Below are 57,260 nucleotides of genomic sequence, written 5' to 3' on the forward strand. Positions count from 1 at the left end.
GCCAGGACGCGGACCTGGGCCAGCGCGGCCTTCGCCTGCTCGTGGGCGGGCTCGGCGTCCAGGACGGCCTGGTAGGCGGCCTCGGCGGCCGCGTAGTCGCCCTGCTCCAGGGCGTCCTCGGCGGCGGTGAAGCGCGGGTCCTCGGGCTCCTCGACGGGCTCGTCGCCACCCGCCGCGGCCGCCCGGCGCTCGCCCTCGGCGATCGCCGGCATCCGGTCGCGCAGCGCGTCCAGCAGGGACTGCACCCACTCCGCGGCGCGGTCGTCGGGGACGGCGCCGTTGACCGCGTCGACCGGCTGGCCGCCGACGAGCACGACGAGCATCGGCACCTGCTGCACGCCGAAGGCCTGCGCGACCCGGGGCTGGGTGTCGATGTCGACGCGCGCCAGGCGCCAGGCGCCGCCACCGGCCGTCGCGAGCCGCTCGAGCTCGGCGGACAGCTGCTCCTCGCGCGGGTAGCGGCTGGCCCACAGCTCGACGACCACCGGCACCTGCAGCGACGGCTCCAGCACCTCGTTCTGGAAGCCCTGCTCGGTCGCGTCCACGACCCAGGGGCCGCCACCGTCACCGGGGGCGGGCGGGGCACCGGCGGCGCCGCCGGCCGGGGCCGGCCGGTTCGCCGCGTCGGCGCGGGCCTTCAGACCGGAGAGGTCGACCGCCCCGGCCATGGCCGAGGACATCGCCGCACGCTGGGCCGCCTGACGAGGATCTGGGCGAGACACGCCGTCCATCCTGGCACGTCCCCACCTGCGGCGTGACGCGCCCCGCCCGCTCGCGCGGGCGCGCGCGGCGGTCACCGTCCGGGGCGGCGGGCCCACGGTGGGTCGACGATCACCGGACCGGCGGAGCAACACCGGCCGCGGTCACTCGTTGAACACCGTGCAGGGCCTCGATGGTGACTCTGCGTGATCGTGGCGGGGAGGGCTCCCCCGGCCTCCCGCCCGCGGTCCCCACCCCGAGACGAACGACCGCCGGCACCCCCGGCGCACAACGGAGGGCTCCACCCGATGAGCAACATGCAGACGACCGACAAGCCGACCCTGGCCTACCTGTCGCTGGGCCTGGGCATCGTGGCGATCGCCGCGTTCCTCGTGCCGATCGCCGCCTGGATCCTCGGTGCCGCGGGTCTGGTCACCGGCTTCCTGGCCTACCGCAAGCCGGGTCTGGCCACGCCGGCCCAGATCGGCATGGCCGTGAGCTTCGTCGGCATCCTCGCGGGCGTGTACTACTTCTCGACGATCATGGCGGGCTGAGCGGCTCCTCCGCCGTACGCGGCACCGTCCGGCCACACCGGGCGGCCGGCCGCGACCGACGACACGACGCCGGGGGCGCGCAGCGCGCCGCAACCCCGGCGCCCGACGGCCGGTGACGGGACTCCCGCCACCGGCCGTCGTCGTCGCGGGCCGCGGCCCCGTGCGGGCGCCGGTCAGCGGGCCTCGCCGGTGATCAGGCCGGCCAGCTCGTCCGGACGCGTCAGCATCGGGAAGTGCCCGCCCGCGAGGTCGGCCACCCGTGCCCCGACCCGCGCCGCCTCCCGCCGCCCCGCGTCCGGGTCGACCACCCGGTCCCCGGTGCACACGACCGACACCGTCGGCACCCCCGGCCACGACGTCAGCGGGCAGGGTTCGGCCAGCAGGCTCCAGTCCTGCGGGCGCAGCTCCGCGGCCGCCGTCGCGACCGCCCCGGCGCCTCCGCTCCCGGCCGCACCGCTCCCGGCCGCGTCCAGCTCCTCGGCGACACCGCGGTAGAGACCGTCGGCGACGGTCGCCGCGTCCGGCCAGTACGTCGTGACGCCCTCACCGCGGCGGACCCCGGCGTCGTAGCCCGCGACCATCAGGTCGCGCTCGGCGCGCATGCGGTCCCGGTAGGGCCGGCCCGGCTCGGGCACCAGCGCCCCGACCAGGACGAGCGACCGCACGCGCTCCCCCAGCGCCGCCGCGGCCACGGGGGCGACGAGCCCGCCCAGCGAGTGACCGGCCAGCACGACCGGACCGGCGCCGTCCGCGGCCGCGACGACCGCCGCGACCAGCTCGTCGTGGCCGGTCCCGGCGACGTCGGAGGGCAGGTCCGGCGCGACCGCCGCGATCCCCCGCTCCGCCAGCGCCGCGACGACCGGGGCCCAGCTGCCGCCGCGGTGCCACGCGCCGTGGACCAGCACCACCCGGGCCGGGCCGGGCGCGGGGCTCACGAGGCACCCCCGCGCAGGTGCTCCTCGACGCGCTCGACCTTGGCCCGCAGCTGGCCGTGGTGCCCGGGCCGGATGTCGGCCTTGAGGACGAGGCTGACCCGCGGCGACACCGCGGAGACCGCCTCGACGGCGCGCTTGACCACGGCCATGCCCTCGTCCCAGGTCTCGGACTCGATGGTGGTGAACATCGAGGTCGTCTCGTGGGGCAGGCCGGACGCGCGGACGACCCGGACGGCCTCGGCGACGGCGGCGCTGACGCTGCCGTCGCCCGAGTCCGAACCGGACGGGGCGATGCTGAAGGCGAAGAGCATGCCGACACCGTGCCACGACCGGCGCGCGGACCGGGTGCGGCGCAGCCGCTTGCTAGCGTCGGTCCATGACATCCCGCGGGTCGCTGCCCTTCGACCCGATCCAGCGCGCCGCCGACCTGTGGGAGGAGCGGGTCGGCCCGGCACGCACGATGGCGACGGTCACCAGCGTGATGCGCGTGCAGCAGATCCTGCTGTCCCAGGTGGACGGCGCGCTGCGGCCGCACGGGCTGACCTTCGCCCGGTACGAGGCGCTGGTACTGCTGGACTTCGCCCGCCGCGGCAGCCTCCCGATGCGGGTGATGGGCGAGCGCCTGCAGCTGCACCCGACGAGCGTGACCAACATCGTCGACCGGCTGCAGGGCGACGGCCTGGTCCGCCGGCTGCCCCACCCCACCGACCGGCGCGCCACGCTCGTCGAGCTGACGGTCGAGGGCCGCGCGCGCCTGGAGAAGGCCACCGACGCCGTGACCGCCATCGACTTCGGGCTCAGCGGCCTCGACGCGGGCGAACAGGAGCAGCTGACCACGCTGCTGCGCGCCGTGCGCCGGGCCGCGGGCGACTTCGACTGACACCCTCACGCCCGCCCCCCGCGCCGGGGCGGCGGCCCGCCCGGCGGATGCCCGCCGGGGCCCGGCCAGCTGCGCATCACCGAGCCGCGGCGCGGGCGTGGACGCAGCATCCGGCGCACGGTGACGCGCCCGGCCAGCGCGCCGCTGAGGCCGGACAGTCCCACGCAGGCGAGGTAGTCGACGAGGTCCACGGGAACGCTCCGGATGGTCGGCACGGCGGGGGTTGACGCGGGTTGCGGCAACAGCGTTGACAGTACGACGGGGCACCGACAGGATCGGTCCGTGAGCGCACCGGACCCGCAGCCCGGCCGCGGTCCCGCGGAACCGGCCGGCGGGTCCGGCGGCGGGCTCCGCGCGGCACGGCGACGCCGCGGCTGGTCCCAGGCCGAGGCCGCGCGGGCGCTGGCGGGCCTCGCCGCCGGCCGCGGGGGCTCGGCCCGCGCGGCGAGCCTGAAGACCCAGCTGTCCCGCTGGGAGAACGGCCACGCCACCCCCGACCCGGCCCACCGGGCGCTGCTCGCGGAGCTCTACGGGGACTCCCCGGCCGCGCTGGGCCTCGAACCCGGACCGGCCGTCGACGGGGCGGACCGGCTGCGGGCCGCGCTGGCCCGCGCGGCCGCGGTCGGCGGGCCGGAGCTGGCGCTGCTGCGCGACCAGTGGGCCGCGACGGCCGGGCTGGACGACCGGATCGGCGCGCCCGAGGCCGTGGCGGCGGTGCGCGGGCAGCTGCGCGGGCTCGCCGCGCACGCGACCGGCGCCGCCGTGGTGGCCGCGCTGGCCGGCCTGCTCGCCGTCGCCGCGCTGCGGGCCGGGGACCACGCCCGGGACGACGGCGCCCCGGACCGGGCCTGGGAGGCCTACCTCGAGGCCGAGACCGCCGGCCTGCGGGCGGGCGACGCGACCGTGGTGGCCGGGGCCCGGGCACGCCGGGAGCTCCTGCGGGCCGCGCTGGCCGCGGCGGACCCGCCACCGGGCGGGCCGGACGTGCACGGCGCACCGGCCGGCCTGCGGACCACGGGCGACGACGGCCCCGCCGGGCCACGCACCGCCGGCGACGACACCCCGGCCGGAGCGGTCCGTCCGGGTTGACCGGGCCGGGGACGACCGGGACGACCGGGACGACCGGCGGCGGGTGCGCCGCCCCGCCACCTCAGCCCGACTGCTCCAGCAGCTCGTCGGCCGCGGCCCACGGGTCGAGCCCGCCCTCGAGCACCCGCGCGGTCAGCGTGTCGAGCGCGTCGCCCCCGCGGACCCGTTCCATCCGGGCGCGGACCTGCTCCATCCCGATGGCCTCGATCTCGCGCCGGGCCCGCTCGCGGCGCCGGCGCGCGCGCTCGCCGGACTTCTCCGCCCAGGCGAGGTGCTCCTGCAGCGCGTCGGCGACGGCGTCGATCCCCTCCGACCGCGACGCGACGGTCGACAGCACCGGCGGCTCCCACGGCTCGGGCCCGTCGGGGGTGCGCAGGTGCAGCATGTTCCGCAGCTCGCGCACCGTGCGCCGGGCGCCCTCGCGGTCGGCCTTGTTGACCACGAACACGTCGCCGATCTCCAGGATCCCGGCCTTGGCCGCCTGGATGCCGTCACCCATGCCCGGGGCGAGCAGCACGACGGTCGAGTCGGCGAGCCCGACGATCTCCACCTCGGACTGCCCGACGCCGACGGTCTCGACCAGCACGACGTCGCAGCCGGCCGCGTCGAGGACCCGCAGGGCCTGCGGGGTCGCCCAGGACAGGCCGCCCAGGTGCCCGCGGGTGGCCATGGAGCGGATGAACACGCCGTCGTCGCCGGCGTGCTCGCCCATCCGCACGCGGTCACCGAGCAGCGCCCCGCCGCTGAACGGCGACGACGGGTCCACCGCCAGCACCCCGACCCGCCGCCCGCGCCCCCGCAGCTCGGTGACCAGCGCCGAGGTCGACGTGGACTTGCCGACCCCGGGTGAGCCGGTCAGCCCGACCACGTGCGCCCGACCGGTGTGCGGGGACAGCGCCGCGGAGACCTCGCGCAGCTGCGGGCCGGAGTTCTCCACCATCGAGATCAGCCGCGCGACGGCCAGCTGCTCGCCCGCGCGGGCGCGCTCGACCAGGTCGCGGGGGTCCGGCGGTCCGGGCACGGTCGGAGCTCCTCTCCGGGGGCGGATGCGCGTCGGCCCCCGCCACGCGGCGGGGGCCGACACTCACTCGTCAGGGGTGGGTCAGGACTTCGGCACGCGCACGATCAGCGCGTCGCCCTGCCCGCCGCCGCCGCAGAGCGCGGCCGCGCCGACCCCGCCGCCGCGGGCCTTGAGGGCCAGCGCGAGGTGCAGCACGACCCGGGCACCGGACATGCCGATCGGGTGGCCGAGGGCGATGGCACCGCCGTCGACGTTGACCTTGTCCTCGTCGATGCCCAGCTTGCGGGCCGAGACGATGCCGACCGCGGCGAACGCCTCGTTGATCTCGACCAGGTCGAGGTCGGCGGGCTGGATGCCCTCCTTCTCGCACGCCTTCGCGATCGCGTTGGCCGGCTGCTCGTGCAGCGAGGCGTCCGGACCGGCGACGACGCCGTGCGCGCCGATCTCGGCGATCCACTCCAGGCCCAGCTCCTCGGCCTTGGCCCTGCTCATCACGACGACCGCGGCCGCACCGTCGGAGATCTGCGAGGCCGAGCCCGCGGTGATGGTGCCGTCGGCGGCGAAGGCCGGCTTGAGCTTGCCGAGCCCCTCGGCGGTGGTGTCGCCGCGCACGCCCTCGTCGGTGGCGAACACGATCGGGTCACCCTTGCGCTGCGGGATCTCGACCGGGGTGATCTCGGCGTCGAACGTGCCGTCGGACGCGGCGCGCGCGGCCCGCTGGTGGCTGCGCGCGGAGAACGCGTCCTGCTCCTCGCGGGTCAGCGAGTAGCGCGCGTTGTGCTTCTCGGTCGAGGCGCCCATGGCGACCTGGTCGAAGGCGCAGAACAGGCCGTCGTAGGCCATGTGGTCGGTCAGCGTGGTGTCACCGAACTTGGTGCCCTCGCGGGACTTGCCGAGCATGTGCGGGGCCTGGGTCATCGACTCCTGGCCGCCGGCGACGACGATGTCGAACTCGCCCGCGCGGATCAGCTGGTCGGCCAGTGCGATGGCGTCGGCGCCGGACAGGCAGACCTTGTTGATGGTCAGGGCCGGGACGTCCATCGGGATCCCGCCGGCGACGGCGGCCTGCCGGGCCGGGATCTGCCCGGCGCCCGCGGTGAGGACCTGCCCCATGATCGTGTACTGGACCTGCTCGGGCGCGACACCGGCCCGCTCCAGGGCGGCCTTGATGGCGACACCACCGAGCTGGGCTCCGGAGAACCCCTTCAGCGAGCCGAGCAGGCGGCCCATCGGCGTGCGGGCGCCGGCGACGATCACGGTTCCGGACACGGGGTCCTCCAGCAGGCATCGTTGACAGGATGGGCGGCCACCATACCCACGCGATGCGCCCGTCCGGACGCACCGAACGGTGGGGGTGACCAGCGGCACAGGAGCCTACTGGCGAGTAGAACCGGTACCTTCTGCCCCCATGACGACAACCGAGGACGCTCTGTCGCAGCTGGTCGTGGCCGTGGACCACGTGGGCATCGCGGTGCCGGACCTGGACGAGGCGATCCGCTGGTACGCCGACAACCTGGGCCTGGTCGCGGTGCACACCGAGACCAACGACGAGCAGGGCGTGCGCGAGGCGATGCTGGGCGCACCGGGCGAGGCCGCGGGCGCGACCAAGGTGCAGCTGCTGGCCCCGCTGAACGAGGACTCGACGATCGCGAAGTTCATCGGCCGCAACGGGCCGGGCCTGCAGCAGGTCGCCTACCGGGTGACCGACGTCGTCGCCGCCGCGGACACGCTGCGCGCCAAGGGGCTGCGCCTGCTCTACGACGAGCCCCGCCGCGGGACCTCGGACTCGCGCGTCAACTTCGTGCACCCGAAGGACGCGGGCGGCGTGCTCGTCGAGCTCGTCGAGCCGGCGGCCGGCGCGCACTGAGCGCGGGCGTGCCGCCCCGGGCTGACCGGAAGCACAGTACGCCGTCCGGTGGCCTCGCTCACGAAGCGCCGATCGGGTATCACTGCCGACGGCATCCACCGGTTAACATACTACGCAGTAACTTGCGGTATCCCAAGCATGACCGGGTGCACGCACCCGGCTCCCCTGACAACGTCGCCATCGGAGGCCACGAGTGAAGGACATCCGCGACGCCATCCTCGCCGGACAGTTCGCCGACGTCGGCGGGCTCGAGGTGCCCGAGAGCTACCAGGGCGTCACCGTCCGGGCCGAGGACGCCGACATGTTCGAGGGTCTGACCACCAAGGAGAAGGACCCGCGCAAGAGCCTGCGCGTCGAGGACGTCCCCGTCCCCGAGCTGGGCCCGGGCGAGGCGCTCGTGGCCGTCATGGCCAGCGCCATCAACTACAACACCGTCTGGACCTCGATCTTCGAGCCGGTCTCGACGTTCAGCTTCCTCAAGCGCTACGGCAAGCTCTCGCCGCTCACCAAGCGCCACGACCTGCCGTACCACGTGGTCGGGTCCGACCTGGCCGGCGTCGTCGTGAAGACCGGGCCGGGCGTCAACGCCTGGAAGGCCGGCGACCAGGTCGTCGCGCACTGTCTGTCGGTCGAGCTGGAGAGCCCGGACGGGCACTCCGACACGATGATGGACCCGGAGCAGCGCATCTGGGGCTTCGAGACCAACTTCGGCGGCCTCGCCGAGCTGGCCCTGGTCAAGTCCAACCAGCTCATGCCCAAGCCGGACCACCTCACCTGGGAGGAGGCCGCGTCCCCGGGCCTGGTCAACTCCACCGCCTACCGGCAGCTGGTGAGCAAGAACGGCGCCGACATGAAGCAGGGCGACGTCGTGCTGATCTGGGGCGCCTCGGGCGGCCTGGGCTCCTACGCGACCCAGTTCGCGCTCAACGGCGGCGCCACCCCGATCTGCGTCGTCTCCTCCCCGGAGAAGGCCCAGATCTGCCGCGACATGGGCGCGGAGCTGGTCATCGACCGCAACGCCGAGGGCTACAAGTTCTGGTCCGACGAGAACACCCAGGACCCGCGGGAGTGGAAGCGCCTCGGCGCGAAGATCCGCGAGCTCACCGGCGGCGAGGACCCCGACATCGTCTTCGAGCACCCGGGCCGAGAGACCTTCGGCGCCTCGGTCTACGTCACCCGCAAGGGCGGCCAGGTCGTCACCTGCGCCTCGACCTCGGGCTACATGCACGAGTTCGACAACCGCTACCTGTGGATGAACCTCAAGCGGATCGTCGGCTCGCACTTCGCGAACTACCGCGAGGCCTACGAGGCCAACCGGCTCGTCGCCAAGGGCATGATCCACCCGACGCTGTCGAAGGTGTACCCGCTGGCCGAGACCGGCCAGGCCGCCAACGACGTCAAGCAGAACCTGCACCAGGGCAAGGTCGGCGTGCTGGCGCTGGCGCCCGAGGAGGGACTGGGCGTCACGAACCCGGAGAAGCGCGAGCGTCACCTGGCCGGTATCAACCGGTTCCGGGGCGTCTGACCAGCGCTGTCCGCAGTGCCGAGGGCCCGTCCGTGTCACACGGACGGGCCCTCTGTCCACCCCGGGGTGACGCCTGTGACGCCGGGTGGCGAACTCACGGCTGCGGAACGCCCTCGGCGGTACGGTGGCGGCATGGCCGGTGACCACGACGTACCCGTACCCCGGACCGGTTTCTCGATCGGGCGCCGGGGCTACGACCAGGCGCAGGTCGACAGCCACCTGCGCCGGCTCGACGCCGAGGTCCGCATGCTGGCCGCCGACCGGGACGCCGCCGTCGCCCAGAACACCCGGCTCAGCCGCGAGCTCGACGACGCGCGCACCCGCTCCGAGGCCATGCAGCAGCAGGTCAACCGGCTGGCCGGGCCCCCGCAGAGCGTGCAGGGCATGAGCGAGCGGCTCCGCTCCATGCTGCGTCTCGCCGAGGACGAGGTCGCCGAGATGCACGCCAGGGCGAACCGCGAGATCGGCGAGCAGCGCCGTCAGGGCGAGGAGCACGCCCGTGCCGTCGTCACCGACGCCCGGGCCCGCGCCGAGCAGCTCACCGCCGACGCCGAGGCCCGCGCCGCGGAGGCCGAGCGCCGCTGCGCCGAGCGCGAGCGCGCCGTGGACGAGAAGCAGGCCCGCGTCGAACGCGAGCTGGCCGAGCTGCGCGAGCGCACCGGCACCGAGCTCGACGAGCGGCGGCGCACGACCGAGGCCGAGGTCGCCGAGCTCCGCGACTCCACCGAGCGGGCGCTGGCCGAGCAGCGCAGCAGCACCGAGCGCGAGCTCGCCGAGGCCGAGCGCACCGTCACCGAGCGGATCACCCGTGCCGACACCGCGGCGCGGGAGAACCGCGAGCAGGTCGAACACGACTTCCGGATCGCGATGGACCAGCGCCGCGCCGAGGCGCTGAGCTCGCTGTCCGCCGAGCGCGACGAGCTCGAGAGCGTCATCTCCCGCCGCGAGCGGGAGGCGGACGACCGCATCCGCCGCGACCTGGAGCAGGCCCGCACCGACGCCGAGAAGATCCGCTCCGACGCGCGCCAGGAGGCCGCCGAGACCGTCGCCGAGGCGCAGCGGCGGCTCGAGCAGCTCACCGCGCTGCGCGGCCGCGTCGCCGAGCAGCTGCGTGCCGCCCGGGCGCTCATCGACTCCGGCGCCGACGACCTCGACGCGGGCCACGGTCTCGGGGAGCTCCCCGCCGGACCGGCCGCGCCGGGCACCGGCCCGGTCCCCGCCGGGGCGCCCGGGCACAACGGGCGGCCCGCCCCGGAGGCGGCCGAGCCCGCACCGGCCCCGGAACCGGTGGCGGAGCGGGGCGACGCCGCGGCGCCCGCCGGGCCGGGACCGCAGGGCCCCGCCGACCGCACCCGTCCCTCGCCGCGGGCCCGCGGCACGAACAGCTACGGCAAGCGCACCGCCCGCAGCCGCTGACCCCGGCCGGGCGCCGCCGCGGCCGCCCGGGAGCGGGTCAGTGCCGCCGGAACCCGGCCCGCCGCCGGTCCCGGGCGTTCCAGCAGGGGCGGTGCCAGTGCCTGCGGTCCTCGACGCCGCCGTGGTCGTCGGCGGGCCAGGTCACCACGTGCGGCGTGCCCGACGGCAGGACCTGGTCGCAGCCCGGGCAGCGGTAGTGCTTGACCGTGCTCCCGCCGGGGACGTGGCGGACGAACCACTCGCCGTCGCGGCCGGACTCGACGCCGGTGATGATCCCGCCACCGAGCGGCGGCGCGACGGGACGGCCCCGCCCCCGTTCCGAGGGGCGGGGCCGTCTGCCGCGTCCACGTGCCATGCGACCAGTGTCGCAAGACCTACCGCGAGGTGTAGTCCCGGAAGCCGTGACCGGTCTTACGCCCGAGCCGGCCCGCGGTCACCAGGTGCTCCAGCAGCGGCGCGGGGGCGAACCCGGACTGGCGGAACTCCGAGTAGAGCGAGCGCTCGATCGCCAGCGACACGTCCAGGCCGACGACGTCGAGCAGCTCGAACGGGCCCATCGGCAGCGCGCAGCCGGTCTTCATGGCGGCGTCGATGTCGTCGGCGGTGGCGTAGTGCGCCTCGAGCATCTTCACCGCGTCGTTGAGGTACGGGAAGAGCAGCGCGTTGACGATGAAGCCGGCCCGGTCGCCGCAGCTCACCGGCACCTTCTTCAGCTTCTGGCACACGTCGAGGATCGTCGCGGCGACGGAGCGGTCGGTGCCGATCGTCGACACGACCTCGACCAGCTTCATCACCGGCGCCGGGTTGAAGAAGTGCATCCCGATGACGTCGCCGGGGCGCCGGGTGGCCGCGGCGCACTCGACGACCGGCAGCGACGACGTCGTGGTCGCCAGGATCGCGCCCGGCTTGCAGATCTCGTCCAGCGCGCCGAACATCGCCCGCTTGACGTCGAGCTCCTCGGCGACGGCCTCGACGACCAGGTCGACGTCGGCCATGTCCTCCAGCGCGGTGGTGCCGGTGATCCGGCCCAGCACGGCGTCGCGGTCGGCCTCGGTGGCCTTCCCGCGGGCGACCGCCTTGTCCTGCGACTTCTTGACCAGCGCGATCGAACCCTCGACCTTGGACTCGCTGCGGCCGCGGACGACGACGTCGTAGCCGGCCTTGGCGAACACCTCGACGATGCCCGAGGCCATGGTGCCGGTCCCGACGACGCCGACCCGGCGCACCTCGCGCAGCGTGACGTCCGCGGGCACCGCCGAGGCGGGGGTCTCGCCGTCGGCGACGACGGTCGAGCTGTGCGGGGCGGAGTAGGTGTAGAAGCCGCGCCCGGTCTTCCGGCCGAGCAGGCCCGCGGTGATCATCTGCTTGAACACCGGGTTGGGCGCGTGCATCAGGTTGCGCGACTCGCGGTACATCGTCTCGAGGATCTCGTAGGCCGTGTCGAGGCCGATGAGGTCGAGCAGGGCCAGCGGGCCCATCGGGTAGCCGCAGCCGTAGCGCATGCCCGCGTCGAGGTCCTCGCGGCTGGCGTAGCGCTCGGCGTACATCTTCGCCGCGTGGTTGAGGTAGCCGAACAGCAGCGCGTTGGCGATGAACCCGGCACGGTCGCCGATCACGACCGGGACCTTGCCCAGCGACGCGGCGAAGGCCTGCACGTCGGAGATGACGTCGGGCTCGGTCACCACGGTCCGCACGACCTCGACCAGCTTCTGCACCGGCGCCGGGTTGAAGAAGTGCATCCCGACGACCTTGCCGGGGCGCGTGGTGCGCACGGCCAGCTCGGTGACCGAGAGCGAGGAGGTGTTCGACGCCAGGATCGCGTCCTCGGCCACGACCTTGTCGACCTCGGCGAAGACCTGCGCCTTGGCCTCCAGGCTCTCCGGGATCGCCTCGACGACCAGCGCGCACGGCGCCAGGTCCGACAGCGAGGTGGTGACGGTGATGCGCCCGAGCAGCTCGTCCGCCTGCTCCTGGGTGAGCTTGCCGCGCTCGATGGCGCGGCCGGTGGAGGCCGACAGGTGGGCCCGGCCGCGCTCGCCGGCGGCGTCGTCGCGCTCGACGGCGATCACCTCGAGGCCGTTGCGGGCGAACACCTCGACGATGCCCGCGCCCATGGTGCCGAGGCCGACCACGCCGACGGTCCGGATCTCGCGTGCCACGCTGGAACCTCCTGGTTCGACGACTCTGTCTCGCGTGGGCGCGATCCTGCCATCCGGAGGCACTACCAGTGGGTAACATGCGACCAGGGCCACCCCGAAGTGCGGGGCGGCCCTGGTCGTCGGGTCAGGCAGGCGGCGGTCAGCGGCCGTGGCGGGCCTTCACGATCCCGGTCAGCGCCTGCATGGTGCGCGCGGTGCGCCGGAAGCTCGTGACGACGAGCGGGATCGGGAACCGCTGCCGGGCGACCGACTGGGCCCGGGTGAACTCGCGCAGGCCGTCCGCGCCGTGGATGCGGCCGAAGCCGGACTCCCCCACGCCACCGAAGGGCAGCGACGGGATCCCGGCGAAGGAGATCACGCCGTTGATCGACACCATCCCGCAGCGCAGCTGCTCGGCGATCCGCTCGCCGCGGCGGGCGGAGAACACCGTCGCGCCGAGGCCGTAGCCGGTGGCGTTGGCGCGGCGGACCGCCTCGTCGACGTCGGGCACCCGGTTCACCACGACCAGCGGGCCGAAGGTCTCCTCGGTGACGGCGACCGAGTCCTCGGGCACGTCGGCGATGACGACCGGGGAGATCGCCCCGCCCTGCGCGGGCACCGAGTCGGCGCCGCCGACGATCGCGCGCCCGCCCTTCTCCAGGGCGTCGGTGACGTGGCGGCGCACGATCTCGGTCTGCGACGGCATCGTCATCGGCCCGAGGTCGCCCTCCTGCGCGGCCGTCCCGACCTGCAGCCGCGACGCCGCGGTGCGCACCTTCTCCAGGAAGCGCCCGGCGACGGACTCGACGACGTAGACCCGCTCGACACCGACGCAGGTCTGCCCGGCGTTGGACATCCCGCCCCAGACCGCCGCGTCCGCGGCGGCGTCGAGGTCGGCGTCGGCGTCGACGATCAGCGGGTCCTTGCCGCCGCACTCCATGAGCACCGGGACGAGGTTCTCCGCGCAGGCGGCCATGACCCGGCGGCCGGTCGCGGCCGACCCGGTGAAGGCGATCTTGCCGATCCCCGGGGCGCGGCACAGCTCGGCGCCGGTCGGGCCTAAGCCGGTGACCACGGTGAACAGCGGGTACCGCCCGACCTCGGGGACGGCCTCGGCCAGGGTGCGGGCGATCTCGTGCCCGACCCCGGGCGTGAGCTCGGAGGGCTTGAACACCACGGTGTTGCCGGCGGCGAGGGCGTAGGCGATCGAGCCCATCGGCGTGAAGACCGGGTAGTTCCACGGCCCGATGACCCCGACGACGCCCAGCGGCCGGTACGCCACCGTCGCCGCCTGGTTGGCCATCAGCAGGCCCGGCGACACCGAGCGCTTCCCGAGGACCTTCTTCGCGTTGGCCGAGGCCCAGTCCAGATGGTCGATCGCGAGGACGACCTCGAGGCGGGCGTCGTCCATCGGCTTGCCGGTCTCGTCGGCGACGACGCGCGCGACCCGGTCGAGCTGGGCGACGAGCACCTTCTTCCACGCGGCGAGCCGGCGGCGGCGCTCGTCGAAGCCGAGCCCGCCCCACCACTGCGCGGCCTCGGCCGCGGCGCGCACGGCGGAGCGGACGTGCTCGCCGTCGTGCACGGGGTAGCGGGCCAGCTCCTCCCCGGTGCGCGGGGACAGCGACGCGAAGTCGCCCGCGGGGGGCGCGGCGGTCGTGGCGGTGGAGTCAGCAGCGGTGGCACTCACGTGATCAGGCTAGACGCCGCGGGTGGGCCCGGCCGGGCCCACGCTGGCCCGGGCAGGTCAGCCGCGCGCCGGCGCGCTCAGAACAGCAGCAGGTCGTCGCGCGCCATCCCGCGCAGCGCGTCGTAGTCCACGGTGACGCAGCGGATCCCGCGGTCGGTCGCCAGCGTGCGGGCCTGCGGCTTGATCTGCTGGGCCGCGAACACCCCGTGCACCGGCGCGAGCAGCGGGTCGCGGTTCATCAGCTCCAGGTAGCGGGTGAGCTGCTCGACGCCGTCGATCTCGCCGCGGCGCTTCACCTCCACCGCGACGTGCGCGCCGTTCCCGTCGCGCAGCAGCAGGTCCACCGGGCCGACCGCGGTCATGTACTCGCGGCGCACCAGGGTGTGGCCCTCGCCGAAGGTCTCCGGGTGCGCGGCCAGCAGCTCCTGCAGGTGGGCCTCGACGCCGTCCTTGACCAGCCCGGGGTCCACGCCGAGCTCGTGGCTCGAGTCGTGCAGGACCTCCTCGATGGTGATCACCAGCGACTCGTCGGCCTTGTTCCGGACGGTCCACACGCCGGGCTCCTCGGTGAGCCAGCACGGCGGCGACATCCAGTTCAGCGGCTTGTAGGCACGGTCGTCGGCGTGGACGCTCACCGACCCGTCCTGCTTGACCAGCAGCAACCGTGGGGCCATGGGGAGGTGGGCGGTCAGCCGTCCGACGTAGTCCACCTGGCAGCGGGCGATGACGAGACGCACCCGGCTCACTGTAAGCCCGGTCGCATGGACCACCCTGGGCGGGTGATCGAGCAGACCTCGACCCGGCAGGTGTACGCGAACGCCTGGATGACCGTCCGGGAGGACGGGATCCGGCGCGCCGACGGCACCGAGGGCGTCTACGGCGTGGTGGACAAGCCGACCTACGCCCTGGTGGTCCCCCGCGACGACGACGGCCGGCTGCACCTGGTCGAGCAGTACCGCTACCCGGTGGGCGGGCGCCGCTGGGAGTTCCCCGCCGGCACCGCCCCCGACCGGGCCGAGGCCGACCCCGCCGAGCTCGCGGTCCGCGAGCTGGTCGAGGAGACCGGGCTCGCGGCCGCGCACATGACGCTGCTCGGCACGCTCGACTGCGCGCCCGGCATGTCCAGCCAGCGCGGGCACGTCTACCTCGCGACCGGGCTGACGGCCGGTCCGCCGCGGCGCGAGCACTCCGAGCAGGACATGCGCGCCGCCTGGTTCACCCCGGCCGGGTTCGAGGCGATGGTGCGCCGCGGCGAGCTCACCGACGCGCAGTCGCTCGCCGCCTGGGCCCTGCTCGCCCTGCACGACGCGCGCGGCTGACCGCGTCCGGGGGCGGGGCACCCCCGCCCCCGGACGGTGCTCAGCCCGGCGTCACCGGCAGCGCCGCGACCCGGGTGAAGCCCGGCCGCGGCAGCCACTCGACGTCCTCGGCGGGCACCGCGAGCCGCAGCCCGGGGAACCGCTCGACGAGCATCCGCAGCGCGACCTCGCCCTCCTGCCGCGCCAGCGCCGCGCCCAGGCAGTAGTGCGCGCCCTGCCCGAAGCCCAGATGGCCCTCCCCGCGCCCGGTCGCCCGGGTCACGTCCAGGTCGTCGGCGTGGTCGAAGGCCCGCGGGTCGTGGTTGGCCGGCAGCAGCCCGGCGATCACCGGGGTGCCCGCCGCGACCGTGGTCCCGCCGATCTCGACGTCGACGGTCGGGTACCGGAACTGGGTGAACTGCACGGGCCCGCGGGCGCGCATCAGCTCGTGCACCGCGCCCGGCCAGCGGCCGGGGTCGGCGCGCAGCGCGGCGAGCTGGTCGGGGCGGGTGAGCAGGGCCAGTACCCCGTTGCTGATCAGGTGCGCGGTCGTCTCGTGCCCGGCCATCACCAGCGCGAAGATCATCGTGACCATCTCGGGGTCGGACAGGCGGTCGCCGTCCTCGTCCTGGGCCGCGACGAGCGCGGTGACCAGGTCGTCGGCCGGCTCGGCGCGCCGGGCGTCGATGAGCGCGTGGACGTGCGCGATCGCCGCGCGCAGCGCCGCGGGGGTGCGCTCGCGGTCCATCGTGGTGAGCACGTGCCCCCACTCGTGCCACTGCGCGCGCTCCGGTTCGGGCACCCCGACGAGCTCGCAGATCACCGTGATCGGCAGCGGGTAGGCCAGTGCCTCCACCAGGTCGACGGGCGTGCCGCCGGCCCCGGCCGCCGCGATCTCGTCGAGCAGGGCGGCGGTGATCTGCTCCACCCGCGGGCGCAGTCCCTGCACCCGCTTCACGGTGAACGCCCGCGAGACGAGCTTGCGCAGCCGGGTGTGCTCGGCGCCGTCGGTGGTGAGGATGGTGCGCAGCAGGTAGGCGGCGACGTCGTCGGGCACCCCCATCTGCGCCATGATCTGCTCGCGGGTGTCCGGGCCGCCGGCGAGCGCCGGGTCGGTCACGAACCGCGGGTCGGTCAGGACGGTGCGGACGTCGTCGTAGCGGGTGACGAGCACGGCGGGCGGGCTGCCCAGCATCGTCACGGTGGTGGTGGGCGCCTGCTCGCGCATCCGCCCGTAGGCGGTGTACGGGTCGGCGGTGACGGCCGGGTCCATCAGGTCCACGGCACTCGGTGCGGCCATCTCGGGACTCCTCTCCTCGCACGTCCGGATCAGCGGACGCGACGTCTCCACTCGTCGTCGATGTGGGCGACCAGCGGCCGGTACAGCGCGGCGACCTCCCCCGCGACGTCCGCGGCGCGGGACGCGGGGGCGGGCCCGGCGAGCTGCCGGGCCAGGCCGTGCTCGATCAGTGCGGCGGTGCGCGCCGGGCCGGCCGGGGCGAACGCGCTCCCGGTGCCCTCGGCGAGGAAGTACCCCCAGGTCACCGCGCCCCAGGCGTGGATCTGCTCGTCGGCGGCGATGTCGTCGTCGACCAGGCGGGCCGCGCGCAGCAGCCGGAAGTGCTCGCGCACCACGGCGTCGCGGCGGCGCCCGAGCTCCCCGAGGGTCCCCGCGGCCTCGTGCGCGAGCCGGCCGAGCACCTCGGTGTCGCCGAGGTAGAGCACCCGGGCGACCTCGTCGGCGCGCAGCCGCTCGTAGAGCACGCGCGACATCCCCCAGGGCAGGGCGACGACGGGCTCGGCGAGCATCCGGTCGGCCAGCTCGGCGAACAGCCGCCGCTGCGACCGCAGCAGCACGGTGAGGAACAGCGCGTCTTTGCTGCGGACGTGCAGGTAGACGGTGCCCTTCCCGACGCCGGCGCGGCGCGCGACGTCCTCCACCGTGACCCGCCGGTAGCCCTGGCGGACCAGCAGCTCGGCCGCCGCGTCGAGCACCCGTTCCATCCGCGCCAGGTCCGCCCCGTCCCCGGCCGGCACCGCTGCCGTCACGCCGCCTCCCGCCGTCGTGACCAGATCTACGAATTCGGTCATGCGGTCAGGCTAGCCCCGCAGGGTCTCGGCGTCGAGGGTTTTCCGGGCTACCGTCGACCCATGCCCGACTACGAGCACCTGCTGGTCAAGCAGGACGGCGACACGGTCCGGATCACGATGAACCGTCCGCAGCGGCGCAACTCCCTGACCGAGGGGCACCTGCGCGAGCTGCTGGACGCCTTCGAGAGCGCCGGGCGCAGCGACGCGACGGGGATCGTGCTGGCCGGGGAGGGCAAGGCGTTCTCCTCCGGGCACGACTTCGGCGACGTCGCCGGACGCGACCTGGCCGGTGTGCGCTCGCTGCTGCGGCTGTGCACCACGGTCATGCGCACCGTGCAGGAGGTGCCGCAGGTGGTGATCGCCCGGGTGCACGCGACGGCGTGGGCGGCCGGCTGCCAGCTCGTCGCGTCCTGCGACCTCGCCGTCGCCGCGCGGTCGGCGACGTTCGCGCTGCCCGGCGGCAAGGGCGGCTGGTTCTGCCACACCCCCGCCGTCCCGGTCGCGCGGGCGATCGGCCGCAAGCGGCTCATGGAGCTGACCCTGACCGGGGACCCGATCGACGCCGAGACCGCCGCCGAGTGGGGCCTGGTCAATCACGCCGTCGCCGACGAGGAGCTCGACGCCCGCGTCGACGACCTGCTCGCCCGCGCGACCCGCGGGAGCCGGCTCTCCAAGGCCGTGGGCAAGCAGACCCTCTACGCCCAGCTCGACCGCCCGGAGGCCGACGCCTACGCCGTCGCCACCGAGGTCATGGCGTCGATGTCGCAGTCCCGCGGGGCCCGCGAGGGCATGGCGTCGTTCCTGGAGAAGCGGGCCCCGGAGTGGACCGACTGATCGGCCACCTAGGCTCGCGAGGACCATGCCGCCCTCCGTGTCACCCCGGCTGAGCCGGCGCCGCCTGCTCGGCTCGGCCGTCGCGCTCGGCGGGAGCGCGCTCGCCGGGTCGCTGCTCACCGGCTGCGGGGGGCCGTCGGACCCGCTGGCGCGGCTGCGCGACGGCGGCGACGTCGTGGTCGGGCTCTCCGGCGAGCGTCCGTTCGGCTACACCGACGGGTCCGGGCGGGCCACCGGCGAGAGCCCCGAGGTCGCCCGCGCCGTGGTCCTCGCCCTGGGCGGCAGCGGCCTGACCGCCGTGCAGACCCGGTTCGACCAGCTGGTCCCCGGGCTGCTCGACGGCCGCTTCGACGTCATCGCCGTCGGCCTGACCGTCACCCCGCTGCGCTGCCAGCAGGTCGCGTTCTCCCGGCCCGACTTCGTCGCCCCGACCGCGCTCGTCGTGCCCGACGGCAACCCGCTCGGCGTCGCGACGCTGGCCGGTGTCCGCCGGGCCGGCGCCACGCTCGCCGTGCTCGACGGCAGCGCCGAGCAGGAGTACGCGCTGGCCGCGGGGGTGCCGGCCGGGCGGATCGTGCCGGTCGACTCGCAGGGCGCGCTGGTGCGCGGCGTCGCGAACGGCACGGCCCAGGTCGGTGCGCTCACCCGGATCTCGCTGGCCGACGAGGTCCGCCGCAACGCCGGGATCGGGCTGACCGTCACCCCCGGGTTCGCCCCCGAGATCGACGGCCGCCCGGTCGTCGGGGCCGGGGCGTTCGCCTTCCGGCCGGCGGACGGGGCGTTCCGCGAGGAGTTCGACCGCGGGCTGGGCGCGCTGCAGGAGTCGGGACGCTGGCTGGAGCTCGCCGCCCCGTTCGGCTTCACCGCGGAGAACCTGCCGCCCCGCGACCTCACCGTCGACGAGATCTGCGCACGGACCCCCGAGTCCTGACCCGCACCGCGGCGCGCGGGGTGCGAGGATCCGCGCATGGCGCTGCGCATCGCGGGGATCGACCTCCCCGGACCGTCCGACCTGCTCTCCGGTGCGGCCACGGTGGTCGACCGGACCGGGGAGCTCGCCGGGACGGTCGTCGCGCTGCCCGCGCGGGCCGGCGACCTGCTCGAGGAGGTCGGCTCCCTGGTCGGGCGGATCGGCACCATCGCGACGCGGGCCGAGCGGCTGCTCGACCGGGTCGACGGCGTCGTCGACCGGGCCGAGGGCCTGATCGGGACCGTCGAGGACGTCGCCGGGCAGGCGACCGAGGTCGTCGGGCGGGTCCGGCCGGTCGCCGAGCAGGCCGAGGCACTCGTCGCGCAGGTCACCGGCGTCGCCGGGAACGCCGAGGAGCTGGTCTCGCGGGTCACCGGCGTCGCCGGGGACGCGGAGGACCTCGTCGCCCGGGTCACCGGCGTCGCCGACGACGCCGACACCCTCGTCCGCAAGGTCACCACCGTCTCCGAGCAGGCCGACGGACTGGTCCGGCGCGTCACCACCGTCTCCGACGAGGCGGGCGAGCTGGTCCGCCGGGTCACCACCGTCTCGGAGGAGGCGGGCGAGCTCGTCCGGCGCGTCACGACGGTCTCGCGCAACGCCGAGGGCATCGTCGAGCAGGTCTCGGTCGTCACCGGCGACGCGAGCGGGCTGCTCGCGCGGGTGGACACCGTGACCGGCGAGGCGGGCGGGCTGATCCGCACCGTCGCCGAGGTCAGCGGGCGCGCCGGGGACCTCATCGGGCAGGTCGAGACGGTCACGACCGACGCGACCGGCGTCGTCACCGCGGCACGCACGGTCTCCGAGCGGGCCGGCGAGGTCGTCGAGCAGGCCGCCGGGGCCAGCGCGCAGGCCGGCGAGCTGCTGGACCTCTACGGCCCGCTGGCCCGGCAGGCGGCACCGCTGGCGCGGCGCTTCGTCGAGGAGCTGTCCGAGGACGAGGTGCGCGCGGCGATCCGGCTGGTCGACCAGCTGCCGGTGTTCACCCAGCACATGGAGGACGACATCATGCCGATCCTCGAGACCCTCGACCGTGTCGGACCGGACGTGCACGAGCTGCTGGACGTGCTGAAGGAAGTCCGGCAGGCCATCGTCGGGATCCCGGGGTTCCGGCTGCTGAGCCGCCGGGGCAGTGAGAAGGACGACGGCTGAGGCCGGACCACCCCCGCGGGCTCAGCCCAGGCCCTGCGCCGCCCGGATCAGCTCCACGATCTCGCCCATCATCTCGGTCAGCCGGAAGTTCTTCGGCGTGAACACCGCCGCGACCCCGCCCTCGCGCAGCCGCTTCTCGTCCTCGGGCGGGATGATCCCGCCGACGACGACCGGGACGTCGCCCGCGCCGGCCTCGGCCAGCCCGCGCACGACCGCGGGGACGACCTCGAGGTGCGAACCGGAGAGCACCGACAGCCCGACGGCGTGCACGCCCTCCTGCACCGCGGCCGCGACGATCTGCGACGGCGTGAGCCGGATGCCCTGGTAGACGACCTCGAAGCCGACGTCGCGGGCCCGGACGGCGACCTGCTCGGCGCCGTTGGAGTGCCCGTCGAGCCCCGGCTTGCCGACGAGCAGCCGCAACCGCTGGCCGAGCTCGTCGCCGGTGGCACGGACCCGGTCACGGACCTCGGCGATCTCGGTGGCGCCCTCGCCGGACGTGCTCGCCCCGGACACCCCGGTCGGGGCCCGGAACTCGCCGAACACCTCGCGCAGCGCGCCGGACCACTCGCCGGTGGTGACGCCGGCCTTGGCGCAGTCGATCGAGACCTGCATCAGGTTCTGCTCGGTCTTCGCCGCGTCGCGCAGCGCGCGCAGCGCCTCGTCGACGACCGCCTGGTCGCGGGCCGACCGCCACTCGCGGATCGCCGCGACCGCGGACCGCTCGGTCTCCGGGTCGACGGTGAAGATCGCGTCGGCGCCCTCGGCCTGCAGCGGGCTCGGCTCGGTCGTGTCGAACTTGTTGACCCCGACCACGACCTCCTCGCCGGACTCCAGCCGGCGACGGCGGGCGGCCAGGGAGTTGACCAGCTCGCCCTTCATGTAGCCGGACTCGACGGCCGCCACGGCGCCGCCCATCTCCTGCACCCGGTCGATCTCGGCGCGCGCGCCGTCGACGAGCTCGGCGACCTTGGCCTCGACGACGCGGGAGCCGTCGAAGATGTCCTCGTACTCCAGCAGGTCGGTCTCGTAGGCCAGGACCTGCTGCATCCGCAGGGCCCACTGCTGGTCCCACGGGCGCGGCAGGCCGAGCGCCTCGTTCCAGGCGGGCAGCTGGACCGCTCTGGCCCGGGCGTCCTTGGACAGGGTGACGGCGAGCATCTCCAGCACGATGCGCTGGACGTTGTTCTCCGGCTGGGCCTCGGTCAGCCCGAGCGAGTTGACCTGCACGCCGTAGCGCAGGCGGCGCTGCTTGGGGTTCTCGACGCCGTAGCGCTCGCGGGTGATCTCGTCCCAGAGCCGGCCCAGCGCGCGGAGCTTGCACATCTCCTCGACGAACCGGATGCCGGCGTTGACGAAGAACGAGATGCGCCCGACGACGTCGCCGAACTTCTCCGGCGGCACCTGCCCGGAGTCGCGCACGGAGTCCAGGACGGCGATCGCGGTCGACAGCGCGTAGGCCAGCTCCTGCGTCGGCGTCGCCCCGGCCTCCTGCAGGTGGTAGCTGCAGATGTTGATCGGGTTCCACTTCGGGATCTCCGACACCGACCAGGCGACCATGTCGGTGATCAGCCGCAGGCTCGGCCCGGGCGGGAAGACGTAGGTCCCCCGCGACAGGTACTCCTTGACGATGTCGTTCTGCGTGGTCCCGGCGAGCTTCGCGCGGACCTCGGCGTAGTCGAGGCCCTGCTGCTCGGCCTGCTCCTCGGCGACGGCGACGTAGAGCGCGAGCAGCCACATCGCGGGCGCGTTGATCGTCATCGAGGTGTTGGCCTCGGCGACCGGGATGCCGTCGAACAGGGCGCGCATGTCACCGATGTGGCTGACCGGGACGCCGACCTTGCCGACCTCGCCCGCGGCGAGCTCGTCGTCGGGGTCGTAGCCGGTCTGGGTGGGCAGGTCGAAGGCGACCGAGAGCCCGGTCTGGCCCTTGGCCAGGTTGCGGCGGTAGAGCTCGTTCGTCTTCTCCGCCGACGAGTGACCGGCGTAGGTGCGGATCACCCAGGGACGGTCACGCTCACGATCGGTGGGGTACGGCACCGGAACCTCCGTGTCGTCGCGGGAGCACAGTCGGCACTGCCTGTGATTCGGATGGAGACTACTCGCCAGTAGCTCCCGGCGGGCGCGGAGTCGTCCCTCGTCACAGTCCTCGTGTTCGGAAAAGTACGCGAACCGCACGGGAAACCGAGCGCTGGATCGGTTCACCGCCCCACCCCTCGGACAGGGCGCGCCGGCCCCACGGGTGCGACGATCGCGCGATGGAGCTCGACCTGGTCCCGCGGCTCGGCGCGGTCCTCGGGGTCGCGATCACGCTGGCCGTGCTCGCGCTGCTGCTGCGCTGGACCTACGGCCACCAGAAGAACGTCACGCTGCCCACCGACGACCCGGACGACCCGGTCGCGACCGGGCTGCTGACCGAGGTGTCACGGGTGCCCGGCCCGGACGCGGCACGGGTGCTGCGCGAGCGGCTGCGCGCCGAGGGCATCCGGGCGACGACCGCGCGCGCCGACGGCGGCGGCTGGGCCCTGCTCGTGTTCCCCGGTGACGTGAAGGACGCGAAGGTCGTGCTCAGCCGCCGGTCGCTGGACTGACGCCTCAGGTCACCCGGTGGTAGCGGGCGTCGAGGAAGCAGAACACGCCGTAGCAGGCGATCCCGACACCCACCGCGACCAGCAGGAACACCCCGAACGGCTGCTCGCGCAGCGTCTTGAGCGCGGAGTCCAGCCCGTTCGCGCGCTGCGGGTCGAAGGTCAGTGCCGCGACCCCGAGCAGGATCCCGAGCACCCCGATCGCGACGCCCTTCGCGATGAACCCGACCTGGCCGGTGCGCGCGTTGATCCGGCGCAGCCGGGAGTCGGCGCCGGAGAGGTCCTGGTCCTCGGTGAACTTCTTCTGCCAGCCCGACCAGGCCATGACACCGCCGCCGACCAGCACGCCGAGCCCGACCAGGACCGTGAGGACCTGGCCGCCGGGCAGCCCGAGCAGGCCGGCCGTGGCCCGGCCGCCGCCGCCCGAGGAGGCCCGCCCGCTCAGCGCCGTCGTGGCCGCCGCGACGGCGAGCGCGGCGTAGACGACCGCCTGCCCGGCGGACACCACCCGCTTCGTGAGCTGCGTCGTGCGGTCGCCGACGTAGCCGAAGCCCCAGATCGCCGACACCGTGCGCCACAGGACCACCGCGGCGAACCCGACCACCAGCACCCACAGGAACACCCGGCCCGTGGGCTCGGCGGCGATCGCGCCGAGCGCGCCGTTCTGGTCGGCCTGCCCGCCGGAGCCCAGCGCGACCTGCACCGCGAGCCAGCCGATCAGCAGGTGCAGGACGCCGTTCGCGGCGATCCCGACCCGGGCGGCCACCCGCACCGGCGTCGAGTGCGCGACGTCGCGGGCCCCGCGGCCGGCCCTGCGACCGGCCCGGGACACGTCGGTGGAGTCGGGGGTGCGGACCATGACCGGCCTCCTCGTCGGGTGGACGAGAAGGGTCGCACGACCGGGTGACGGCCGCAGCGTCTACCGCTCGGGCTCGCCGGCCACCCGTCGTACGTCGGCGCCGAGCGCGGAGAGGTTCTCCACGAAGCGCGGGTAGCCGCGGTCGATGTGCGCGACGTCCCACACCTCGGTGGTGCCCTGCGCGCACAGCCCGGCCAGCACCAGCCCCGCACCGGCGCGGATGTCGCTGGCCCACACCGGCGCGCTGGACAGCTCCGGACGCCCCCGCACGACGGCGTGGTGGCCGTCGGTCCGGGCGTCCGCGCCGAGCCGCACCATCTCGTCGACGAAGCGGAAGCGGGCCTCGAACACGTTCTCGGTGATCATCGAGGTGCCCTCGGCGACGGCCGAGAGCGCGATCGCCATCGGCTGCAGGTCGGTGGCGAAGCCCGGGTAGGGCAGAGTCACGAAGTCCACGGCCGCCGGCCGCTGCGGCATCGCGACCGAGAACTCCTGCTCGCCGGTGGAGATCTCGGCGCCGGCGCTGCGCAGCTTGTCCAGCACCAGGTCGATGTGGTGCGGGTCGACGCCGCGCACCGTCACCTCGCCCCGGGTCATCGCGGCGGCGAACGCCCAGGTCGCCCCGACGATCCGGTCCCCGATGACGCGGTGGGTGGTGGGCTGCAGCCCGCTGACGCCGTGCACGGTCAGCGTCGAGCTGCCGACGCCCTCCAGCTTCGCGCCCATCTGCTGCAGCATCACGCAGAGGTCGACGATCTCCGGCTCGCGCGCGGCGTTGTCGATGACCGTCGTGCCCTCGGCCAGCACCGCGGCCATCAGGATGTTCTCGGTCGCCCCGACGCTGGGGAAGTCCAGCCAGATCTGCGCGCCGTGCAGGTCCCCCGCACTCGCCGTGACGCTGCCGTGCACGATGTCGGTCGTCGCACCCAGCTTGCGCAGCCCGTTCTGGTGCATGTCCAGCGGGCGCGAGCCGATGGCGTCGCCGCCGGGCAGCGGGACGACCGCGCGGCGGCAGCGCGCCACCAGCGGGCCCAGCACGCACACCGAGGCACGTAGCTTGGACACCGAGCGGTAGTCCGCCTCCGCACCCGGATCCGCGGGGACGTCGATGTGCACGGTCGACCCCTCGATCGCGACCGTGCACCCCAGGCTGCGCAGGACGTCGGCCATCAGCGGCACGTCCAGGATCTCCGGGCAGTTCTCCAGCGTCGTGCGGCCCTCGGCCAGCAGCGCCGCCGCCATCAGCTTGAGCACGCTGTTCTTCGCCCCGACGACGTCGACCGACCCGCTCAGACGGGCGCCGCCACGGACCGCGAAATGCTCCACCACGCCGGGAACGGTAACGGGACCGTCACCGGCGGGGCTCCGCACCCCGGGCGTCGCGGACCGGGTTGCGCCGTCCGGCGCACGGTCGGCCCTGGTCGCCGCGTACGCGTCCGCATAGCCTGTCGGAGTGGCGGTGCACCTGACGCGGATCTACACCAAGACCGGCGACGACGGGACGACGGCGCTCGGCGACTTCAGCCGGGTCGCCAAGACCGACCCCCGGCTGGCGGCCTACGCCGACACCGACGAGGCGAACGCCGCGATCGGCGTCGCGGTCACCGTCGGCGGCCTGGAGGAGCGGGTGGTCGACCCGCTGCGGCAGATCCAGAACGACCTGTTCGACGTCGGCGCCGACCTGTGCGCGCCGATCGTGCCGGACCCGGAGTACCCGCCGCTGCGGGTGACCGAGGGCTACGTGTCGCGCCTGGAGGGCTGGTGCGACGCCTTCAACCCCGAGCTGCCGAAGCTGAACTCGTTCATCCTGCCCGGCGGCACCCCGGGGGCGGCGTACCTGCACGTCGCCCGGACCGTCACCCGCCGCGCCGAGCGGTCGGTGTGGGCGCTGCTGGAGGCCGATCCGGAGCGGACCAACCCGCTGACCGCGCAGTACCTGAACCGGCTCTCGGACCTGCTGTTCATCCTCGGCCGGGTCGCCAACCCCGACGGCGACGTCCTCTGGCAGCCGGGCGGCCCGCACGGCGCCCCCGGCGCGGACTGACCCGGCACCCTCCCCCGGCCTGCTCCCAGGGGCACTCTCGTGGCTCAGAGCGCTACGAAGGTGCCACTCGGAGCACGCCCCGGGGCGGTGGGACGGGGACGGCGCGGGTTCAGGAGGCTTCGCGGTAGCCGTGGCCCTGTCCCGGCGGGGTGGACTCCAGCCAGGCCAGGAAACCGGTCCGGACGTCGCCCGACATGGCGAGCTCGACGTCGATCCTGCGGCCGCCGGCGTCGCGGCCGCGGCAGCGCAGCACCTCGATCGCCGTCGGGATCGCGAACTCCTCCGACCGGTGCGGCGGGCGCCGGTCGACGATCTCCAGCTCGGCGCGGTCGATCACCACGGTCGGACCGACGCGGAAGCTCGTCAGCCGGTACCAGGCGAAGCGCTCACCCTCGTAGCGGCCGACCCCGAAGTGCCAGTCCGTGACAGCGAAACGGCGGCGCAGACACAGGTCCACACCGCCGCCACGCATCAGTCGCACCCGCCGTACGGCGAGCCAGACCAGGGGGACGACCAGGCACAGCAGCAGAACTCCGACGATCGCCGCGATGAGCTCCACTGCCGTGCCCGGTCCCCGTCGCTAGTTCGCCTCGGCCGCCCGGAGGCGGGCCTCGGCCCGGGCCAGCGCGGCCCTGCCCTCGTCGGTGGAGGAGTCGGCGCCCTCACGGGCCCGGCGGGCCCGCTCGACGTCGATCTCGTCGGCCTGCTCGGCGAACTCGGCCAGGATCGACACGCGTTCGGCCGACACCGACAGGAACCCGCCGTGCACCGCGATGGTGCGCTTCGAGCCGTCGGTGGAGTCGATGCGGACGACCCCGGCCTCCTCCAGCTGGGCCAGCATCGGCTGGTGGCCGGGCAGGATGCCGACCTCGCCGACCGTGGTCCGGGCGAGCACGAAACGCGCGTCGCCCGACCACAGCCGGCGCTCCACGGAGACCAGCTCCACGGTCATCTCAGCCGGCATCGTGTCAGCCTTCCAGCTTCTTGCGGTTCTTCTCCAGGTCGTCGAGACCGCCGCAGAGGAAGAACGCCTGCTCCGGGACGTCGTCGAACTCGCCCTTGGCGATCTTGTCGAACGCCTCGATGGTCTCCTTGAGGGGGACCGTCGAGCCCGGCTGGCCGGTGAACTGCTCGGCGACCAGCAGGTTCTGCGACAGGAAGCGCTCGATGCGGCGCGCCCGGCCGACGAGCTGCTTGTCCTCCTCGGACAGCTCGTCGATGCCGAGGATGGCGATGATGTCCTGCAGGTCGTTGTACTTCTGCAGGATCCGCTTGACCTCGTTGGCGACGCGGAAGTGCTCGTCACCGACGTACTGCGGGTCCAGGATCCGCGAGGTCGAGGTCAGCGGGTCCACCGCCGGGTAGATCCCCTTCTGGGAGATCGGCCGGGAGAGCTCGGTGGTGGCGTCGAGGTGCGCGAAGGTCGTCGCCGGAGCCGGGTCGGTGTAGTCGTCCGCGGGGACGTAGATCGCCTGCATCGAGGTGATCGACCGGCCGCGGGTCGAGGTGATCCGCTCCTGCAGCTCGCCCATCTCGTCAGCCAGGGTGGGCTGGTAGCCCACCGCGGACGGCATGCGACCGAGGAGGGTGGAGACCTCCTGGCCGGCCTGGGTGAACCGGAAGATGTTGTCGATGAAGAGCAGCACGTCCTGCTCCTGCACGTCGCGGAAGTACTCCGCCATCGTCAGCGCGGAGAGCGCGACGCGCATACGGGTGCCCGGCGGCTCGTCCATCTGACCGAACACCAGGGCGGTGTTCTTCATGACGCCCGACTCGGTCATCTCCGTGATGAGGTCGTTGCCCTCACGGGTGCGCTCGCCGACACCGGCGAACACCGAGGTGCCACCGAAGTTCTGCGCGACGCGCTGGATCATCTCCTGGATCAGCACGGTCTTGCCGACACCGGCACCACCGAACAGACCGATCTTGCCGCCGACCACGTACGGGGTCATCAGGTCGAGGACCTTGATGCCGGTCTCCAGCATCTCGGTCTTGCCCTCGAGCTGGTCGAACCGCGGGGCCTTCTGGTGGATCGACCGGAGGTCACCGGTGAACTGGACGTTCGGGTCGTCCAGGCAGTCGCCGAGCGCGTTGAACACGTGCCCCTTGACCTGGTCACCGACCGGGACGGAGATCGGCCGGCCGAGGTCGGTGACCTCCTGGCCGCGCACCACGCCGTCGGTCGGCTGCATCGAGATGGCCCGGACCAGGTTGTCACCCAGGTGCGTGGCGATCTCGAGGGTCAGCTTGCGCTTGTCCCCGGAGAGGTCGACCTCGAGGGTCAGCGCGTTGAGCAGGTCGGGGACCTGGTCACGCGGGAACTCGACGTCGACGACCGGGCCGGTCACCTGGACGACGCGCCCGGTGATCGGACCGGCCGAGGTCTCGGCGGTCGTGGTCATCAGCTCTCACTTCCTGCGCTGGCGAGAGCGTCGACACCACCGACGATCTCGCTGATCTCCTGGGTGATCTGTGCCTGGCGAGCCTGGTTGGCCTCGAGGGTCAGGCTACGGATCAGTTCGTTCGCGTTGTCGGTCGCGGCCTTCATGGCCCGCTGCCGGTTCGCCGACTCCGACGCCGCCGACTCCAGCAGGGCCGCGTAGAGGCGGGCCCCGATGTACTTCGGCAGCAGCGCGTCGAACAGCGTGTCCGGGTCCGGTTCGAACTCGTACAGCGACTGCAGTCCCTTGCGCTCGGGGTGCTCGGACTGGCTCTGCGCGGTGTCCGCATCGGCGTCGATCTCGTCGACCGGCTTCGCGGAGGCCGGGTCGGCCGCGTACTCGACCTCGAGCGGAGCCATCCGCCGGGCCTGCGGGACCTGGGTGATCATGTTCTTGAAGCTGGTGTAGACGAGGTGCAGCTCGTCCACGCCCCGGACGCCGTCGGCGTTGTCCTCGTGGTCGTCCTCACCGGCCATGAACGCGTCGACCAGCGTCTTCGCCGCCTCGGCCGCGTGCTCGTAGCCGGGCTGCTCGGAGAAACCGGTCCACGACTGCTCGATGTCGCGGTTGCGGAACCGGTAGTACGAGACGCCCTTGCGCCCGATCACGTAGAGGACCGGCTCCTTGCCCTGCTCGCGCAGGAGCGACTGGAGCTGCTCGGCCTCCTTCAGCACGTTGGCGTTGTAGCCGCCGCACTGGCCGCGGTCACTGGTCACGACCAGGACCGCGGCACGCTTGGGCTCCTCCCGCTCGACGAGCAGCGGGTGGTCCAGCGCCGAGTTCGACGCGAGCTCGGACAGCGTGCTCGTCATGAGCTCGGCGTACGGACGCGCCTCGTCCACCCGCGCCCGGGCCTTCGCGATCCGTGAGGTCGCGATCAGCTCCTGGGAGCGGGTGATCTTCTTGATGGACTGCGTCGACCGGATACGCCGGCGCAGCACCCGGATCTGTGCCGCCATCGGGTATCAGCCTCAGTTCTTCTTGACCGTGACGGTCTCCTGCTCGACGTCGTCCTCGTCGAGGGCCTTCTCGGCCTTCTCCTTGGGGACGACCGAGGAACCGTCGGAGGCGGTGAACTCGTTGCGCTTGAACTCGTCGACGGCCTTGGTCAGCGTCTCGACCGCGTCGTCGGAGAGCTTGCCGGTGTCGCTGATCTCGTTCAGCGGGCCCGAGGCGTGCCGGCGGGAGTACTCGCGGAACTCCGCCTCGAAGCGCTGCACGTCGGCGACGGGCACCGAGTCGAGCTTGCCCGAGGTGCCCAGCCAGATCGAGACGACCTGGTCCTGCACCGAGACCGGCGCGTACTGCGCCTGCTTGAGCAGCTCGACCAGGCGCTCACCGCGGCCCAGGGCGGCGGCGGACGCGGCGTCGAGGTCGGAACCGAAGGCGGCGAACGCCTCCAGCTCGCGGTACTGCGACAGGTCCAGACGCAGCGAGCCGGACACCGTCTTCATGGCCTTGATCTGCGCCGAGCCACCGACCCGGGAGACCGAGATACCGACGTTGATCGCCGGCCGGACACCCTGGTTGAACAGGTCGGACTCGAGGAAGACCTGGCCGTCGGTGATCGAGATGACGTTGGTCGGGATGTAGGCCGACACGTCGTTCGCCTTGGTCTCGATGATCGGCAGGCCGGTCATCGAACCCGCGCCCAGCTCGTCGGAGAGCTTCGCGCAGCGCTCGAGCAGCCGCGAGTGCAGGTAGAAGACGTCGCCCGGGTAAGCCTCGCGGCCCGGCGGGCGGCGCAGCAGCAGCGAGATCGCGCGGTAGGCCTCGGCCTGCTTCGACAGGTCGTCGAACACGATCAGGACGTGCTTGCCCTGGTACATCCAGTGCTGGCCGATGGCCGAGCCGGTGTAGGGGGCGAGCCACTTGAAGCCGGCCGGGTCGGACGCCGGGGCGGCGACGATCGTCGTGTACTCCAGCGCGCCGGCGTCCTCGAGGGACTGCCGCACACCGGCGATCGTCGAGCCCTTCTGGCCGATCGCGACGTAGATGCAGCGGACCTGCTTCGTCGGGTCGCCGGACTCCCAGTTCTCCTTCTGGTTGATGATCGTGTCGACGCAGACCGCGGTCTTGCCGGTCTTGCGGTCGCCGATCACCAGCTGGCGCTGGCCGCGCCCGATGGGGGTCATGGCGTCGATCGCCTTGATGCCGGTCTGCAGCGGCTCGCTCACCGACTGGCGGTCCATCACGCCGGCGGCCTGCAGCTCGAGCACGCGGCGGGCGTCGGACTCGATGTCGCCGAGGCCGTCGATCGGGTTGCCCAGCGGGTCGACGACCCGGCCCAGGTACCCCTCGCCGACCGGCACGGAGAGGACCTCGCCGGTGCGGGTGACCTGCTGGCCCTCCTCGAGGCCGGTGTAGTCGCCCAGGACGACGGCACCGATCTCGTTCTGCTCGAGGTTCAGGGCGACGCCACGGACGCCGCCCTCGAACTCGAGCAGCTCGTTGGTCATGGCCGAGGGCAGTCCCTCGACGTGGGCGATGCCGTCACCGGTGTCGGCGACGGTCCCGACCTCACGGCGGGACGTGCCGGTCTCCAGCGACGAGACGTAGCTGGAGATCGCACTCCGGATCTCCTCGGAGGAGATCGTCAGCTCTGTCATGGCTGCGTCGTTCCTTCTCTCGAACGGGGTCCTCGGACGTGCCACCGGCGACCGGCGGCCTCACCGAAGCAGGTCAGCTGGGCAGGGATCGGCGAGCCGCGGCGAGTCGGCCCGCCACGCTGCCGTCGATGACCTCGCCGCCGACCTGCACGACCAGGCCTCCGAGGAGGCTCCGGTCGAGCTCGACCTGCAGGGAGATCGTGCGGCCGTACATACGGCCCAGGGTCTCGGCGAGCGTGGTCTCCTGCTCGGAGGTGAGCTCGACGGGTGTGCGGACCTTCGCGACCGAGCGGTCCCGGCGGGCCGCCGCGAGCTCGGCGAGCTCCTCGGCGACGACGTCGAGGTGCCGGCTGCGGGGCATCCGGACCGCTTCACGCAGCAGCGTGGCCGTGACCGGGTAGACCTTGTCACCGAGCACCGAGTCCAGGAGCTGGACGCGGCCCTCGGCCGGTCGTGCGGTGTCACCGAGCAGGGAGGCCAGCTCGGGCTCACGGGCGACGATGCGGCCGAAGCGGAACAGCTGGTCCTCGACCTCGTCGAGGGAGCCGTTGCGGTCCGCGATGGCGATGGCGGTGCGGCGGGCGAGGCCCTCCGCACCGGTCACGATGTCGCGCGGGCTCGACCAGCGCTTGCGGGCGAGCTCGGAGACGAGCTCCACCGTCGCCGGCGCGAGCTGGGACCCGAACAGGCGCCGGACCAGGTCCGCGCGGGCGTCCTCCGGGGAGGACGCGTCGGCGAGCAGGCGCCGCACCGAACGCTCGGCGTCCAGGAACCGGGCCACCGCGAACAGCTCGTCCGCGGTCGTGGTCAGGTCCCGGGCCGACGCGCCGTCGGTCCAGGAGTCCAGCCGCTCGGTCAGCGCCGCGAGCGACTCGCGGCTGGCGGGCTGCAGGACGACCGCCATCAGTTCGCCCCGCTCCGCTGCGGTGCGCTCTGGTCGAGCTCGCCCAGGAACGAGTCGATCGTCGCGGACCGGCGCGAGTCGTCGGCCAGCTGCTCGCGCAGCAGACGCTCGGCCAGCTGCACCGACAGGCCGCCGACCTCGTTGCGCAGAGCACGCTGGGCGGCGTCGCGCGACGCGGCCACCTGCTCCTCGCCACGGGCCTTGATGCGCGCGGCCTCGGCCTCGGCCTCCTCGCGGAGCTCGGCCTTGATCTGCTGGCCCTCGGCGCGGGCGTCGTCGCGGATGCGCGCGGCCTCGGCCCGGAGGCCGGCCAGCTGCTCCTCGTACTCCTTCTTCAGCCGGTCCGCCTGCTCCTGGGTCTCCTGAGCACGCTTGAGGCCGCCCTCGATCGCGTCGGTGCGCTCCTCGTACAGCGCCTCGAAGCGGGGCACCGCGAACTTCCAGAGCACGAAGAGCAGGATCGCGAATGCGACGACCCCGAGGACGAGCTCGTCCCCGTGCGGGAGAATCGGAAGCGGCTGCTCGGCGGCGAGAATCAGTTCCACCGTGTGTCCTTCCCTGACATGGCCGCCGGTACCGGGACCGGCATGAGGGTGATCGGCCGGCTCTTACTGCGCGATGAAGAAGAGCACCAGGCCGATCAGCATGACCAGCTCGGCGAGGACGAAGGTGGTCCAGCCGATACCCATCAGCTGGCCACGGGCCTCCGGCTGGCGGGCGGTGCCGCTGATGACGGCCGACCAGATCAGGCCGACGCCGATGCCGGCGCCGATGGCCGAGGCGCCGAACCCGATGGCCGCGAGGCCCGGGTTGATGTTGGCGGCTTCCTGGGCCAGAACCTGGGTGACGTTCACTTCGGATTTCCTTCCGTCGGGTCCGCGGGGTGCGGGTCGTTCGGTGGGTCGGGCCGGACGAGCCGGCGGATCGAGCACGGTGCCGTCGGCACCGGGGGTCTCAGTGGTCCTCGGAGATCGCCGCGCCGATGAACACGGCGGCGAGCAGCGCGAAGACGTAGGCCTGGATGACCTGGACGAGCGCCTCCAGGAACGTGAATGCGATACCGGCGGCGAACACCACCGGCGACGCGATGACGAGCGCGGAGCCGGCGGTCACCAGGAACGCCGCACCCACCGCGGTCAGCGCGAGGATGAGGTGACCGGCGAACATGGCGGCGAACACACGCAGGGCCAGCGAGAGCGGCTGCACGAGGAACTTCTGCAGGATCTCGATGACGATGATCAGCGGCGCGATGAAGACCGGGACGCCCGGCGGCAGCGCGGCGTGCTTGATGTAGCCCGCGAAACCGTGCTTCTTGAACCCGGCGTAGTGGTAGAAGACGTAGACGAACAGCGCCAGGGAGATCGGGAACCCGATGCGCGACAGCGTCGGGAACTGGATCACCGGGATGATCGCGAAGATGTTGTTGACCAGGATGAAGCTGAACAGGCCGAGGATCAGCGGGATGTACCGCTTGAACTCCTCGGACCCGATCTGGTCACGGGCCATCGTGTTGCGCGGGATGTTGTAGAACGACTCGAGGCCGAACTGGAACCTGCTCGGCACGATCGCCATCTTGCGCGTCCCGACGAGGAACACCGTCGCGACGATGATCAGCGACAGGACCGCCAGCACCATCGGCTTGGTGACGCCACCGAAGATCGGCGGGTACTCGAACAGACCTGCGCCGGGCGGAGTGAACTCCTCGGCCGCCAGTACCAACGTGCCCAATGGGGGTCCTTCCGGTGCTCCCGTCCCGCGTCCACGCGAAACGGGGGATCGCCTGCAAGGTGCCTCGTGGCGCGATGCGTTCCGGGCGCCCGGGTCGAAACACCGGAAGTCACCCACATCGCCTACGTGGCGGATGCTATCAGCCGTACTTCTACATCATGTCGGGGGCTCGTACGCACCTCACCAGCGGGTTCGCCCGACGAAACGATCTTCGTGGCCGACCGCGGGCTGCGCCGCGTGATTCACCGTTAACACACCCGGAGGTCGCCGCCCGGCCATCCGGGCGCGGCCCGCGCGGGGGCGCCGGCCGCACTCGGACGGCGGTCCGGGACGGGACGAATCGGACGGCGAGCCGCAGGTCAGGCATCCGGGGACCCCGGATCCGACCCGATGAGGATCTGGAGCTTCTGCCCGGCCCAGGCCTCCGCGGCGACCGTCGCGACGAACACCACCAGCATCGTCACCGCGAGTGACATCCGGTGCAGCCCCGGGAGACCCCCGAGGGTGAACAGGGCGGCCAGCAGGATGATGGCCTTCATCGCGAGGCCGCCGAATGCGGCCAGCATCACAGCGCCCGGCTCGAGACGGGCGGTGCGCAGCATCAACGCCGGCGTCAGCAGGGCGGATCCGGTGGCGAGCAGGCCGCCGAGCAGCCCCGCCCACAGTCCGGGGACGCCCGCGACCACCGCGGCCACCGCCGTGCACAGGACCGTCGCGGCGCCGCCGACCAGGGCGGCGCCGCGGGCCATGGAGCCCGACAGCCGCCGCACGACCTGCGCCTGCCCGAGGGCCGGACCGTCGTACTCCACGGTCCCCCAGCGGTCCCATCGCCACACGGTGCGTCCGCTCCTCCGGCTCGGCGGCCGCCCCACCAGCGGGTACGGCGTCGGCGACCACGGTAACCGGCGGGTCCGGCGGTGTCGTCGGCACCGTCGTCACGGCGCGCGCGACGGTGACCGCGCACACCCGTCCCGACGGTCAGGGCTCGCGCGGTTCCCCCGGGTGAGCCGGGGTCGGGACGGTCGGCTGGTCGGCACCGGCCGCGGGCGGGCGGCCGGTCGGGAGCGGGCCGGCGCCGGGGGGACCGTCCGGACCGGCGGCGGGCGGTGGCCGGGTCCCGGGGGGTGGTCCGGTGCGGGGCCCGCCCGCCACCGGGCGCGGCATGCGCGGCCGCGCGGGCACCGGAGGGCGGCCCCGTCCGGCGGAGACGGCCCCGTCCGGCCGGGCGCCCGCCGGGGTGCCGTTCGCGGGGCTGCCGTTCGCGGGGCTGCCGGGCCCGTGACCGCCGTTCGCGCGGGCGCCGCCGGTACGGGCTCCGTTCGGCGGGGCGGCGGGGTGCCGCACCGGCCCGCTCCCCCGCGTCCCCGCGGCACGGCCGGCCGGACCGCGCTGTCCGGAGGTCGGCCACGGCTCGCGTGGCGGCGCGTCGCGCACGGGCAGGTCGTCGGCGGAGGCGACGACGCCCCCGCTGCCCGACGGCGCACCCGAGGCCGTGACCGGCGGCGGACCCGACGCGGCCGCGGTGCGCATCCGGGACCGGTGCGGCACCGCGGACGCCACGAACGCGACGACCAGTGCCGTCCCGGTCGCGGCCAGCACGAGGCCGGTCTGCGGGATCAGCGCCAGCCCCACGCCGCCGAAGGCGATGACCGCGACCCACAGGTAGACCAGCAGTACCGCGCGGCGGTGGCTGTGCCCGACCTGCAGCAGCCGGTGGTGCAGGTGCATCTTGTCCGGGCTGAACGGGCTGGTGCCGGCGCGGGTGCGGCGCACCACGGCCATGAGCAGGTCGAGCGTCGGGATGAACACGATCCCGACCAGCACGATGATCGGCGAGACCAGCGCGAGCAGGTCCACCGACGAGCGTCCGTCGCCGACCTGGACCCGGCCGGAGGCGGTGGTGATCGCCGCGGACAGCATCACCCCGACCATCATCGAGCCGGTGTCGCCCATGAAGATCCGGGCGGGGTGGAAGTTGTGCGGCAGGAACCCCAGGCAGGCCCCGGCCAGCACGACCGCGATGAGGGCCGGGACGAAGGCGGCCGGGTCGTTGCCGTTCTCGCTGATCAGCCCGATGCAGAAGACCGCCGTCGCCAGGGTCGTGATCATGCCGATGCCCGCGGCGAGCCCGTCGAGGCCGTCGACGAAGTTCATGGCGTTGACCAGGGCCACCGTCAGCAGGACGGTGAGCAGCACCGACTGCCCCTGGCCGAGGGACAGGTAGGAGCCGCTGAGGAACGAGTAGCCGCCGATCGGGATCCAGATCGTCAGCCACTGCACGCCGTAGAGGACGAGCAGCCCGCCCGCGGTCACCTGGGCGGCGAACTTGGTGAGCGCGTCGAGGTCGTAGCGGTCGTCGAGCATGCCGACGCCGACGAGCAGCGCCGTCGCGACCACGACCCCGACGATCTCGGTGCTGGTCTCGAAGTAGGCCAGCCGCAGCGCCGGCAGCTGCAGCGACAGCAGCAGACCGGCGAGCACCCCGCCGAACATGGCCAGGCCGCCCCACCGCGGGGTCGGGGTGACGTGCACGTCCCGTCCCCGCGGCCAGGCGACCGCGCCGACCTTGAGGGCCAGCATCCGCACCGGGCCGGTCAGCAGCAGGGTGACGACGGCCGCGACCAGCCCGACGAGCAGGAGCTCCCGGATCGGGAGTCCGTTCGTGAACTGGTCGTCGGGCACGTCGCGAGCGCCTCTCCGCCTCGGCCGTGGTGCTCAGGTCACCCCCGAGGGTAGGCCGGTGCCTTCGCGACGAGCGCGGTGACCGCCTTCGCGACGTCGGAGAGCTCCGCGTCGCCGGCCGGGGTGTCGTGCTCGGCCTTGACCGCGCGGGCCAGCAGCGCGCCCACCTCGGCCATGTCGGCCTCGGTCATCCCCTGCGTGGTGACGCTCGGCGAGCCGACCCGGATGCCGGACGGCTTCATCGGCGGCGCCGGGTCGTAGGGGATCGCGTTCTTGTTCAGTGTGATGCCGGCGCGGTCGCAGCGGGTCTCGGCCTCCGAGCCGGTGACGCCGATCGGGCGCAGGTCCAGCAGCGCGAGGTGGTTGTCGGTGCCACCGGACACGGCCCGCATCCCCTCCGACTCCAGGCTCTTGGTGAGCGCCTGGGCGTTGGCGATGACCTGGCGGGCGTAGGCCTGGTACTCCGGCTGCGCGGCCTCGCGCATCGCGACGGCCTTCGCGGCGACGGCGTGCATCAGCGGCCCGCCCTGCGAGAACGGGAAGACGGCCTTGTCGATGGCCTTGGCGTGCTCCTCGCGGCAGAGCACCATGCCGCCGCGCGGCCCGCGCAGCACCTTGTGCGTGGTCGCGGTGACGACGTCGGCGTAGGGCACCGGCGACGGGATCGCCTGCCCGGCGACGAGGCCGATGAAGTGCGCGGCGTCGACCATGAGCTTGGCGCCGACCTCGTCGGCGATCTCGCGGAAGACCTTGAAGTCGATCAGGCGCGGGTAGGCGGTCGCACCGGCGATGATGATCTTCGGCTGGTGCTGCTTCGCGAGGTCGCGGACCTGGTCGTAGTCGATGATCTCGGTGTCCTCGCGGACGGTGTAGGAGACCGCGTTGAACCACAGGCCGGAGAAGTTGACCTTGCTGCCGTGCGTGAGGTGGCCGCCCTGCTTGAGGTCCATGGCCAGCACGGTGTCGCCGGGCCTGGCGAACGCGGCGTAGGCGGCGAGGTTCGCGCTCGCACCGGAGTGCGGCTGGAGGTTGGCGTGCTCGGCGCCGAAGAGCTCCTTCGCGCGGGCGTTGCCGATGTTCTCGGCCTCGTCGACGACGGCGCAGCCGCCGTAGTAGCGGCGGCCGGGGTAGCCCTCGGCGTACTTGTTGGACAGCGTCGAGCCGAGCGCCGCCAGCACCGCCGGGCTGGTCAGGTTCTCGCTCGCGATGAGCTGCAGCCCGCCGCGCAGGCGCTCCAGCTCGTCCAGCACGACACCCGCGATCTCGGGATCCTGCTGCTGCAGTGCGGAGAAGTCCGGGCCCCAGAAGGTCTGCTCACTCACGCCGGGACACGCTACCCGCACCCCTCTGCCCAGGCAGCGGCCCTGCTGCGCCGATCACACGACCGGTCAGATCCGGTCGATCTCCTGACCGACGACCTCCTCGACCTGCTCGGCGGTCACCCCGCCCTCGCGCAGCATGCGGGGCCGGTCGCCGGTGAGGTCGACGATCGTCGAGGCGACGGGGTCACCGGACGGGCCGCCGTCGAGGTAGACCTGCACGCTCATCGACAGCTGGGTGATCGCCTCGGTGACCGTGGACGCCGGCGGGTTGCCCGAGGTGTTGGCACTGGAGACGGCCATCGGGCCGACCTCGCGCAGCAGCTCCAGGGCGACCGGGTGCAGCGGCATGCGCAGCATCACCGTCCCGCGGGTGCTGCCCAGGTCCCAGGCCAGCGACGGCGCGTGCTCCAGCACCAGGGACAGCTCGCCGGGCCAGAACGCCTCGATCAGCGCCCGCGCGGACCGCGGGACGGTGGAGACGAGGCCGTCGATCGTCGTCCAGGAACCGACGAGCACGCCGACCGGCATGTCCGGGCCGCGCTTCTTCGCGGCGAGCAGGGCGCGCACGGCGGTGCCGTTGAACGCGTCGCAGCCGATGCCGTAGACGGTGTCGGTCGGCAGGACGACCAGCTCCCCCGCCCGGACGGCGCGCGCCGCGGCGGTGAGGCCGCGCGTGCGCTCGGCGGGGACGCCGCAGTCGAACAGCGGCTGGGTCTGCGGGCTACTCACGATCCGCGAGGATACGACCGCGCCCGGCGCGGGTGCGGGGCGGCTCACACCACGGCGGCCCCGGGCCCGCCGTCGACCGGCTCGGCGGGCGCGGCGCGGCGCGCCGGAGCAGGTCAGGAGCAGGTCAGGGGCAGGGCACGCGGCGGGCGGTGACGAAGCGCGGGCGGCCGGTCAGGTCGTCGTGCTCGGTGACCTCCCCCAGCGTGCGACGGCGGCGCAGCAGCGCGGGCACCGTCTCGCCGTGGGTGTCGTCGTGCTCGATCACGAGGTGCCCGCCGTGGCGCAGCCAGCCGCTGGCGCCGCGCACGACGGCCTGGATGATCTCGGTGCCGTCCGGGCCGCCGAACACCGCGCCGGGCGGGTCCCAGCGCTCCACCTCCGGCGGCACCGGGGTGCCGTCGGGGACGTAGGGCGGGTTGCAGACGACGAGGTCGACCAGGCCCTCCAGCTCGATGAGCAGGTCGCTCCAGCGCACGTCGGCGACGTGCAGGGTCACCGGGCGCCCACCGGCCGCGACGTGCGCGTCGAGGTTGCGGCGGGTCCAGGACAGCGCCGCCGGGTCGGCCTCCAGGGCGTGCACCTCGGCGTCGGGACGTGCGACGGCGAAGGCCAGCGCGAGCGCGCCGGAGCCGGTGCACAGGTCCAGCACCCGCGGGCGGCGCACGTCGCGGAGCGCGGCGAGGCCCCACTCCAGCAGCAGCTCGGTCTCCGGGCGCGGCGTGAACACCCCCGGCCCGACGGCCACCTCGACCGGCCCGAGCACCGCGGTGCCCAGGATGTGCTGCAGCGGCTCGCGGGTGGCGCGCCGGGCGACCAGTGCTTGCAGCCGCTCGACGACCGGCGGGTCCACGAGCGGGGTCAGCAGCAGCGTGGAGCGCGACGAGCCCAGCACGTGCGCGGCCAGCAGCTCGGCGTCGACGCGCGGGGAGGCCACCCCGGCCGCGGCGAGCGCGCGCTCGGACTCCGCGATCGCGACGCGGAGGGCGAGCCTGCGCGCCGCGGTCGTCCCGTCCACCGCTCCAGTGTCGCTGCTGCGGGGCCCGGGGACACCTGACGTGACCGGTGCGTCACCTGGGCGGGGGATCACTCCTCGTCGCGCTCCCCCGCCATCGCCTCGGCGCGCTCGGCCGCCGACAGCGCGCCCAGGACGTCGACGAGGTGGCCGTCGAGGACCGCCGAGAGGTTGTAGGCCTTGAAGCCCACGCGGTGGTCGGAGATCCGGTTCTCGGGGAAGTTGTAGGTCCGGATGCGCTCGGAGCGGTCGACGGTGCGCACCTGCGAGCGGCGCTGCTCCGAGGCCGCCTCGGCCGCCTCGGCCTCGGCCTTCGCCTGCAGCCGGACCCGCAGCACGTCCATGGCGCGGGCCTTGTTCTGCAGCTGGGAACGCTCGTTCTGGCAGGTCACGACGATGCCGGTGGGCAGGTGGGTGATGCGGACCGCGGAGTCGGTGGTGTTGACGCTCTGCCCGCCGTGCCCGGAGGCGCGGTAGACGTCGACCCGGATGTCGGCGTCGGCGATCTCGACGTCCGGGGTCTCGTCGGCGTCGGGGAACACCAGCACGCCGGCGGCGGAGGTGTGGATGCGGCCCTGCGACTCGGTGACCGGGACCCGCTGCACGCGGTGCACGCCGCCCTCGAACTTGAGCGCGGCCCACACGCCGTCGGCGGGGTCCCTGCTGCGCACCGAGAGCGTGACGTCCTTGTACCCGCCCAGGTCCGACGGGGTGGAGCCGAGCACCTCGACCTTCCAGCCACGGCCCTCGGCGTAGCGGCTGTACATGCGCACGAGGTCCCCGGCGAACAGCGCGGACTCCTCGCCGCCCTCCCCGGACTTGACCTCCAGCAGCACGTCGTCGCCGTCGTGCGGGTCACGCGGGACCAGCAGCTCGGTCAGGTCGGTCTCGAGCTCGACGATGCGCCCGTCCAGCGCGTCGGCCTCGGCGGCGAAGGCACGGTCCTCGGCGGCCAGCTCGCGGGCCGCGTCGCGGTCCTCACGGGCCTGGGCCAGCTCACGGGCGCAGCGCACGACCGGGCCGAGCTCGGCGTAGCGGCGGCCCAGGCGCCGGGCCTGCGTCTGGTCGGCGAGGACCTCGGGGTCGGCGAGGCGCTGCTCCAGCTCCGCGTGCTCGTCGAGCAAGGCGTCGACGGACTGGCCGGCCATGGCGGGACCCTTCTCCGGGAGACGGACGGGATGCGGGACGCGAACGGCGCCCGCCCCCTCGCGCGAACGAGGGGACGGGCGCCGTGTCGTGAGCTACTTGGCGGCGCGCTCGCGCTTCCCGTAGCGGGCCTCGAAGCGGGCCACGCGGCCGCCGGAGTCCAGGATCTTCTGCTTGCCGGTGTAGAACGGGTGGCAGGCGGAGCAGACCTCGACGGTGATCGCACCGTTGTTCTTGGTGCTGCGGGTGGTGAACTGGTTGCCGCAACCGCAGGTGACCTGGGTGTCGACGTACTGGGGGTGGATACCCTCGCGCATGGTTTCTCCTCACGAGTGGCCGCCGGGTCCCTGGGGGAACCAGGGTGAACCGGTGCCGGGAAGCTGACACACCATTCAACCATCACGGCCCCGGCATGATTCCCGCCGGGGCCGCGACGGCGTCGGCCGGGACTAGTCCTCGTCCTTGCCGGGGGTGTTCTTGGCGACCTGCATCAGGAACTCGATGTTGGTCTTGGTCTTCTTGAGCCGGTCGAGCACCAGGTCCAGCGCCTGCTGGTCGTCGAGCGCGGCGAGGACGCGGCGGAGCTTGACCATCACCGCGTGCTCGTCGGGCGACATCAGGAGCTCCTCCTTGCGGGTGCTCGAGTCGCCGACGTCGATGGCCGGGAAGATCCGCTTGTCGGCGATCTTGCGGTCGAGCTTGAGTTCGGCGTTGCCGGTGCCCTTGAACTCCTCGAAGATCACCGTGTCCATCGTGGACCCGGTCTCGACCAGCGCGGTCGCGAAGATCGTCAGTGAGCCGCCGTCCTCGATGTTGCGCGCGGCGCCCAGGAAGCGCTTCGGCGGGTACAGCGCCGTCGAGTCGACGCCGCCGGACAGGATCCGGCCCGACGCCGGCGCGGCCAGGTTGTAGGCGCGCCCGAGCCGGGTGATGTTGTCCAGCAGGACGACGACGTCGTGCCCCATCTCGACCAGGCGCTTGGCCCGCTCGATCGAGAGCTCGGCGACGGCGGTGTGGTCCGCCGGCGGGCGGTCGAAGGTCGAGGCGATGACCTCGCCCTTCACCGACCGCTGCATGTCGGTGACCTCCTCCGGCCGCTCGTCGACCAGGACGACCATGAGGTGGCACTCGGGGTTGTTCGTGGTGATCGCGTTCGCGATGTTCTGCATGATCGTCGTCTTGCCCGCCTTGGGCGGGGAGACGATCAGCGCACGCTGCCCCTTGCCGACCGGCATGATCAGGTCGATCACGCGGGTGGTCAGCTGCGACGGGTCGGTCTCCAGGCGGAGCCGCTCGTTGGGGTAGAGCGGGGTCAGCTTGGTGAACTCGGGCCGGTTGCGCGCGGCCTCCGGGTCCCGCCCGTTGATCGAGTCGACGCGCACCAGCGGGTTGAACTTCTGCCGCTGCTGCTCGCCCTCGCGGGGCTGGCGGACGGCGCCGGTGATGGCGTCGCCGCGGCGCAGGCCGTTCTTGCGGACCATCGACATCGAGACGTAGACGTCGGTCGGGCCGGACAGGTAACCGGTGGTCCGGACGAACGCGTAGTTGTCGAGGATGTCCACGATGCCGGCGACCGGCAGCAGGACGTCGTCGTCGCGGATCTCGGTGTCGACACCGCCGCCACCGGCACCGCCGCGCTCGCGGTCGCGGCCACGGCGGCGGTCGCGGAACCGGCGGCCGCGGCGGCCGCGGCCGTCACCGTCGTCGCCGTCGTCGTCGCGCAGGTCGCGGTCGGCGGCGCGGTCGTTGTTCCGGTCGCCGACACGGTCGTTGGCACGGTCGTTGTTCCGGTCGGCGCGGTCGTTGCCGCGCTCGTTCCGGTCGCCGTTGCCGCCCCGGTCGTTGCGGTTGCCACGACCACCGCGGCCGGAGTCGTCGTCACGGTTGCGGCCGCGGCCGTTGTCGCCGCCCCGGCCGTTCTCGTCGCGCTCGGCCCGGTCGCCGCCGTTGCCGTTGTTCCGGTCGCTGCCGCCCCGGTCGCTGCCGTTGCGGTCGCTGCCGCCCCGGTCGTTGCGGCCGCGGCGGCGGTCGCCGTCGTCGTCGGAGCCCTCGGCGTCGCGACGGGCGTCCTTCTGGCCCGCGTCCTTCGGACCGGCGTCCTTCTGGCCGTTGTCCTCGCCCTGGCCACGGCGGCGGGTACGGCCGCGGCGGCCGGCGCCGTCGTTGTCGTCGCGGCGCTCCTCGGCGGGGGCCTCGGCCGGCTCCGGCGCGGCGGCCGGGGCCGCCTCGGCGACCGGAGACGCGGCGGGGGCCTCGGCGGCGGGCGCCTCGGTCGCGGTGGCGTCCGGCGCACCGGCCGGGCGCGTCGCGGCGCGACGGCGGCGGGCGCGGGGAGCGGGCGCCTCGGCCTGCTCGGCGGCTCCGCCCTGGTCGGCGGGCTGCCCGGCCGGCGTACCGGCGGCCTCCCCGGCCGGCGCGGAGGCGGCCGAGCCGTTGCCCGTGGAGCCCAGCTCGAGCTGCGGGGCGGCGTCGGCGGCACCGTCGGGCGCCGTGTCGGCCTTGGCCTTCGCCTTGCGCGCGGGGGCCGCGGCTCCGCCCTGACGCTCCTTGATGGCCGCGATCAGGTCGCCCTTACGCATGCCGGAGATGTCCGGGACGTTCAGCTCGGTGGCCAGCTGACGCAGCTCGGCCAGCACCATGCCGGACAGGCCGCCGCGTCGGCGGGGCGCCGCCTCGGCCGACGCGGTCCCGGTACCGGCGAGATCGGTCTCGCTCACAGAGTTCCTTCCTGACCGACCCGGTTGTCCTGTCCAGGTCAGGGGATGTCACACGCTCGACCGGTACGGAGACCCCGCACCGGCAGCATTCACAGATGGAGTCCCACGACGACGTCGCGGGAGTCAGGCCGCCCGTTCGGGATTCCGAGTCCAGTCAGAAAGGAGATCGGGCGAGCGGGCCCGGCCGCAAGACTACGCCGATGTCGCGTGGATCGCCATGCAGGGGCGAGCCTAGTCCGAACACCCCGGGGCGGCAACAACCCCCCACCCCCGACGTGCCGGGACACGGGTCGCGTCGCTCACGTCCGGCGGGATCAGAGCACCTCGACCTGCACACCGGTGGTGTCGACCGGCAGCGGCCGGACGGCGAAACCCTCGGTGCCGACGGCGTCGGGCAGCGTCCCGCCCGCGGTCAGCGCGAGCACCGTCGGCCCGGCCCCGGAGACGGCGGCCGGCACGCCGTGCGCGCGCAGGTCCTCCACCAGCCGCAGCGACGCCGGGTAGGCCGGCCTGCGGTACGGCTGGTGCAGGCGGTCCTCGGTGGCGGCCAGCAGCAGGTCCGGGCGCCGGGTCATCGCGAGCACCGCGAGCGCGCACCGGCTGCCGGTGAACGCGGCGTCGGCCAGCGGCACCTGCTCGGGCAGCAGGCCACGGGTCGTCTTGGTGGACGACTCGGCGTCCGGCACGCAGGCGACCGGGTGCACGTCGGGGTGCACCTCGAGCTTCTCGGCGTGGAACCGGCGCGCCGCGCCCTGCGACTCCCACGCCACGACGAACCCGCCGAGCAGGCTGGCCGCCGCGTTGTCGGCGTGGCCCTCCATCCCGGCCGAGAGCTGCAGCAGCACGTCGCGCTCCAGCTCCGGGTCCCGCCCGGCCAGCACCGCGGCGGCGACCACCCCGGCGACGGCGGCGGCCGCCGAGCTGCCCAGCCCGCGCGAGTGCGGGACGGCGTTCACGCAGCGCAGCCGCAGCCCGGCCGGGGACTCCCCGAACGTCTCGAACGCCAGGCGCATCGCCCGCATCACCAGGTGGCGCTCGTCGCGCGGCACGTGCCGGCAGCCCTGCCCGGAGACGTCGACGAACAGCCCGGGCGTCGGGAACGCCTCGACCTCGATCTCGTCGTGCAGCGCCAGCGCCATACCGAGGGAGTCGAAGCCGGGCCCGAGGTTCGCCGTCGATCCGGGGACCCGCACCCGCACCCGCGTCGGACGGCCCATCAGGCCAGCTCGAGGGCCGCCGCGACCGCGCCCGGGTCGATCGGGACGATCTCGGGGTCGGGCGCGGTGAGCAGCGCCGTGTCCGGGTCCTTCAGACCGTGCCCGGTCACCGTGCACACCACGAGCGAGCCGGCGGGCAGCGTGCCGTCGGCACGGCTCTGCAGCAGCCCGGCCACACTGGACGCCGAGGCCGGCTCCACGAACACACCCTCCTGCGCGGAGAGCATCCGGTAGGCGGCGAGGATCTCGTCGTCGGTGACGGCGGCGAAGCGCCCGTCCGACTCGTCGCGCGCGGTCGTCGCGCCCTTCCAGGAGGCGGGGGCACCGATCCGGATGGCGGTGGCGATCGTCTCGGGGTCGCTGACCGGAGCGCCGTGCACCAGCGGCGCGGCGCCGGCGGCCTGGAAGCCGAACATCCGCGGCAGCGCGGAGACGAGGCCGTCGGCGTGGTAGCCGCGGTAGCCGTGCCAGTAGGCGGTGATGTTGCCGGCGTTGCCGACCGGCAGGCAGTGCACGTCGGGGGCGCGGCCGAGCTGGTCGCAGATCTCGTAGGCGGCCGAGGCCTGCCCCGCGATCCGGGTCGGGTTCACCGAGTTGACCAGCGCGATCGCCGGGTAGTCGGCGGTGGTCTTGCGGGCCAGCTCCAGGCAGTCGTCGAAGTTGCCGTCGATCTGCAGGATCCGGGCGCCGTGCGCGACGGCCTGGGCGAGCTTGCCCAGCGCGATCTTGCCGCGGGGCACGAGCACCGCGCAGGTCATGCCGGCGCGGGTGGCGTAGGCCGCCGCGGACGCCGAGGTGTTGCCGGTGGAGGCGCACAGCACGCTGGACTTGCCGTCGGCCAGCGCGGCGGTGACGGCCATCGTCATCCCGCGGTCCTTGAACGAGCCGGTCGGGTTGGCGCCGTCGACCTTCAGGTAGACCTGGCAGCCGGTGCGCTCGGACAGCCGCGGCGCGGGCAGCAGCGGCGTGCCGCCCTCGCCGAGGGTGACCACGGTCCAGCCGGGCTGCACCGGCATCCGGTCGCGGTAGGCCTCGATGACGCCGGGCCACTGGCCGGGCGGCGGGGGCGCGACCGCGCCGGCGACCTGGGTCACCGGGCCGAGGGGACCCGAGGCGGGCCCCCGGACGTTCTGCGCGCTGCCCGTCATGACACTCCCTGCGTCGCTCATTCGCCCATGCCCAGCGCGCCGACCGCGCGTCCCAGGCCCTCCACCCGCAGCACACCCGCGACGCCGAGGACGTGGTCGAGGTCCAGCAGTGCCGACACCGTCGCCGCGAGCGCGGCCTCCGGCGCGGAGTGCGTGACGACGGTCAGCCGGGCCTGGCCGGCGTCGCCGTCGACGGCGCCGTTCACGCCGCCGGTCTGGCGGACCGCGGCGATCGAGACGCGGTGCGCCGCGAACTCGCTCGCGATCGCGGCGAGCACGCCCTCGCGGTCGGCCACCTCGAGGTCGACGTGGTAGCGGGTCGGCACCTCGCCGATCGGGCGGACCGGCAGGCTCGCGTACGCCGACTCGCGCGGGCCGCGGCCGCCGCCGACCCGGTTGCGGGCCACCGCGACGAGGTCGCCGAGCACCGCGGACGCCGTCGGCGCCCCGCCGGCGCCCTGGCCGTAGAACATCAGCTGGCCGGCCGCCTCGGCCTCGACGAACACCGCGTTGAACGCGCCGTCGACGCGGGCCAGGGGGTGGGAGTCGGGGACCATCGCCGGGTAGACCCGCGCCGAGACCGACTCGGCGCCGTCGTCGCCGACGACGCGCTCGCAGATGGCGAGCAGCTTGATCGTGCAGCCCAGGCGGCGGGCGGCGGCGACGTCGGCCGAGCCGACCTCGCGCATCCCCTCGCGGTGCACGTCGGAGGCGGTGATGCGGGTGTGGAACGCCAGCGACGCGAGGATCGCGGCCTTGGAGGCGGCGTCGTAGCCGTCGACGTCGGCGCTGGGGTCGGCCTCGGCGTACCCGAGCCGGGTGGCCTCCTCCAGCGCGTCGGCGTAGGAGGCCCCGCCCTGCGCCATCGCGGACAGAATGAAGTTCGAGGTGCCGTTGACGATGCCGGCGACCCGGGTGATCCGGTCACCCGCCAGCGACTCGCGCAGCGGGCGCAGCAGCGGGATCGCGCCGGCGACCGAGGCCTCGTAGTAGAGGTCGGCGCCCGAGGCGTCGGCGGCCTCGGCGAGCGTCGGGCCGTCCTCGGCGAGCAGCGCCTTGTTCGCCGTCACCACCGACCGGCCGGCCTTCAGCGCGTCGAGCAGCCAGCCGCGGACCGGCTCGATGCCGCCGATCACCTCGACGACGACGTCGACGTCGTCGCGGGCGACCAGCCCGGCGGCGTCGGTGGTCACCAGGTGACCGAAGTTCTCGGTCAGCCACGGGTGCCGGTGCGGGCGTCGCACGGCGACGCCGACCAGCTCCAGCCGCGCGCCCACCCGGGCGGTCAGCTCGTCGGCCTGCTCGGTGATGAGCCGGACGACCTCCGTGCCGACGGTGCCGCAGCCCAGCAGTGCCACCCGGACGGCGCCGGTCTCGCTCGCCACGTGTCCTCCTCGCGTGCGCGCCCCGCAACGGGCGCCGATCATTCCTGGTCAGGCCGGTCCGGAGCGGTCCGGGTGGCCGTTCTCACCCGCGCGGGGTCACACCTCGAACCGGAACTGGTCCTCCAGTGTCTCGCGGCGCAGCAGGGGGCGGTCGGCCCCGTCACGCACCGCGACGACCGCGGGACGCGGCAGCCGGTTGTAACCGGATGCCATCGCATAGCAGTAGGCCCCCGTGGCCGCGACGGCCAGCAGGTCGCCCGGCGCGAGGTCGGCCGGCAGCCAGCAGTCGCGGACCACGATGTCACCCGACTCGCAGTGCTTGCCGACCACCCGCGACAGCACCGGCTCGGCGCCGCCGGGCACCGAGTCGCGCCCGCTGGCGCGTGAGACCAGCCGGACGTCGTACTCGGCATCGTAGAGGGACGTGCGGATGTTGTCGCTCATCCCGCCGTCGACGCTGACGTAGCGCCGCGCGTAGCCGCCGAGCGGCACGTCCTTGACCGTGCCGACCTCGTAGAGGGTGACCGTACCCGGCCCGGCGATGGCCCGGCCCGGCTCGACGGCGATCGCCGGCACGTCCAGCCCGGACGCGGCGCACTCGCGCGTGACGATCGCGCGCAGCTCCTCGGCCAGCGCGGGCATCGACAGCGGCGTGTCGCCGGGCCGGTAGGCGATGCCGATGCCGCCGCCCAGGTCGAGGGTGCGCAGCGCGGCCAGGTTCTCGATGCCGTGCTCGGTGTGCAGGTCGGCGAGCACCTTCACGACGCGGCGCGCGGCCGCCTCGAAGCCCTCGGTCTCGAAGATCTGGCTGCCGATGTGGGAGTGCAGCCCGACCAGCTCCAGGTGGCGGGCGGCCAGCACCCGCCGCGCCGCCTCCAGCGCCGCGGAGTCCTTGCCGCCGGCACCGGCGGCGCTGATGGAGAACCCGAACTTCTGGTCCTCGTGGGCGGTCGCGATGTACTCGTGGGTGTGCGCCTCGACGCCGACGGTGAGCCGGATCAGGACCGGGGCGATGACCCCGTGCCCGGCGGCGACGGCGTCGAGGCGGGCGATCTCGTCGAAGGAGTCGACGACGATCCCGCCGACCCCCGCGGCCACCGCGGCGTCGAGCTCGGCGACGGACTTGTTGTTGCCGTGCAGCGCGATCCGCTCCGGCGGGAACTCCGCGCGCAGCGCGACGGCCAGCTCGCCGCCGGAGCACACGTCCAGCGACAGGCCCTCCTGCGCGACCCAGCGGGCGACCTCGGTGCAGAGGAACGCCTTGGCCGCGTAGTGCACGGCCTCCGCGCCGAACGAGGCGGCGAACTCGGCGCAGCGGCCGCGGAAGTCGTCCTCGTCGAGCACGAACAGCGGGGTGCCGTAGCGGGCGGCGAGGTCGCGGACGTCGACGCCGGCGACCTGCAGCGCCCCGTCGGCGCGGCGGGCGGCGTGCCGCGGCCAGACGGCCGGGGCGAGCTCGTCGAGCGCGGCGGGGGTCTCGGGGCGGGGTCCGGCCGACTCGGGCGCGGGCGTGATGCCCGCGTGCAGCGGACCTGCGGGGTGGGCCCTCATGTCACATCCGTTCCGGGGCCTCGACGCCGAGCAGCGACAGGCCGTTCGCGAGCACCGTGCGGGCGGCGACGCAGAGCGCCAGCCGGGCCCGGTGCAGGTCGGAGACCTCCTCGTCGCCCTGGGGCAGGACGCGGCAGGAGTCGTAGAACTTGTGGTACGCCCCGGCGAGGGACTCCAGGTAGCGGGCGATCCGGTGCGGCTCGCGCAGCTCCGCGGCGGTGCGCACGACGTCGCCGAACTCGCCCAGGGTGCGGATCAGGTCGCCCTCGCGGGGGTGCTCCAGCAGCCCGTAGTCGCTGCCGGGGGTGACGCCGAGGTCGGCGGCGTTGCGGGCCAGCGAGGACAGCCGGGCGTGCGCGTACTGGACGTAGAACACCGGGTTCTCGCTGGTCCGGCTGGCCAGCAGGTCCAGGTCGATGTCCAGGCTCGAGTCCACCGAGGAGCGCACCAGCGAGTACCGGGCGGCGTCGACACCGACGGCACCGACCAGGTCGTCCATCGTCACGACGGTGCCGGCGCGCTTGCTCATCCGCACCGGCGTCCCGTCCTTGACCAGGTTGACCAGCTGCCCGATCAGGACCTCGACGACGGCCGGGTCGTCGCCGAACGCGGCCGCCGCGGCCTTCAGCCGGGCGACGTAGCCGTGGTGGTCGGCGCCGAGCATGTAGATGCACAGGTCGAAGCCGCGGGCGCGCTTGTCGCGCAGGTAGGCGATGTCGCCGGCGATGTAGGCGGGGCGACCGTCGGACTTGATGACGACGCGGTCCTTGTCGTCGCCGTGGTCGGTGGAGCGCAGCCACCACGCACCGTCGGCCTCGTAGAGCGAGCCGTTCTCCTTCAGCGCGGCGACCGAGGCCTCCACCGCGCCCGAGTCGTGCAGCGACTGCTCGTGGAACCACACGTCGAACTCGACGCGGAACTCCCCCAGCTTCTGCGCGATCTCGTCGAACATGAAGCCGACGCCGACCCGGCGGAACACCTCGTCCCGCTCGGTGCCGGGCAGCTGCAGGGCACCGGGCTCGGCCGCGACGACGCGCTGGGCGATCTCGGCGATGTAGTCGCCGCCGTAGCCGTTCTCCGGGGCGGGCTCGCCCTGCGCGGCCGCGACCAGGGAGTCGACGAACCGGTCGATCTGGGCGCCGGCGTCGTTAAAGTAGTACTCGCGGGTGACCTTGGCGCCGCGCGCGGACAGCACCCGGCCCAGCGCGTCGCCGACGGCGGCCCAGCGCGTGCCGCCCAGGTGCAGCGGGCCGGTCGGGTTGGCGGAGACGAACTCCAGGTTGACGTTGCGCCCGGCCAGCTCGTCGCCGGTGCCGTAGCCCGCGCCGGCGGCCAGGACCTCGCCGACGATCGCGCCCTGCGCGTCCGCGGCCAGGCGCAGGTTGATGAACCCGGGGCCGGCGATCTCGGCGCTCGCGATCCCGTCGCGGGCGGCGAGCTCCTCGGACAGCCAGGTCGCGAGCTCGCGCGGGTTCACGCCGGCCTTCTTGGCGGTGCGCAGCGCGACGTTGGTGGCGTAGTCGCCGTGCTCGGGGTTGCGGGGCCGCTCGACGCCCGCGTCGGCGGGCAGCGCGGAGACGTCGAGGCCGCGTCGGGTCAGCACGTCCCGCGCGACGTCACGGACCAGGTCGGCGAGCACGTCGGGATTCACCATCCGGATTCTACGGAGGGACACCCGGCACCCTCATGCAGGTATCCACAGCCCGACCGGCGACGATGCGGGGCGTGACGCCCCCTTCCACCGACCGGAGTACCCGGGCCGCCGTCGTGTCCGGAGCGACGGCGCTGCTGCTCGGCGCGGCCTTCGTCGCGGTGTCGGTCGCCTACAACCGCGGGAGCCTGGTCCCGCCGCTCGACGACGTCTACATCCACCTGCAGTACGCCCGCCGGCTCGGCGACGGCGAGCCGCTGCGCTACCAGCCCGGCGCCGAGATCACGACGGGTGCGTCGAGCCTGCTGTGGATGGCGCTGCTCGGCGCGGCGCACGCGGTCGGGTTCGACGGCCGGTGGCTGCTCGCCGTCGCCGTGGCGGGCGGGGTGGCCGGGGTCGCCTGCGCCGCGGTGTGCACCTCGCTGGCCGCGACCCGGCTCGGCGGGCGGGCCGCGGGGTGGTGGGCCGGGATGCTGACGGCGCTGTCCGGGCCGCTGCTGTGGGGCGGGGCCAGCGGGATGGAGGTGGGGCTGCTCGCGGCGCTGCTGAGCGGCACCCTGCTGAGCTACCTGCGCGAACGCCCGCGCTTCCGGTGGACGCCGGTGGTCGCGGCGGCGCTGGCGCTGACCCGGCCCGAGGGGTTCCTGCTCGCCGCCGCGTTCAGCGCCGCGATGCTGTGGACGCAGCTGCGCACCGCTCCCGCCGCGTCGCCCGGTACCGCCGGGGACCCCGCCCCGGCCGGGGACCCCGCCGACCCGCCCCCCGGTGTGCTCCCAGGGGAACCCTCGTTGCCACCTAGGCCCCGAGGGTTCCCCTGGGGGCGCCCGGAGGGGCCCCGCGCGTGGGCGGCGCTCGCCCTCGCGCTGCTGCCGGTGGGGGCGTTCGCGGCGCAGCTGCTGCTCTACCGGGTGCTCACCGGCACCTCCCAGGCCAGCGGCGTGCTCGCCAAGTCGTGGCTGCACACCGGGTTCCTGCGCCAGCCGCTGGAGATCGCCGACCACGTGCAGCGCAACGTCGTCGCGATGCTCGCGTCGCTCGCCGGGCTCTCCGGCCAGGACGTGCTGCCGCCGCTCGCGCTCGTCGGCGCCGTCCTCGGGGTCGCCGCGCTGGCCGCGCGCCGCGAGCGCACCCTCGCCGTCGTGCTCGGCGGCGGGTTCGTGCTGGTGCTGCTCGCCGTCGCGACCCTGACGACGGCGATGTGGCAGGACCTGCGCTACCTGCAGCCGTTCCTGCCGCTGCTGGTGCTGCTGGTCGTGCTCGGCGCCGGGCTCGTCGCCCGCCGCGCGGTGCGGCACGGGCTGCTGGCGGTGGTGCTGCTGTTCACCGTCGTCGCGACGCCGGCGTGGGCGCTGCGCCTGGGCCAGCAGGCGTCGGCGATGCGCGAGGGCCCGGTCAGCGTGGCGCAGTGGATCGCGGGCAACGTCCCGCCCGGCGACGTCGTGGCGGTCAACGACGTCGGCGCCGCCGCCTGGTTCGGCGGGCACCCCACCGTCGACCTCGTCGGGCTGACGACGAACGGGATGGCGCAGCCGTCCCTGAACGGCCCCGGCACGCTGTACGCGGCGCTGCGCGGACTCGGACCGGACCGCAGGCCGCAGTGGTTCGCGATCTTCGACCGGTGGGGCGGGGTGCCGGTGGCCGACCTGGGCCGGGCCGGGCTGCTCGGCGCCGAGCCCGTCATCACCTTCCAGCTCGCCGGACCCGCCCGGCCGGTCTCGCCGTCGGCGCCGCAGACCTGCCAGATCGACCGCACCTGCGACCGGGTGAGCATCTGGCGTGCGGACTGGACGCTCGCCGACGCCCCGGACGCCCCCGACGCGCCGGTCCCGGGCCGGGTCGTCGACCACCTCGACGTCGGCGACACCGTCGACGAGGCCGCGCACGGCTGGACGACCGACCCGCCGGTGCTGGGTGTGCAGCCGGACTCGGTGCTCGACCGGGCCCTCGTCGCCCCCGGCCGGACCGTCGCCGACGGCGGGCGCCGGGTCCTCGGCGGGGAGACGTTCACCCTGAGCGGCACCGTCCCCGGCCGGCCGGTGACGCTGACCGGCCGGGTCGGCGCCGGCCCGGCGCTGCCCGGCGAGCGGACCCGCGTCGTCGCCGTCGACGTCGACGGGCGCCCCGCCGGGGAGTGGACGCTGCCGGACGCCCAGCCGTGGGCGCAGGTGTCGTTCACCGTGCCGGGCGCGCTCGTCACCGGCGACGCCGTGACCGTCACGACCCGACCGGTCGCGCCGCTGCTCGCGCCGTACCCGGACTACCGCTCCTACGGGTGGTGGGCGAGCCGGTGAGGGCCCCTTCCTAGACTCGGGCGAACCCGCCCGCCGACCACGAACAGGACATCCCATGGCCAGCGGCAAGTCCGGTAGGAAGCGACCGCCGACGGTGAGCGCGGTCAGCCAGCGTCAGTTCCCCTGGGGCATGGTCGCGGCGATCACGGTGCTGGTGCTGCTCGCGGGGGCGTTCATCGTCTACCCGCTGGTGCAGCGCAGCCAGAACCAGCAGTGGGTGCCCTCGGAGTCCAACCCGAACCCGGCGCTCGCGATCCCCGGCATCGTCAGCCAGGAGTACCCGGGGCTGCAGCACGTGCTCGGCTTCCAGACCGTCGCCTACACCCACAGCCCGCCCTTCGGCGGCGCGCACGACGGGTTCTGGGCCGCCTGCAACGGCGTGGTCTACCCGAACCCGGTGCGTTCGGAGAACCTGGTGCACTCCCTGGAGCACGGCGCCGTCTGGATCGCCTACGACCCCGACCGCCTCGACCAGGCCGGCCGGGACGCGCTGGCCCGCCGGGTCGAGGGCCAGCCGTACACGGTCATGTCGCCCTACCCGGGTCTCGACGCCCCGATCTCGCTGCAGTCCTGGGGCAACCAGCTGAAGGTCCCGACCGCCGACGACGAGCGCATCGACCAGTTCATCCGCGCGCTGCGGACCAACCGTTTCACCCATCCCGAGGTCGGCGCGTCCTGCGACGCGCTCGGCGCCCAGGGCTTCGACCAGGACGCCCCGCCGCCGTTCGCACCGATCCCGCCGCAGACCGCGGTCGACCGCCAGACCGTCTTCCCGGAGAACGAGGGCGCGAACCTGGGCGCCCCGGCGCCCGACGCCGTCCCCGGTCAGCAGGCCCCCGCGCCGTCCCCGGGGCAGTGACGCACCGGTGACGACTCCGTCGGAGGGCACCCCGCCCCTGCGCCACCCGCTCACGGTCACCCTCGGCGTCCTCGCGTTGGCCGCGGTGCTCGTCGCCGGGCTCGCCGTGCGCGGGGTGTTCGGGCCGTTCGTGCCCGACCCGGGCTCGGTCGACGTCGGGTTCGCCCAGGACATGACGGTGCACCACCGCCAGGCCGTCGAGATGGCGTCCTGGGAGCGCGACCGCGCCGCCGACCCGAGGGTGCGCCAGCTCGCGTTCGACATCGAGTCCACGCAGAACCAGCAGATCGGGCGGATGCAGGGCTGGCTCGGCCTGTGGGACGCGCCGAGCCTGCCCAGCGGTGGGCACATGGGATGGATGGACGCCTCCGCCCACGCCGGCATGTCCGGTATGGACGGCATGTCTGCCGGCGCCACGACCATGCCGGGCATGGCGAGCACCGCGGACCTCGCCCGGATGCGCGCCACCCCGCCCGGCACCGCGCTCGACGTCGAGTTCCTCCAGCTGATGCTGCGCCACCACGAGGGTGGCGTGTCGATGCTGGAGTACGCCCGCGACCACGCCGACACCGGTGAGGTCCGCAACCTCGCGTCGCAGATGCTCGCCTCGCAGAACTCCGAGGCCGGCCTGATGCGCGGGCTGCTCGCCGAGCGCGGCGCCGCGCCGCTGCCCCTGGGCTGACCCCGGGGCGCCGGAGCTGGACGCCCGCGCCGCGGCACGCTGTGATGGGGCGCACCGTGTTCCCGGCGCCCCGGCGCCGGGACCGCCGCGGACACCGGCGCCGCGCGGCGACCCGCGGTCGAGGAGACCCCCGTGAGCAGCAGCACCGCGACCGTCGACGTGCCCCACCTGGGAGGGTCCCGGATCGGCTACCGGTCCGGCAGGCCGCACGACCCGTCGCTGCCGACCGTCGTCATGGTCAACTCCTTCACCACGACCGTCGACCTCTACCGCCCCCAGTTCGAGGACACCGCCCTGTCCGGCGCGGCGAACCTGCTCGCCCTGGAGCCCTACGGGCACGGCGCGACGCGGTCGGTCTACCCCCACTTCACCTACTGGGACAGCGCCCTGGCGAACCTGCAGGCCATGGACGCGCTCGGCGTCGACCGGGCCTTCGTGCTCGGCACCTCGCAGGGCGGCTGGGTCGCCGCCCGGATGGCGCTGCTCGCCCCGGACCGGATCCAGGGCATCCTCCCGCTCGGCACCTCGATGGACTTCGAGAGCCCGGCCAGCCGCGAGCGGGGCTGCTGGGACGGCATCGAGTTCTGCACGCCGTCGGTCGACGCCCTGGCCGCCCCGGTCGGGGACGACTGGGTGGTGCCGGAGGAGTTCGTCGACGCCGTCCTGGGCGCGGGGCTCGGCGAGGGGATCAGCGACGGCTTCCGCGCGTTCTGGCGGCAGGTCTACCGCGAGACCTACACCGGCGACGACGGCCGCCACCGCCTGCGTGTCTGCACCGTCAACCTGCGGGACCGCGACGGCCTGCACGGCCGGCTCGACGAGGTCCGCTGCCCGGTGCTGTGGCTGCACGGAACCGACGACACGGTCTACTCCGTCGCCAACGCCGAGGACGGCATCCGGCGCTTCACCGGCGCCCGGCACGCCGAGCTCGAGATCGTGCAGGGCGGGCAGCACTTCCTGAGTGCGTCTAACCCGGAGGAGGTCGACGCGGCGGCGCTGGCCTTCGTCACGCGGTGGGCGTGAACGGGGCCCGGCGACGGGCATGATCGGCACCCCCCGCGCGGGCGGGCCGCGTGCGATGCGCTATCTTTCTCCCATCGCACGGCCCCCGTAGCTCAGGGGATAGAGCACCGCCCTCCGGAGGCGGGAGCGCAGGTTCGAATCCTGCCGGGGGCACCACGAGTGCCCACAGCGTCGTCATCGGCCCCTCACCCGCATCAGCAGGTGGGGGGCCGATGTCGTGCGCGGCGCCCGGCGCGGGCCGCGGCCCGGGTCAGCGCAGGCCGGGGCGCGCCAGCACCTCCGGGCGCAGCAGCTGCGCCAGCTCGTCGGCCGGGACCAGCCCCCGCTCGACGACGAGCTCGACCACCCCGCGCCCGGACGCCAGCGCCTCCTTCGCGATCTCGGTCGCCGCGGTGTAGCCGATGGTCGGGTTCAGCGCGGTGACCAGGCCGATCGAGTTCTCGACGTAGCCGCGCAGCACGTCGGTGTTCGCGGTGATCCCCTCCACGCAGCGGGTCGCCAGCGTGCGGCAGGCCGCCCCGAGGTGGGTGATCGACTCCGAGAGCGAGTGCAGGATGAGCGGCTCGAAGGCGTTGAGCTGCAGCTGCCCGGCCTCGGCCGCCATGGTGACCGCGACGTCGTTGCCGATCACCTCGAACGCGACCTGGTTGACGACCTCCGGGATCACCGGGTTGACCTTGCCCGGCATGATCGAGGACCCGGCCTGCACCGGCGGGAGGTTGATCTCGCCGAACCCGGCGCGCGGGCCCGAGGACAGCAGCCGCAGGTCGTTGCAGGACTTCGACAGCTTCACCGCGATCCGCTTGAGCACCCCGGACAGGTGCACGAACGCCCCGCAGTCCTGGGTCGCCTCGACCAGGTCCGCGGCGGTCTGCACCGGCACCCCGGTGATCTCGCGCAGGTGCCGGCAGGCGGCCTCGGCGTAGCCGGGGGCTGCGTTGAGGCCGGTGCCGATCGCCGTCGCCCCGAGGTTGATCTCGCGCAGCAGGGCGGCGGCCTCGGTGAGCCGCTCGCGGTCCTCGCCGAGCATCACCGCGTAGGTCCCGAACTCCTGCCCGAGGGTCATCGGGACGGCGTCCTGCAGCTGGGTGCGGCCCATCTTGAGCACGTCGTGGAACTCGACGGCCTTCGCGGCGAACGCCCGCTCCAGCACGTGCATCGACTCCGAGAGCTCGCCGACGGCGAGGATCGTGGCGACGTTGACCGCGGTCGGGTAGGCGTCGTTGGTCGACTGGGACATGTTGACGTGCTCGTTGGGGTGCACGACGTCGTAGCGGCCGCGCTCGTGGCCGAGCAGCTCCAGCGCCCGGTTGGCGACGACCTCGTTGGCGTTCATGTTCGTCGAGGTCCCCGCACCCCCCTGGACGACGTCGACGACGAACTGGTCGTGCAGGGCCCCGCCCCGGATCTCGGCGCAGGCGGCCACGATCGCGTCGGCCACCTCCGGCTCCAGCAGCCCCAGCTCCCGGTTGGCCAGGGCCGCGGCCTCCTTCACCGCCGCGAGCGCCTCGATCAGGTGCGGATGGGCGGCGATGGTGGTGCCGGTGATCGGGAAGTTCTCCCGGGCCCGGGCGGTGTGCACGCCCCAGTAGGCCTCGGCGGGGACGTCGCGGTCGCCGAGCAGGTCGTGCTCGTGACGGACGGCGGTCATGCGGTCTCTCCTTCGGCGGCGGCCAGGGGGCCGGTCACCCGCAGGTCCTCGCGACCCGGCGGGAGGTGGACGCCGCACCGGGCCAGTGCGGCGGTGACGACGGGGCGCAGCGCGCGCAGCCCGCCGTCGGCGATCTTCACGGCGACGGCGGTGCCGTCGGGCAGTGCGGTGACGGTGACGGCCTCGAAACCGTCCTTGGCGAGCAGGCCGGGCACGGCGCGCATCAGCGCGGTGACCGGGCGCCGGGACCCGCCGACGAGCTCGGGGTGGCGGCGCATCCCGTCCGCGACCAGCCCGTCCGGGGTGTCCGGAGCGGCCGTCGCGAGCCGGGCCAGCGCACCGGCGAGCCCGCGCAGCGAGACGGCGAACAGCGGGGCGCCGCAGCCGTCGACGGCGGTGCGCGCGACCGCGGCCCCGGTGAGGTCCTCGACCGTGTCGCGCACCGCGACCTGCAGCGGGTGGCCGGGGTCGAGGTATCCCTCGTTCGGCCAGTCGTGCAGCAGGCAGGTGCGCAGCATCGCGGCGTGCTTGCCCGAGCAGTTCTGCGCCAGCCGCGACGGCGCCCGCCCGGCCGCGATCCAGGCGTCGCGCTCGACCTGGTCGTAGGGCAGGTCGGCGGGGTTGCCGAGCGCACCCGTGCCCAGCCCGCCGAGCAGGGCGCGGACCGCGCCGAGGTGGGCCTGCTCGCCGGAGTGGCTGGCCGCGGCGATCGCGAAGCCCGCGGGCCCGGGGCGCAGCCCGAGCCGGGCCATCGCCGCGGCCTGCAGCGGCTTCGCCGTCGAGCGGGGGTAGAAGGCGACGTCCGGGTCGCCGGCGGCGAACAGCGTCGTGCCGTCCGGGGCGAGCACCACGACCGAGCCGT

55 protein-coding genes and 1 tRNA gene (1 of these 56 running past the window's edge) are annotated in these 57,260 nt (G+C 74.1%); 17 read left to right on the forward strand and 39 right to left on the reverse strand.

All coding sequences use genetic code 11. From position 1 onward, the window contains the following. Positions 1–680, reverse strand: a 680-nt coding sequence (locus WJX68_RS23000; protein ID WP_340294584.1) for a thioredoxin domain-containing protein, incomplete at its 3' end; no start/stop codon positions are given. A 327-nt stretch (positions 681–1,007) separates the two neighbouring features. Here WJX68_RS23000 and WJX68_RS23005 point away from each other — a divergent pair. Continuing rightward, positions 1,008–1,253, forward strand: coding sequence for a hypothetical protein (locus WJX68_RS23005; protein ID WP_340294586.1), 246 nt, complete (start codon positions 1,008–1,010; stop codon positions 1,251–1,253). Positions 1,254–1,426: 173 nt separating this feature from the next. Here WJX68_RS23005 and WJX68_RS23010 read toward each other — a convergent pair whose 3' ends face one another. Together WJX68_RS23010 and WJX68_RS23015 are read right to left on the reverse strand one after the other, a co-directional pair. Beyond that, on the reverse strand, positions 1,427–2,188 hold the full coding sequence (locus WJX68_RS23010) for an alpha/beta fold hydrolase (protein ID WP_340294588.1): 762 nt from the start codon (positions 2,186–2,188) through the stop codon (positions 1,427–1,429). Further along, positions 2,185–2,499 (reverse strand): thiamine-binding protein, encoded by a 315-nt coding sequence (locus tag WJX68_RS23015; RefSeq protein WP_340294590.1) that lies wholly within the window; start codon positions 2,497–2,499, stop codon positions 2,185–2,187. The genes WJX68_RS23010 and WJX68_RS23015 overlap by 4 nt, the downstream gene beginning before the upstream one ends. A 65-nt stretch (positions 2,500–2,564) precedes the next feature. On the opposite strand from WJX68_RS23015, the gene WJX68_RS23020 reads away from it, so the two are divergent. Then, positions 2,565–3,068, forward strand: a complete 504-nt coding sequence (locus tag WJX68_RS23020; RefSeq protein ID WP_340294592.1) for a MarR family winged helix-turn-helix transcriptional regulator — start codon at positions 2,565–2,567, stop codon at positions 3,066–3,068. Between the two features lie 5 nt (positions 3,069–3,073). Here WJX68_RS23020 and WJX68_RS23025 read toward each other — a convergent pair whose 3' ends face one another. Beyond that, positions 3,074–3,259, reverse strand: a complete 186-nt coding sequence (locus WJX68_RS23025) for a hypothetical protein (protein WP_340294594.1) — start codon at positions 3,257–3,259, stop codon at positions 3,074–3,076. Positions 3,260–3,350: 91 nt separating this feature from the next. Here WJX68_RS23025 and WJX68_RS23030 point away from each other — a divergent pair, with 91 nt between their 5' ends. Next, entirely contained in the window at positions 3,351–4,157 is an 807-nt protein-coding gene (locus WJX68_RS23030) for a hypothetical protein (RefSeq protein ID WP_340294596.1), read from the forward strand. Between the two features lie 61 nt (positions 4,158–4,218). Here the strand turns inward: WJX68_RS23030 and meaB are convergent, their stop codons facing one another. Further along, positions 4,219–5,178 (reverse strand): methylmalonyl Co-A mutase-associated GTPase MeaB, encoded by a 960-nt coding sequence (gene meaB / locus WJX68_RS23035; protein WP_340294598.1) that lies wholly within the window; start codon positions 5,176–5,178, stop codon positions 4,219–4,221. Between the two features lie 81 nt (positions 5,179–5,259). Continuing rightward, positions 5,260–6,447, reverse strand: a complete 1,188-nt coding sequence (locus WJX68_RS23040) for an acetyl-CoA C-acetyltransferase (protein WP_340294600.1) — start codon at positions 6,445–6,447, stop codon at positions 5,260–5,262. A gap of 139 nt (positions 6,448–6,586) precedes the next feature. On the opposite strand from WJX68_RS23040, the gene mce reads away from it, so the two are divergent. The 3 genes from mce to WJX68_RS23055 all read left to right on the forward strand — a co-directional run bounded on the left by mce (position 6,587) and on the right by WJX68_RS23055 (position 9,986). Beyond that, positions 6,587–7,045, forward strand: coding sequence for a methylmalonyl-CoA epimerase (gene mce / locus WJX68_RS23045; RefSeq protein ID WP_340294602.1), 459 nt, complete (start codon positions 6,587–6,589; stop codon positions 7,043–7,045). Between the two features lie 193 nt (positions 7,046–7,238). Next, entirely contained in the window at positions 7,239–8,570 is a 1,332-nt protein-coding gene (gene ccrA / locus WJX68_RS23050; protein ID WP_340294604.1) for a crotonyl-CoA carboxylase/reductase, read from the forward strand. 132 nt (positions 8,571–8,702) lie between these two features. Then, positions 8,703–9,986, forward strand: a complete 1,284-nt coding sequence (locus WJX68_RS23055) for a coiled-coil domain-containing protein (protein ID WP_340294606.1) — start codon at positions 8,703–8,705, stop codon at positions 9,984–9,986. A 37-nt stretch (positions 9,987–10,023) separates the two neighbouring features. Here the strand turns inward: WJX68_RS23055 and WJX68_RS23060 are convergent, their stop codons facing one another. From WJX68_RS23060 to nucS, 4 genes are all read right to left on the reverse strand, one after another. Then, the gene (locus tag WJX68_RS23060) at positions 10,024–10,341 is read right to left on the reverse strand and encodes a hypothetical protein (RefSeq protein WP_340294608.1); all 318 of its coding nucleotides are present in this window, start codon (positions 10,339–10,341) and stop codon (positions 10,024–10,026) included. A gap of 19 nt (positions 10,342–10,360) precedes the next feature. Continuing rightward, on the reverse strand, positions 10,361–12,145 hold the full coding sequence (locus WJX68_RS23065; protein WP_340294610.1) for a 3-hydroxyacyl-CoA dehydrogenase family protein: 1,785 nt from the start codon (positions 12,143–12,145) through the stop codon (positions 10,361–10,363). 139 nt (positions 12,146–12,284) lie between these two features. Further along, the gene (locus WJX68_RS23070) at positions 12,285–13,814 is read right to left on the reverse strand and encodes an aldehyde dehydrogenase family protein (protein WP_340294612.1); all 1,530 of its coding nucleotides are present in this window, start codon (positions 13,812–13,814) and stop codon (positions 12,285–12,287) included. 77 nt (positions 13,815–13,891) lie between these two features. Continuing rightward, positions 13,892–14,551: an endonuclease NucS gene (gene nucS / locus WJX68_RS23075; RefSeq protein WP_340294614.1), complete on the reverse strand. Its 660-nt coding sequence runs from the start codon at positions 14,549–14,551 to the stop codon at positions 13,892–13,894. 45 nt (positions 14,552–14,596) lie between these two features. On the opposite strand from nucS, the gene WJX68_RS23080 reads away from it, so the two are divergent. Next, complete coding sequence (locus WJX68_RS23080; protein WP_340294741.1) at positions 14,597–15,133, forward strand: NUDIX domain-containing protein; 537 nt, start codon at positions 14,597–14,599, stop codon at positions 15,131–15,133. A 40-nt stretch (positions 15,134–15,173) separates the two neighbouring features. On the opposite strand, the gene WJX68_RS23085 is transcribed toward WJX68_RS23080, so the two are convergent. Together WJX68_RS23085 and WJX68_RS23090 are read right to left on the reverse strand one after the other, a co-directional pair. Next, on the reverse strand, positions 15,174–16,412 hold the full coding sequence (locus tag WJX68_RS23085) for a cytochrome P450 family protein (protein ID WP_340294616.1): 1,239 nt from the start codon (positions 16,410–16,412) through the stop codon (positions 15,174–15,176). 29 nt (positions 16,413–16,441) lie between these two features. Next, positions 16,442–17,203 carry a TetR/AcrR family transcriptional regulator gene (locus tag WJX68_RS23090; protein ID WP_340294618.1) on the reverse strand — a complete coding sequence of 254 codons (762 nt, stop codon included), beginning with the start codon at positions 17,201–17,203 and terminating at the stop codon, positions 16,442–16,444. 60 nt (positions 17,204–17,263) lie between these two features. Here WJX68_RS23090 and WJX68_RS23095 point away from each other — a divergent pair, with 60 nt between their 5' ends. The 3 genes from WJX68_RS23095 to WJX68_RS23105 are packed head-to-tail and all read left to right on the forward strand — an operon-like array spanning position 17,264 to position 20,159. Beyond that, a complete protein-coding gene (locus WJX68_RS23095; protein WP_340294620.1) occupies positions 17,264–18,037 on the forward strand; it encodes an enoyl-CoA hydratase-related protein in 774 nt (257 codons plus the stop codon). A 25-nt stretch (positions 18,038–18,062) separates the two neighbouring features. After that, positions 18,063–18,968: a transporter substrate-binding domain-containing protein gene (locus WJX68_RS23100; RefSeq protein ID WP_340294622.1), complete on the forward strand. Its 906-nt coding sequence runs from the start codon at positions 18,063–18,065 to the stop codon at positions 18,966–18,968. A gap of 36 nt (positions 18,969–19,004) precedes the next feature. Further along, positions 19,005–20,159, forward strand: coding sequence for a methyl-accepting chemotaxis protein (locus WJX68_RS23105; RefSeq protein ID WP_340294624.1), 1,155 nt, complete (start codon positions 19,005–19,007; stop codon positions 20,157–20,159). A 21-nt stretch (positions 20,160–20,180) separates the two neighbouring features. On the opposite strand, the gene WJX68_RS23110 is transcribed toward WJX68_RS23105, so the two are convergent. After that, positions 20,181–22,199, reverse strand: a complete 2,019-nt coding sequence (locus WJX68_RS23110; protein WP_340294626.1) for a protein meaA — start codon at positions 22,197–22,199, stop codon at positions 20,181–20,183. A 218-nt stretch (positions 22,200–22,417) separates the two neighbouring features. On the opposite strand from WJX68_RS23110, the gene WJX68_RS23115 reads away from it, so the two are divergent. Beyond that, positions 22,418–22,750 carry a hypothetical protein gene (locus WJX68_RS23115; RefSeq protein WP_340294628.1) on the forward strand — a complete coding sequence of 111 codons (333 nt, stop codon included), beginning with the start codon at positions 22,418–22,420 and terminating at the stop codon, positions 22,748–22,750. Between the two features lie 4 nt (positions 22,751–22,754). Here the strand turns inward: WJX68_RS23115 and WJX68_RS23120 are convergent, their stop codons facing one another. Both WJX68_RS23120 and murA read right to left on the reverse strand, forming a co-directional pair. Beyond that, positions 22,755–23,606, reverse strand: coding sequence for a DUF1206 domain-containing protein (locus WJX68_RS23120; RefSeq protein WP_340294630.1), 852 nt, complete (start codon positions 23,604–23,606; stop codon positions 22,755–22,757). Positions 23,607–23,666: 60 nt separating this feature from the next. After that, positions 23,667–24,935 carry a UDP-N-acetylglucosamine 1-carboxyvinyltransferase gene (murA, locus tag WJX68_RS23125; protein WP_340294632.1) on the reverse strand — a complete coding sequence of 423 codons (1,269 nt, stop codon included), beginning with the start codon at positions 24,933–24,935 and terminating at the stop codon, positions 23,667–23,669. Between the two features lie 124 nt (positions 24,936–25,059). Between murA and WJX68_RS23130 the strand changes: the two genes are divergently transcribed. Further along, entirely contained in the window at positions 25,060–25,650 is a 591-nt protein-coding gene (locus tag WJX68_RS23130) for a cob(I)yrinic acid a,c-diamide adenosyltransferase (protein WP_340294634.1), read from the forward strand. A 109-nt stretch (positions 25,651–25,759) separates the two neighbouring features. On the opposite strand, the gene WJX68_RS23135 is transcribed toward WJX68_RS23130, so the two are convergent. From WJX68_RS23135 to argS, 22 genes are all read right to left on the reverse strand, one after another. Next, positions 25,760–26,209, reverse strand: coding sequence for a DUF2550 domain-containing protein (locus WJX68_RS23135; RefSeq protein ID WP_340294636.1), 450 nt, complete (start codon positions 26,207–26,209; stop codon positions 25,760–25,762). A gap of 21 nt (positions 26,210–26,230) precedes the next feature. Beyond that, the gene (locus WJX68_RS23140; RefSeq protein WP_340294744.1) at positions 26,231–26,602 is read right to left on the reverse strand and encodes a F0F1 ATP synthase subunit epsilon; all 372 of its coding nucleotides are present in this window, start codon (positions 26,600–26,602) and stop codon (positions 26,231–26,233) included. 16 nt (positions 26,603–26,618) lie between these two features. Further along, positions 26,619–28,052, reverse strand: coding sequence for a F0F1 ATP synthase subunit beta (gene atpD, locus WJX68_RS23145; protein WP_340294638.1), 1,434 nt, complete (start codon positions 28,050–28,052; stop codon positions 26,619–26,621). Continuing rightward, a complete protein-coding gene (locus tag WJX68_RS23150) occupies positions 28,052–29,050 on the reverse strand; it encodes a F0F1 ATP synthase subunit gamma (protein WP_340294640.1) in 999 nt (332 codons plus the stop codon). The genes atpD and WJX68_RS23150 overlap by 1 nt, the downstream gene beginning before the upstream one ends. Positions 29,051–29,062: 12 nt before the next feature. Continuing rightward, positions 29,063–30,700, reverse strand: a complete 1,638-nt coding sequence (gene atpA / locus WJX68_RS23155; RefSeq protein WP_340294642.1) for a F0F1 ATP synthase subunit alpha — start codon at positions 30,698–30,700, stop codon at positions 29,063–29,065. A gap of 73 nt (positions 30,701–30,773) precedes the next feature. Further along, positions 30,774–31,604: a F0F1 ATP synthase subunit delta gene (locus WJX68_RS23160; protein ID WP_340294644.1), complete on the reverse strand. Its 831-nt coding sequence runs from the start codon at positions 31,602–31,604 to the stop codon at positions 30,774–30,776. Continuing rightward, on the reverse strand, positions 31,604–32,149 hold the full coding sequence (locus tag WJX68_RS23165; RefSeq protein WP_340294646.1) for a F0F1 ATP synthase subunit B: 546 nt from the start codon (positions 32,147–32,149) through the stop codon (positions 31,604–31,606). Before WJX68_RS23165 ends, WJX68_RS23160 begins: the two co-directional genes overlap by 1 nt. Positions 32,150–32,212: 63 nt before the next feature. Then, entirely contained in the window at positions 32,213–32,458 is a 246-nt protein-coding gene (locus WJX68_RS23170; protein ID WP_020621511.1) for an ATP synthase subunit c family protein, read from the reverse strand. A gap of 100 nt (positions 32,459–32,558) precedes the next feature. Beyond that, positions 32,559–33,332 (reverse strand): F0F1 ATP synthase subunit A, encoded by a 774-nt coding sequence (gene atpB, locus WJX68_RS23175; protein WP_340294656.1) that lies wholly within the window; start codon positions 33,330–33,332, stop codon positions 32,559–32,561. Positions 33,333–33,691: 359 nt separating this feature from the next. After that, entirely contained in the window at positions 33,692–34,168 is a 477-nt protein-coding gene (locus WJX68_RS23180) for a Cg1360 family ATP-synthase-associated protein (RefSeq protein ID WP_340294658.1), read from the reverse strand. Between the two features lie 142 nt (positions 34,169–34,310). Then, positions 34,311–36,014 carry a hypothetical protein gene (locus WJX68_RS23185; protein ID WP_340294660.1) on the reverse strand — a complete coding sequence of 568 codons (1,704 nt, stop codon included), beginning with the start codon at positions 36,012–36,014 and terminating at the stop codon, positions 34,311–34,313. Between the two features lie 38 nt (positions 36,015–36,052). Further along, positions 36,053–37,336, reverse strand: coding sequence for a serine hydroxymethyltransferase (locus WJX68_RS23190; RefSeq protein ID WP_340294663.1), 1,284 nt, complete (start codon positions 37,334–37,336; stop codon positions 36,053–36,055). 66 nt (positions 37,337–37,402) lie between these two features. Further along, a complete protein-coding gene (locus tag WJX68_RS23195) occupies positions 37,403–38,065 on the reverse strand; it encodes an L-threonylcarbamoyladenylate synthase (RefSeq protein ID WP_340294666.1) in 663 nt (220 codons plus the stop codon). 124 nt (positions 38,066–38,189) lie between these two features. Then, positions 38,190–39,080, reverse strand: a complete 891-nt coding sequence (prmC, locus tag WJX68_RS23200) for a peptide chain release factor N(5)-glutamine methyltransferase (protein WP_340294669.1) — start codon at positions 39,078–39,080, stop codon at positions 38,190–38,192. 68 nt (positions 39,081–39,148) lie between these two features. After that, a complete protein-coding gene (gene prfA, locus WJX68_RS23205) occupies positions 39,149–40,225 on the reverse strand; it encodes a peptide chain release factor 1 (RefSeq protein WP_340294672.1) in 1,077 nt (358 codons plus the stop codon). Between the two features lie 93 nt (positions 40,226–40,318). Continuing rightward, the gene (gene rpmE, locus WJX68_RS23210; protein WP_340294674.1) at positions 40,319–40,540 is read right to left on the reverse strand and encodes a 50S ribosomal protein L31; all 222 of its coding nucleotides are present in this window, start codon (positions 40,538–40,540) and stop codon (positions 40,319–40,321) included. A gap of 132 nt (positions 40,541–40,672) precedes the next feature. Next, positions 40,673–42,940 carry a transcription termination factor Rho gene (rho, locus tag WJX68_RS23215; protein WP_422785760.1) on the reverse strand — a complete coding sequence of 756 codons (2,268 nt, stop codon included), beginning with the start codon at positions 42,938–42,940 and terminating at the stop codon, positions 40,673–40,675. Positions 42,941–43,254: 314 nt separating this feature from the next. Beyond that, complete coding sequence (gene thrB / locus WJX68_RS23220) at positions 43,255–44,157, reverse strand: homoserine kinase (RefSeq protein ID WP_340294677.1); 903 nt, start codon at positions 44,155–44,157, stop codon at positions 43,255–43,257. Beyond that, on the reverse strand, positions 44,157–45,173 hold the full coding sequence (gene thrC, locus WJX68_RS23225) for a threonine synthase (protein ID WP_340294750.1): 1,017 nt from the start codon (positions 45,171–45,173) through the stop codon (positions 44,157–44,159). Before thrC ends, thrB begins: the two co-directional genes overlap by 1 nt. Positions 45,174–45,322: 149 nt before the next feature. After that, positions 45,323–46,690: a homoserine dehydrogenase gene (locus WJX68_RS23230; protein ID WP_340294680.1), complete on the reverse strand. Its 1,368-nt coding sequence runs from the start codon at positions 46,688–46,690 to the stop codon at positions 45,323–45,325. Positions 46,691–46,786: 96 nt separating this feature from the next. Continuing rightward, the gene (gene lysA / locus WJX68_RS23235; RefSeq protein WP_340294682.1) at positions 46,787–48,241 is read right to left on the reverse strand and encodes a diaminopimelate decarboxylase; all 1,455 of its coding nucleotides are present in this window, start codon (positions 48,239–48,241) and stop codon (positions 46,787–46,789) included. A gap of 1 nt (position 48,242) precedes the next feature. After that, positions 48,243–49,892 (reverse strand): arginine--tRNA ligase, encoded by a 1,650-nt coding sequence (argS, locus tag WJX68_RS23240; RefSeq protein ID WP_340294752.1) that lies wholly within the window; start codon positions 49,890–49,892, stop codon positions 48,243–48,245. Between the two features lie 74 nt (positions 49,893–49,966). Between argS and WJX68_RS23245 the strand changes: the two genes are divergently transcribed. From WJX68_RS23245 to WJX68_RS23265, 5 genes are all read left to right on the forward strand, one after another. Next, positions 49,967–52,183 carry a hypothetical protein gene (locus WJX68_RS23245; RefSeq protein ID WP_340294685.1) on the forward strand — a complete coding sequence of 739 codons (2,217 nt, stop codon included), beginning with the start codon at positions 49,967–49,969 and terminating at the stop codon, positions 52,181–52,183. A gap of 94 nt (positions 52,184–52,277) precedes the next feature. Further along, the gene (locus tag WJX68_RS23250; protein ID WP_340294687.1) at positions 52,278–53,042 is read left to right on the forward strand and encodes a DUF3105 domain-containing protein; all 765 of its coding nucleotides are present in this window, start codon (positions 52,278–52,280) and stop codon (positions 53,040–53,042) included. 7 nt (positions 53,043–53,049) lie between these two features. After that, positions 53,050–53,724: a DUF305 domain-containing protein gene (locus WJX68_RS23255; protein WP_340294689.1), complete on the forward strand. Its 675-nt coding sequence runs from the start codon at positions 53,050–53,052 to the stop codon at positions 53,722–53,724. Positions 53,725–53,856: 132 nt separating this feature from the next. Beyond that, positions 53,857–54,747, forward strand: coding sequence for an alpha/beta fold hydrolase (locus WJX68_RS23260; protein WP_340294692.1), 891 nt, complete (start codon positions 53,857–53,859; stop codon positions 54,745–54,747). 81 nt (positions 54,748–54,828) lie between these two features. After that, positions 54,829–54,903 (forward strand) — tRNA-Arg (locus WJX68_RS23265). Between the two features lie 94 nt (positions 54,904–54,997). Here the strand turns inward: WJX68_RS23265 and aspA are convergent. Further along, positions 54,998–56,398 carry an aspartate ammonia-lyase gene (gene aspA / locus WJX68_RS23270; RefSeq protein ID WP_340294695.1) on the reverse strand — a complete coding sequence of 467 codons (1,401 nt, stop codon included), beginning with the start codon at positions 56,396–56,398 and terminating at the stop codon, positions 54,998–55,000. Further along, positions 56,395–57,260: the 3' portion of an asparaginase gene (locus WJX68_RS23275; RefSeq protein ID WP_340294697.1), read on the reverse strand. The gene runs 85 nt beyond the window's last position; 866 of the gene's 951 nt are visible here — the last part of the coding sequence; its start codon lies off the right edge, out of view; its stop codon occupies positions 56,395–56,397. Before WJX68_RS23275 ends, aspA begins: the two co-directional genes overlap by 4 nt.

The organism is Pseudonocardia spirodelae (assembly GCF_037727765.1).
Lineage (GTDB): Bacteria > Actinomycetota > Actinomycetes > Mycobacteriales > Pseudonocardiaceae > Pseudonocardia > Pseudonocardia spirodelae.

Coding starts and splice junctions, on each gene's coding strand:
- WJX68_RS23090 (WP_340294618.1), bottom strand. CDS start 17,203: ATGACCGAATTCGTAGATCTGGTCACGACGGCGGGAGGCGGCGTGACG.
- WJX68_RS23100 (WP_340294622.1), top strand. CDS start 18,063: ATGCCGCCCTCCGTGTCACCCCGGCTGAGCCGGCGCCGCCTGCTCGGC.
- WJX68_RS23005 (WP_340294586.1), top strand. CDS start 1,008: ATGAGCAACATGCAGACGACCGACAAGCCGACCCTGGCCTACCTGTCG.
- WJX68_RS23060 (WP_340294608.1), bottom strand. CDS start 10,341: ATGGCACGTGGACGCGGCAGACGGCCCCGCCCCTCGGAACGGGGGCGG.
- aspA (WP_340294695.1), bottom strand. CDS start 56,398: ATGACCGCCGTCCGTCACGAGCACGACCTGCTCGGCGACCGCGACGTC.
- mce (WP_340294602.1), top strand. CDS start 6,587: ATGACGACAACCGAGGACGCTCTGTCGCAGCTGGTCGTGGCCGTGGAC.
- atpA (WP_340294642.1), bottom strand. CDS start 30,700: ATGACAGAGCTGACGATCTCCTCCGAGGAGATCCGGAGTGCGATCTCC.
- WJX68_RS23015 (WP_340294590.1), bottom strand. CDS start 2,499: ATGCTCTTCGCCTTCAGCATCGCCCCGTCCGGTTCGGACTCGGGCGAC.
- WJX68_RS23105 (WP_340294624.1), top strand. CDS start 19,005: ATGGCGCTGCGCATCGCGGGGATCGACCTCCCCGGACCGTCCGACCTG.
- WJX68_RS23085 (WP_340294616.1), bottom strand. CDS start 16,412: ATGGCCGCACCGAGTGCCGTGGACCTGATGGACCCGGCCGTCACCGCC.
- atpD (WP_340294638.1), bottom strand. CDS start 28,052: ATGACCACGACCGCCGAGACCTCGGCCGGTCCGATCACCGGGCGCGTC.
- WJX68_RS23055 (WP_340294606.1), top strand. CDS start 8,703: ATGGCCGGTGACCACGACGTACCCGTACCCCGGACCGGTTTCTCGATC.
- WJX68_RS23020 (WP_340294592.1), top strand. CDS start 2,565: ATGACATCCCGCGGGTCGCTGCCCTTCGACCCGATCCAGCGCGCCGCC.
- thrC (WP_340294750.1), bottom strand. CDS start 45,173: ATGCCGGTGCAGCCCGGCTGGACCGTGGTCACCCTCGGCGAGGGCGGC.
- lysA (WP_340294682.1), bottom strand. CDS start 48,241: ATGAGGGCCCACCCCGCAGGTCCGCTGCACGCGGGCATCACGCCCGCG.
- WJX68_RS23150 (WP_340294640.1), bottom strand. CDS start 29,050: ATGGCGGCACAGATCCGGGTGCTGCGCCGGCGTATCCGGTCGACGCAG.
- WJX68_RS23160 (WP_340294644.1), bottom strand. CDS start 31,604: ATGGCGGTCGTCCTGCAGCCCGCCAGCCGCGAGTCGCTCGCGGCGCTG.
- WJX68_RS23115 (WP_340294628.1), top strand. CDS start 22,418: ATGGAGCTCGACCTGGTCCCGCGGCTCGGCGCGGTCCTCGGGGTCGCG.
- WJX68_RS23140 (WP_340294744.1), bottom strand. CDS start 26,602: ATGACCGTGGAGCTGGTCTCCGTGGAGCGCCGGCTGTGGTCGGGCGAC.
- prfA (WP_340294672.1), bottom strand. CDS start 40,225: ATGGCCGGCCAGTCCGTCGACGCCTTGCTCGACGAGCACGCGGAGCTG.
- thrB (WP_340294677.1), bottom strand. CDS start 44,157: ATGGGCCGTCCGACGCGGGTGCGGGTGCGGGTCCCCGGATCGACGGCG.
- WJX68_RS23120 (WP_340294630.1), bottom strand. CDS start 23,606: ATGGTCCGCACCCCCGACTCCACCGACGTGTCCCGGGCCGGTCGCAGG.
- WJX68_RS23095 (WP_340294620.1), top strand. CDS start 17,264: ATGCCCGACTACGAGCACCTGCTGGTCAAGCAGGACGGCGACACGGTC.
- rpmE (WP_340294674.1), bottom strand. CDS start 40,540: ATGCGCGAGGGTATCCACCCCCAGTACGTCGACACCCAGGTCACCTGC.